Below are 56,152 nucleotides of genomic sequence, written 5' to 3' on the forward strand. Positions count from 1 at the left end.
GCGAGCAGCGCGCTCTTCGCGGCCACGCCCAGCAGCACGGGTTGCTCGGTGCTTTCGATCACCGGCAAGCGTTCGCCACGGTGCTCCAGAAAGCGTTGCAATGCCTCGCCGAGGCTGGTGTCGGCCGTGATCGGCTGGATGGCCTGCGAAAGCAGTTCGGCTGCGGTCGTCTCCGACGGCGCCGTGCCAAGCGCGGCCAGCGGCACCACGCCGAGGTAGCGGTTGCCGGCGTCGACCACGTAGAGGTACTTCACCGGATGCTGCAGAAAGATCCGGCTCATGGCTTCGCGGCCGGCGTCCGGGCCGACCACGGTTTCGGCGGGCTGCACCAGGTCGCGCATGTGCAGCCCACGCAGGCGCAGTTGCGCATCGCGCTGTGCATTGCGGTGCAAGGTGATCTCGTACATGGAACCGGCGTTGGCCGAGCGCGCCACGAAATACGCGATCACGCTGGCGGCCATGAGCGGCAACATCACCTGGTAGCTCAGCGTCATCTCGAAGATCATCAGGATTGCCATCAGCGGCGCCTGTGTCGCGCCCGCCAGAAAGGCGCCCATGCCGACGATGGCGTAGGCGAACGGGGCCGAGCTTGCCGCCGGCCACAACGCCTGCACGCCCAGCCCGAACAGCGCGCCGATCATGCAGCCGAAGAACAGCGCGGGCGTGAACACACCGCCCACCGCACCCGAGCCGGCCGTGGCCAGCGTGGCGACGGCCTTGGCCACGAGCACCATCGCGATCAGCGTCCAGGGCCAGGGCGTGTGCAGCACCGCATTGACCACGCTGTAGCCGTTGCCCCAGACCTCGGGCAGCGGCACCGAAATCACGCCCATCACCAGCCCGCCGAGGGCCAGCCGCCACGGCAGCGCGATCGGCAACTTCGCGAACAACGCGCGGCTGCCGTGCAGCGCCCGCAGGAAGCCCACCGACACAAAGCCCAGCAGCACGCCCAGCAACGCGAACAGCACGACCTCGGTGCCGTGGATCTCGGGAAACACCGGCATCAGGTAGGGCGGCTGGTAGCCCGGCAGCGCGCGCATGGCCACGTTGGCGACCACCGAGGCAATGATGATCGGCCCCACGCTTTCCATCGCGATGGAGCCGAGCACGATCTCGGCGACGAAGAAGGCGCCGGCAATCGGTGCGTTGTAGGCGGCGGTCAGGCCGGCCGCCGCACCGCAGGCCACCAGCAGGCGCAGCCGCTCGACCGGAAAGCGGAACACCCGGCCCAGCAGCGAGGCGGCCAGTGCCGCAAGCTGCACCATCGAGCCTTCGCGCCCGATGGAGCCGCCGCTGCCGATGCTCACCAGCGACGACGCGCTGCGCACCAGCGTCTGCGCGACCGGAATGCGCCCGTCGCCGAGCACGATGGCTTCCATGTAGTCGGAGGTGGCGCTTTGCACCGTCACGCGCCTGGCCAGCACCAGCAGCCCGCCGGCCACCAGCCCGCCGAGGGTGGGGCAGGCGATGCGCGCCCACCACGGCAGATGGCGCGCCATGGCCACGAGGCCTTCGCCGGGGCCCAGCACCAGATGCTCGAAGGCATACAGCGCGGCGCGAAAAAGTTCGGTGGCCAGTGCGCCGAGCAGGCCGGCCACGATGGACCACAGCAGCATCGACTGCCAGCCCGAGACGCCGAAGAGCCGTTGCAGCGCCGAACGAAGACTCAGAAAAAGCGAAGCCGGCCGCATCATGCCGATGCCCGTTTCATGGTCTTCAAAACGCAACAGTCCATGGCGTCGATGTTAGCGGGGCGCAACTTTCGACTTAAACGGGTGGTGGCAGGGCCTAAAATCCCGCCCGTTGGTGCTCGCGGCGTGGTTCACACGGCGCAGTTCAACGGGAAGCAGGAGTGGAAGCCCCCGAACACGGGACCCAAGGCCCAAGCCACCTGCGCTGCCCCCGCAACGGTCAAGCAGACGGCGCCGCAAGGCGCCAACCCCTTTCCATCCAGCCACTGGGCGCCCTGAAACAGGCGCCTGGGAAGGCGGCGAGGGGCCGTTCTGCCAGCCCGGATACCGGCCAACGAGGCGGCTGCCGCATGCATGACGATGAACCGCATCATCGATGCACCAGGCAGCCATGGCGCCCAGGCGCCGGCGGGGAGGCCGGCAAGGGGCATTGATGTTCGTCCGGCTCAATTCATGATTTCCTGCGTTTCTCTTTCTCGCGGCCGCGCCCCTGTGCGCCGCAGCCACCTCGCGTGCCTGCCGCTCGCGCTCGCCTCGGCCTTCGGTGGCCTCGCCCATGCCCAGGAAGCGCCGACGCTCGGCGAAACCGTGGTCACCGCGAACCGCACGCCGCAGGCGCTGTCGGAGATCGTGGGCGACGTGTCCATCATCGACCGCCAGACCATCGAGCGCAGCGGCGCGACCGGCGTGGCCGACCTGCTGGCGCGTCAGCCGGGCATCGAGATCACGCGCAATGGCGGCATTGGCAACGACACCAGCGTTTTTATTCGCGGCGCCGAAACACGTTTTACGGCCGTGTACATCGACGGGGTGCGCGTCGACTCGCAATCGACCGGCGGTGCCGTCTGGGCTGGTATTCCGCTTGCCCAGATCGACCGCATCGAAGTGCTGCGCGGTCCCGCCGCCGCGGTGTACGGCTCCGACGCCATCGGTGGGGTAATCCAACTGTTCACCAAGCGCGGCGAAGAAGGCGTGTCGCCCTATGTGGGCGTGGGCATCGGCAGCTACAACTTGCGCAAGCTCGAAGCGGGCCTGAGTGGCAAGTCGGGCGCCTTTGACTACTCGTTCGGCGTGGCGCATGAAGAGAGCAAGGGCTTCAACATCCAGCCAGCGTCGAAGCGGTGGGTGCCCATTGACAACTGGGCCAGTCCTGACCGCGATGGCTATCGCAGCAACTCGGGCAATGTGAAGCTGGGTTACCAGATTGCGCCCGACCAGCGCATCGAGGCAACGTTGCTCTCCAATGACATTGTGGCGGGCTACGATCCAACAATCAATTTCGCCAAAACCAAGCTGCCGTTTCTGTTCAAGGACGATCTGTCGAGCAACACCCTTCGCACTGCCAGTCTGGCATGGTCGGCCAAGTGGAACGAGATCTACAGCACCCGCGTGCAGGTGACCGATTCACGCTCGACCTACGAGACCGACCCCGCCTACTACCGCACCGAGACGCACCTGCGCGGCTACCTGTTCCAGAACGAGTTCCGCTTCGGCCCCCATCTGGTGACGGCCGCGCTCGAACGCCGCGAAGACGGGCTGGTGAATCCGCCGGACACCTTGACGGCCAAGCTCTTGGCGCGTGACCGGTCGCAGGATGCCCTGTCGCTCGGCTACGGTTTCGTGCAAGGCCCACACTCGCTACAACTGCATGTGCGTCACGACAAGGACAGCGAGTTTGGTGGAAAGAGCACGGGCAGTGCGGCCTATGGCTACGCGATCACCCCCACATTGCGCGCTACGGCGTCGGCGGGCACGGCGTTCCGTGTGCCCACCTTGTTCCAGCGCTTTAGCGCCAATGGCACGCCCAGCCTCAAGCCAGAGTTCGGCCGCAATGTCGAAGTCGGTCTGCAATACACCGAGGGCGCTACGCGCGCGGGCATCGTCGTCTACCGCAACCGCGTCGAGAATCAGATCACGTTCGACCGCAGTGCCAGCGGATGCTCGGCAGCGCCTGGGTGCTATGCCAGCACCGCACTCGCTCGTTATCAGGGCATTACGCTATCAGGTGGACATCGCATTGGCGATATCACTCTGCGCGCATCGTTCGATGTCCAGGACCCGAAAGACCTGGGAACTGGCAACCTGCTCCAGCGACGCGCGCGTCGCCACGGTGTGATCGGCGCGGACTGGCGTGTTGCCGGATGGACGCTGGGCGCCGAGATCCAGGCCTCCAGCAGGCGCTTGGACACTGACAGCTTGAAAAACATCGTCAAGCTTGGTGGCTACACCCTGCTGAACCTGTCGGCCAGCAAGCAGATCACCCGCGACCTCAACCTGATTGCGCGCGTCGACAATGTCGGCAACAAGGACTACGAGTACGCACGGCTCTACGCCACGGCGGGCCGCACCGCCTACGTCGGTCTCAAGTGGACACCGCAATAAGCCAACCCTTGCAACGAAGCGGCGCCGACGGCGCCGCGGCCCCCGCCTGCGCCGCGGTGCTGGTGGCGGCCCCTGCCTCGGGGCAGGGCAAGACCACCGTCGCAGCCGCGCTCGCGCGGCTGCATGCACGCCAGGGCCGGCGCGTGCGGGCCTTCAAGTGCGGGCCCGACTTTCTCGATCCGCACTGGCTGGCGCTGGCCACCGGCGCACCGGTGCATTCGCTCGACCTGTGGATGACCGGCGAGGCCGATTGCCGCGCGCGCCTGCGTGCCGCGGCGGCCGAATGCGACCTGCTGATCGTCGAAGGTGTGATGGGCCTGTTCGACGGCACGCCGAGCGCGGCCGATCTGGCCGAGCGCTTCGGCCTGCCCGTGCTGGCGGTGATCGATGCGGGCGCCATGGCCGGCACCTTCGGCGCGCTGGCGTTCGGCCTGCAGAACTTCCGCCCCGGTTTGCCGTGGGCCGGCGTGCTGGCCAATCGCGTGGCCAGCGAGCGCCATGCGGACATGCTGAAAGACGCGTTGCGCGAGCCTTCGCAATGGCTGGGCGCCTTGCCGCGCGACCCGGCGTTCTCGCTGCCCGAGCGGCACCTGGGCCTGGTCCTGGCGGCCGAACTCGGGGACGCGATGGCGCGGCTCGACGCGGCAGCTGATGTGCTGGCCGCAACGCCGTTGGGCCGGATGCCGGTCGCACAACTGCCGCAGGTTCGCTTCGAAGCGGAAGCTTCGGTCGCGCCTACGCAGCCTCTGCTGGCCGGCCGCACCATCGCCATTGCGCGCGATGCGGCCTTCTCGTTCATCTACCCCGCGAACCTCGACGTGCTCACCGCGCTCGGTGCGCGGCTTTCCTTTTTCTCTCCGCTCGCAGGCGATGCCTTGCCGGCCTGCGATGCCGTCTGGCTGCCCGGCGGCTACCCCGAGTTGCATGCCCAAGTCCTGGCCGGGTGCACGCAGATGCGCGATGCGCTGGCCAGGCATGTCGCGGACGGCAAGCCGGTGTGGGCCGAATGCGGCGGCATGATGGCGCTGTTCGACGAACTGGCCACGCACGCCGATGCCACGCGCCCGCCAGACGTCCATCGGCTCTGGGGCCTGCTCCCGGGCCGCGCGACGATGCAAAAGCGGCTGGCCGGCCTCGGCCCGCAGCAGCTCACGCTCGGCAGCCACACCTTGCGCGGCCACACCTTCCACTATTCGAGCTGCGACACGCCGCTCGTGCCCGCCGCCCACACCGGCCGGCCCGATGCGGCTCAGGCCGCAGGCGCGCGCAGCGGCGAAGCCTTCTATGTGCATGGCCCGGTGCGCGCGAGCTATTTCCACGCATGGTTCGCCTCCAGCCCCGAAGCCACGGCGCGGCTTTTCGGCGCCATGCCGATCGAACTCGAAAGCCACGACGCCGAGAAGGAAGACAGCGATGCCCGTTGAACGTGAATTCATCCTCGGCGGCCAGAAGAGCGGCAAGTCGCGCCGCGCCGAGCAGCGCGCCATCGACTGGCTCGCCGCCGAATCGAAGGGCCGCCGTGCCGTGCTGATCGCCACCGCGCAGGCCTGCGACGACGAGATGCAGGAGCGCATCGTGCGCCATCAGGCCGACCGCGCCGAGCGCGTGCCCGGCATGCGGACCATCGAGGAGCCCATCGAGCTCGCGCGCGCCGTCGTCACGCAGAGCACGCCCGAGACGCTGGTGGTCATCGACTGCCTCACGCTCTGGCTCACCAACCTGCTGATGCCGATGGAAGACGCGCGGCCCGCCACGCGCACGCCGGCCACGCACGTCGCCATGCTGCTGATCGCACTGCGCGAGGCGCGCGGTCCCGTCGTGCTGGTCGGCAACGAAATCGGCCTCGGCGTGATTCCCCTGGGCCGCGAGACGCGCGCCTTCGTCGATGCGCTGGGCCGCCTGAACCAGGAAGTGGCCGCCGCCTGCGACCGCGTCACACTGATGGCGGCCGGCCTGCCGCTGAGCCTGAAAGCACCCGCTGCATGAAGAAGAAACTGATCCGCTCGCTGTCGTTCGCCTTTGGCCTGGCCGCATTTGCGCTGGGCGCGCACGCCTTCGACGTGGTCGACGAACGCGGCGTGACCGTGAGCCTGCCGCAACCGCCGCAGCGCATCGTCTCGCTGCTGCCGTCGCTCACCGAATCGGTCTGCGCGCTCGGCGCCTGCGCGCGGCTGGTGGGCGTCGACCGCTATTCGAATTCGCCCGAGCAGGTGAAGGCGCTGCCGCAGGTCGGCGGCGGGCTCGATCCGAACGTCGAGGCCATCGTCGCGCTCAAGCCCGATGCGGTGCTGCTCGCCAAGTCGTCGCGCGTCACGCAGCGGCTCGAAGCGCTGGGCATGAAGGTGCTGGTGCTCGAGCCCAAGAGCCATGCCGATGTGCGGCGCGTGCTCGACAAGCTCGACCAGGTGCTCGGCACGCACGAGGCACCCAAGGTCTGGCGCGTGATCGATGCCAGCGTGTCGGCCGCCGCGCAGTCGTTGCCGCCGAGCGCCAAGGGCTTGCGCGTGTACTTCGAAGTCAACAACGCGCCCTATGCGGCGGGCGAGTCGTCGTTCATCGGCGAAACACTCACGCGGCTCGGTGTGAAGAACATCGTGCCGACCGCGCTCGGCCCGTTCCCCAAGCTCAACCCCGAATACGTGGTGCGCGCCAACCCCGACCTCATCATGGTGAGCGTGCGCAGCGCGCAGGGGCTGGAGCAACGCCCCGGCTGGGCCGGCATCCGCGCGGTGCGCGAGGGCCGCATCTGCCGCTTCAGCGCGGAGCAGTCCGACGTGCTCGTGCGCCCCGGCCCGCGCATGGACGAGGCCGCACGCCTGATGGCGCAGTGCCTTGCCGACAAGGGCAAGAGGTGAGCGGGGCGCGCATGCACACCGCCCATCTGCGCCGCGTGCTGCTGCTCGGCATCGGCCTGCTGGTGCTGGGCGCCGCGCTGCTGCTGTTCGGCCTGGGCATCGGCAGCACCGGCTTCGAGAGCCTGCTGTCGGCGCGCCACGACCCCGTCGCGCTGCAGATCGTGTGGGACATCCGCCTGCCGCGCACGCTCGGCGCGTGGCTTGCCGGCGCGCTGCTCGGACTGGCGGGCGCGGTGGCGCAGGGGCTGTTCCGCAACCCGCTGGCCGACCCTTATCTGCTGGGCAGCGCCTCGGGCGCCTCGCTCGGCGTGGCGGTGGCGCTGCTGATGTTCGGTGGCTCGGCTGCGAGCATGCAGTGGGTGATGCGGCTCGGGCTCACGGGCGCGGCCTTTGTCGGCGCGGTGCTCGCGGTGATGCTCACGCTGATGCTGGCGCGCGGCGTGCAACAGACGCTGCGCCTGCTGCTCGCGGGCGTGATCGTCGGCGTGGTGCTCGGCGCCGCGAAAGACCTGATCACTATTGCGTCGGCCGACATCCTGCAGGCCATCCAGGGCTTCGTGCTCGGCAGCACCGGGCTGGTTGGCTGGAGCGCCTGCGCGGTGATGGCCATGGTCGGTGCGGTCTGTGTGCTGCTGGGCTGGGCGCTGGCGCCGGTGCTCGACGGGCTGGCGCTCGGCGAGGCCACCGCGCGCAGCCTGGGCCTGCCCTTGGGCGCGATGCGCGCGGCCCTCGTGGTGGTGCTGGCGCTGGCCACCGGCGCGGCCGTGGCGCAGACCGGGCTGATCGCTTTCGTCGGGCTGGCGGCGCCGCATCTCGTGCGCTCGATCGTCAAGACCACGCATGCGCGGCTGATCGTGCTGTCGACGCTGATGGGCGGCCTGCTGCTGATGGCGGCCGACCTGCTGGCGCGCTGGCTGATCGCCCCGCAAGAGCTGCCCGTGGGCGTGCTCACCGCCGTGCTCGGTGGCAGCTACCTGCTGTGGCTGATGCATCGCCGCAGCGCAAGAGGTGGCCTGGCATGAGCGACAACGACCTCGTTCCGGCCCTCGAAGCACGCGGCGTGAGCGCCACGCTCGGCATGACCGAGGTGCTGCATGGCATCGATCTGAGGCTTTCTTCCGCACGATGGACCAGCATCGTCGGGCCGAACGGCGCGGGCAAGTCGACGCTGCTCAAGGCGCTGGCCGGCCTGCTCGCGCACCGTGGCGAAGTGCGCCTGTTCGGTGAGGCGCAAGGAAAGATTCCGGCCCGCGTTCGCGCCCAGCGCCTCTCGTGGCTCGGCCAGAGCGGCTCGGGCGAGGGCAGTGCCGACGACCTGATGGTCTATGACATCGCCATGCTCGGGCGCCTGCCGCACCAGCGGTGGCTGGCAGCTCCGAGTCCGGCCGACCGAGAGGCCGTCGAGCGCGCGTTGCGCAGCACCCAGGCCTGGGACTGGCGCGACCGCCCGCTGGGCCAGCTCTCGGGTGGCGAACGTCAACGCGTGCTGTTGGCGCGGGCGCTGGCGGTCGAGGCCGATCTGTTGCTGATGGACGAGCCGCTCGCCAACCTCGACCCGCCGCATCAGGCCGACTGGATGCAGACCGCGCGCGCACTCGTTGCCGAAGGCAAGACGGTGGTGAGCGTGCTGCACGAACTGCCGATGGCGCTGGCCGCCGACGAACTGGTCGTGATGAACCTTGGCCGCGTGGTGCATCACGGAGATTGCGGCGACCCCGTCACGCATGCCGCACTGGAACAGGTGTTCGACCATCGCATCCGGGTGCATCGTGTGGCCGATCAATGGATCGCGTTGCCGTTATGAAATGCGCGGGCCAGCTCGTTGGTATGCGTAAGGGTCATTCAGGGCGCGCGCACGCCGACGGCGTACTCTGCTCCGCGAATGTCCCCCGGGGCTTCGCCCCTCCTCCTTTATTTCGCTGCGCAGAGCACACCATCGACGTGCGCGTTTTCAGAGCACTGGTTGATCAGCGAACACACCAGCAGCGTGCCCTTGTGCGAATGGCATCGGGTGCTCCCCGCAGCGAAATAAAGGAGGAGCGAAGCGGGGGACATTCGCGGAGGGGAGTACCCGATGTCATTCGCACGCGCCCCGAACGTCCACGCCCCTAACAACTGCCCAAAGAACACAGGATGCGACCCGCAGCCCGTAGCGGCAGCCAGCGCAACCGAATTGGAACCCTCATGCAAATAGAAACCCCTCCCAGCGAAAAACCCTACGAAAAGCCAGAAGGCGAACGCCGCGGCATCGTCATCGTCAATACCGGCGACGGCAAGGGCAAGAGCACCGCGGCCTTCGGCCTTGCGCTGCGCGCCCACGGACGCGGCAAGGCCGTGAAGATCTACCAGTTCATGAAAGTGCCCTCGGCGCGCTTTGGCGAACACCGCATGTTCGAGCAGATCGGCATTCCGATCGAAGGGCTCGGCGACGGCTTCAGCTGGAAGAGCCAGGACCTCGAACGCTCGGGTCAGCTCGCGCGCGACGGCTGGGAAAAAGCCAAGGCGGCCATCCTCTCGGGCGAGTTCTTCCTCGTCGTGCTCGACGAGATCACCTATCCGCTCATCTACGGCTGGCTGCCGCTCGAAGGCGTGCTCGAGACGTTGCGCGCGCGGCCCAAGCATGTGCACGTGGCGCTCACCGGCCGCCGCTGCCCGCCCGAGATCATCGAACTGGCCGACACCGTGACCGAGATGACCATGGTCAAGCACGCGTTCAAGGCCGGCATTCCTGCCCAGCGCGGTATCGAGGACTGAGCCCGATGGCGCAGGCATTTGCAGCCGATGAGGTGGACGCGGTCTACCGCGCCATCCACGAGCGGCGCGACATGCGCCACTTCGCGGGCGGAGAGGTCGCGCCCGATGTGCTGCGCCGTTTGCTCGAAGCCGCACACCACGCGCCCAGCGTCGGGTTCATGCAGCCGTGGCGCTTCATCCGCGTGCGCGGCCAGGCCTTGCGGCAGAGCCTGCACGACACCGTCGAGCGCGAACGCGTGCTCACCGCCCGCGCACTCGGCCAGCGCGAAGACGAGTTCATGCGCCTGAAGGTGCAAGGCCTGCTCGATGCAGCCGAGCTGCTGGTGGTGACGCTGGCCGACGGCCGCCAGAAGCACGTCTTCGGCCGCCGCACCTTGCCGCAGATGGACCTGGCCTCGGCCTCTTGCGCCATCCAGAACCTCTGGCTCGCGGCGCGCGCCGAAGGGCTGGGCATGGGCTGGGTGTCGCTGTTCGATCCGGCCGAGGTGTCGGTGCTGCTCGGCCTGCCGGACGATGCCGAGCCCATCGCCTTGTTGTGCCTGGGCCCGGTGCACGATTTCTATGAAGAGCCGATGCTGCAGCGCGAACGCTGGGCCCGGCGTGAGCCGCTGTCGGCGCTGGTGTTCGACGAATGCTGGGGCCGGGCGGCGGACCTGTTTGCCGATGGGCCGTCCATCAATCCATCGCCTGTGGAGCCCACCTGATGCTGGCCTTCGATACCGTCCTCTTCGAGCTGGCGCGCCTGTTCCTCTGGCCCGTGACGCTCGGCGTGCTGCTGTCCTTTGTCTATGCGGTGTATTGCCTCGGCGCCTTCGGCATCGAGTACCTGCAGCGCCGCCGCGACCCGGCGCGCGTGCTGACGCTGCAGCGCCATGCCGATGCGAGCCAGGAGCAGATGGAGCTGGTGGTGCTCAAGCAGCTCGAAGGCGTGCGCCTGTGCAGCCGCGTGGCGCCGATGCTGGGGCTGATCGCCACGATGATCCCGATGGGGCCGGCGCTGGTGGCCGTGGCTTCGGGCGAATCGCAGGGCGTGGCGCAGAGCCTGGCACCCGCGTTCGCGAGCGTGATCGTGGCGCTGGCTTCGGCCTCGATCACCTTCGTGGTCTACACCGTGCGCCGGCGCTGGCTGATGCGCGAGCTGGTGACGGTGCTCGATGCGCGGGACCGGCTGTCATGAGCAGGCGCCAGTTCTCGATATTGAGCAGCCTCGACAGCGATGACGACGACCCGGTGCTGTCGACCATCAACCTGATCGATGTGTTCATGGTGGTCATCGGCATGCTGATGATCGCGGTCATCAACAACCCGATGAATCCGTTCGCGCAGGACAAGCTGACCATCATCCGCCACGAGGGCCAGCCGGACATGGAGATCATCACGCGCGAGGGCCAGAAGATCACGCGCTTCAAGGCCAGCGGCGCGACGGGGCAGGGCGATGGCGAGAAGGCCGGCACCGCTTGGCGGCTGAAGGACGGCACGATGGTCTACGTGCCCGCCGATGCGGTGCCTGCGCAGGGCGGGAAGTGACGCGGCTCTTCTTCTGGCTCCTTCTGATGGGGCTGGGCTTCCTGGCGCCGGCACAGGCCGGGCAGACGGCGGCTTCGCGCGTCGTGGTGCTCAGTACGTCGCTGGTGTCTCCGGCGCGCGTGGTGCGGCTGCAGGCGGCCGCGCGCGAGGCGGGGCTGCCGATGCAGGTGGTGTCGGCTGCGCAGGATTCTCCTGAGGCGTTATCGGCCGCACTCGAAGGCGCGCGGCTGCTCGTGATTGACGCGCCGCACATCAGCGTGGCGCAGGCCGCTGCGGCGCGTTTCGGCGATGCGATCTCGCGCAGCGCCGTGCCCTATGTGCTGGTCGGTGAATTCGCGCTCGTGGCCAAGGGACAGGCTTCCAGCGCCCCTCCGTTGATGGCCGAGCGCGGCGTCGATGCCGCATGGGCGCAGCGCTTGCGCGAGTACTGGCGCTTCTCCGGTAGCGCGAACCTCGATGCGGCGATGAAGGCGATGGCGCAGGTGGGCGACCTCGCTGGCTTGCCCGCACCCGTGCCACTGCCGCTAGCTGGTCTCTATCACCCAGGCTGGCCGCGCATCGAAACCGACATCGCCGCGCTCGACCGCCTGCCGGGCGCGAGCGGCACGGTCGCCATAGCCATCAACAGCGCCACCGTGACCAGCGACGACACCGGCTGGCTCGACCACCTGATCGCCTCGCTCGAGCAGCGCGACCTGCGCGCCTATGCCTTCTACGGTCCGCGTCAGCAGAAAGACCTGTTCTTCCGCATGACCCACGGCGCGGGCGCAGACGAGAAGCGCGTGGCCGACCTGATCGTCAACGCCTCGCTGGTCTTCAGCCCCAACGAGCGCAAGGCCGAGCTGGAACGCATCGGCGTGCCCGTCCTCCAGACGCTGCCTTCGCTGGCGATGGACGCCACGCAGTGGGCGCAGAGCAAGGACGGGTTGGCGCAGACCGACATCGCGTCGTACTACAGCCCGAGCGAGCTGGCCGGCATGACCGATCCCATGCTCGTGAGCGCCCGCGATGCCGCGAGCGGCATGCTGCAGCCGCTGCCCGCGCAGATCGATGCGGTGGCGGGCAAGGCCGCCGCCATGCTGCGCCTGCAGCGCGCGCCCGCGGCGGACCGCCGTGTCGCGATGCTGGTCTACAACTACCCGCCGGGCGAGGCGAACTTCGGCGCCTCTTTCCTCAACGTGCCGCGCAGCGTGAACAACATGCTGGCGGCGATGAAGTCCGCGGGCTACCGCACGGACATCCCCGGCGCCGACACACTCATCGCGCAGGTGCAGGCCACGATGAAGGCCTACTACCCGAGGGCGCAGGGCGATTCGTTGCAACCGCTGCTCGACAGGGGGCTGGCCGATGCGCTGCCGCTGTCGCACTATGTCGCGTGGTTTCGCGCGCTGCCAGCGGACACGCAGCGCCGCATCGAAACCTACTGGGGCCCGCCCGAGAAGTCGACCATGCTGCGCCCCGTTGCGGGCGAGCCGTCTTTCGTGATCCCGCGCGTGCAGTTCGGCAACGTGGTCGTGCTGCGCCAGCCGCCGCGTTTCGAGCCCGGCACGCAGATGGCGGGCAAGGCCGAGCAGGTGTACCACCGCTCGGCCATTCCGCTGAGCCACGGCTACCTGGCCACCTACCTGTGGCTGCGCACGCAGTTCGGTGCCAGCGCGGTCGTGCACGTGGGCACGCACGGCACGGTCGAATGGTCGGCGGGCAAGGAGCGCGGGCTTTCGGTACAAGACGATCCGCTGCTTGCGCTCGGTGACCTGCCCAACGTCTATCCGTACATCATGGACAACCTCGGCGAGGCCACCACCGCCAAGCGCCGGGGGCGCGCGACGATGGTGAGCCACTCGACGCCGATGTTCGCGCCTGCAGGCTTTCGCCCCGGCGTGCAGGCGATGCACGAGCGCATGCACGACTGGGAGACGCTGTCGCCCGGCCCGGTGAAGACGGCGATGGAACGGCAGCTCACGGGCGAGTTCGTCGAACAGCATTTCGACCGCGACCTGAAATGGACGCCGACACAGATCCGCGCCGACTTCGCAGGCTTCATTGCCGTGCTGCACCCGTACCTCGATGAACTGGCGCAGACCGCGCAGCCGCTGGGCCTTGCGACCTTCGGGCAGGCCCCGGATGCGGAGCGCCGTCGCATGACGATCCTGCAGATCCTCGGCAAGCCGCTGGTGGAAGCCTTGGGCGAAGACATCGACGAAGCCTTCCTGATCGACGCGAAGAACGTGGCCGCCTCGCGGCCGGCACGCTGGGTCGAACTCGCCCTGACGGATGCGCAAGCAGCCGGTGCCATGGGCAAGACGCCCGCCGACGTGCAACGCCTTCTCGCACTCGCCCAGCGCACGCAGAAGCTCGATGGCGTGCTCGCGCACAACGAGGAAATCAATGGCCTGCTGACCGCGCTCGACGGCCGCTACCTCAAGGCCAGCTACGGCGGCGACCCGGTACGCAACCCCGACAGCCTGCCGACCGGCCGCAACCTCTACGGTTTCGATCCGAGCCGCGTGCCCACGCGAGCGGCCTGGGAGACCGGCGTGGCCGCGATGGATGTCTGGATCGCCGAACACGCGAAGACCCACGCTGGCAAGGCACCCGAAAAGATCGCCTTCACGCTCTGGGCCGGCGAGGCATCGCGCCATCAGGGCGTGCTGGAAAGCCAGGCCTTCTATGCCATGGGCGTGAAGCCGCGTTGGGACGACGCCGGCCGCATGACCGGCATCGACGTGATCCCCGCGCAGGTGCTGGGCCGTCCGCGCATGGACGTGCTGGTCAGCGTCACCGGCTCCTACCGCGACCAGTTCCCGAACGTGATGCGCTGGCTCGACGAGGCGGTGCAACAGGTGGCCGCATTGCCCGAGGCCGGCAACGCCGTCGCACGGCACAGCGAGACGCTGGCGCGCAAGCTGCGCGCGGAAGGCGCGACGCCGGCCGAGGCCGCGCGCTGGTCGACCGCGCGCGTGTTCTCGAACGAGCAGGGCAGCTACGGCGCCGGGCTCGAAGAGGCTGCGCTGGCGAGCGACGTGTGGGCCAATCAGCGGCGGGGCGGTGGCGACGCGCAGATGGCGCAGCTCTACATCGACCGCATGGGACACGCCTACGGCAAGGGCCTCGATGGCGTGGCGCGCCCCGGCGCCTATGCGAGCAACCTCGTGCAGGTCGATGCGGCGCTGATGGCGCGCAGCTCCAACCTCTACGGCGTGCTGACCAACGACGACCCGTTCCAGTACCTGGGCGGCATCGCGCAGGCCGTGCGGCAACTCACGGGCAAGGACCCCGCGCTCTACGTGCAGAACCTGCGCGATGGCAGCGCGGTGCGCACCGATACGGCCGCCGGCGCCATCGCGCGCGAGATGCAGACGCGCTACCTGCACCCGCAGTGGATCGCGGCGCAGAAGGCCGAGGGCTACAGCGGCACGCTGCAGGTCTTGAAGACGGCGCAGTTCCTGTGGGGCTGGCAGGTCACGGCCCCGGGCACCGTGCGGCAGGACCAGTGGCAATCGCTGCACGAGGTCTATGTGCGCGACAAGTACAAGCTGGGCACGCGCGAATGGCTGGAAGGCGACAACCGCGCCGCCTTCGCGCAGACGCTGGAACGCATGCTCGATGCGGTGCGGCTGGACTACTGGAAGCCGGACGCGAAGACCCGGCGCGAGCTGGCACAGGCTTATTCGGAGGCGGTGCGTGCCACCGGGATGCGTGAACGAAACACGGCGGTGCAGCGGTTTGCGCAGGCGGAGTTGTCATCGGCTGCGACACCCGTGGCGCCGAAGTTGAATGCGCCGGTGGTGCCCGTGGTCGTCGCTTCGCCATCTGCTGCACCCGCTCCTGCGCCTGAGCCCACAACGCCGACAGCCGAGCCGGCTCCGGACAGCACGCAGCCCGTCACCGGCCTCAAGCTCGAACCCGCAGCCGACGCGGCACCTGCGCCCACGGCCGACACGCTCGTCTTCCGCTTCTGGATCGCATTTGGTGCAGCGCTGCTGGTGGCGCTCGGTGCGTGGATGCAGTGGCGACGCGGCAAAGCCCCCGCCTGATTCGCGAGAATGGCGGCTCTCATGCCCCACACCACCCTTGAATATGCCCTTGCCGTCGTCGCCGCCCTGTGGCTCGCGCTGGCCATCGACCGCTGGTTCGGGGAACCGCCCGCGCGCTGCCATCCGGTCGTGTGGATGGGGCAGTACCTCGGGTGGATCGGCTCGCGTGTCGCGCCATGGCCGAAAGATGCGAAGCGCATCGATCTGCCGGCTTTCTTCATCGGTGCGCTGACCTGGTGTGTGGGCGCAGCCGCCGTCGGTGGCGTGGCCATGATGTTGCAGGGGCTGCTCATGACGTGGCTGCCCTTGTGGGCCATGGCCGTGCTGCTGGGCCTGTTGCTGAAGCCGCTCTTTGCATGGCGCATGCTGCGCGATGAGGTGCTGGCGGTCGATGCCGCGCTGGCCGTGTCGCTCGACGCCGGTCGCAAGCAGCTGGCGAGGCTGGTGAGCCGCGATGTCTCGCAGCTCAGCGAACGTGAGGTGCGCGAGAGCGCCATCGAATCGCTCGCCGAAAACCTCAACGATTCGCTGGTGGCCCCGCTGTTCTGGTTCGTGCTGCTGGGCCTGCCGGGTGCGGCGGTCTACCGTTTCGCCAACACGGCCGATGCCATGTGGGGCTACCTCGGCGAGCGCAATGGGCGTGACTGGACATGGTTCGGCAAATGGGCCGCACGCGTCGACGATCTGCTCTCGTGGTTGCCGGCGCGGCTCACTTCGCAGTTGCTCATGCTCGCGGCATGGCGCTGGCCGATGGGCCTGACCGACGAAGCGCGCCGCACGCCGTCGCCCAACAGCGGTTGGCCGATGGCGACGATGGCGCTGCTGCTGGGCGTGCGGCTCGCCAAGCCCGGTGTCTATGCATTGAATGCCGAAGGCCGCGCGCCGACCGCCGCCGACATGCAGCGCACTGCGCAGCTCGGCGGGCGGGCCGTTTTCGCTGTGGCTGTCCTGGCATCGCTGGTTATCGTGGCGGCTGCAGGCTGGAGGTGGTGGGCATGACATCAGATCGCTCCGCCGACGCCGTGCACGGCGGCCCCGACGAATCCGGTGCCGCGCCGCACGACTTCTCGACCAACGGCAACGCGGTGGGCTCGTGCCCTGCCGCCGTGGCCGCGATCCGCGCCGCCGATGCCGCTCACTACCCGGACCCGCGCTACACGGCGCTGCGCGCGAGGCTCGCGCGCTTTCATGGCGTGGCGACCGAACGTATCGTGATCGCGGCGAGTGCGAGCGAGCTCATCCACCGCATCAGTGCCGCTGTTGCACAAGGCGGTGGCTCGCAGGTCTGGTTGCCGGCGCACAGCTACGGCGACTACGAGCGCGCGGCGCAGGCCTGGGGCTTGCAGTCGGTGCGTGCGCCGGCATCGCACGCGTCCGCAGCGCTTCGCTGGTGCTGCGAACCGTCGAGCCCGCTGGGACAGGCGCAGGCCGATCTGGTGCAGCACGCCGAAAGCACCAACGGCATCTGCGTGCTCGACATGGCCTATGAGCCGTTGCGCCTCGAAGGCCGCGCATCGCTCGATGCGGCGCAGCGCGACCGCGTCTGGCAGTTGTGGACGCCGAACAAGGCCATGGGCCTCACCGGCATCCGCGCCGCCTATGCCATCGCACCCGATGGCGAAGACGCCGTACCGCTGCTGCAGCGTCTGGACCGGCTCGCGCCGTCGTGGCCGTTGGGCATGCACGGCGTCGCGCTGCTCGAAACCTGGACCGGCGACGAAGCGCAGGCCTGGCTCGCGCAGAGCCTGCAGACCCTGCGCGTGTGGAAGGCCGAACAGCGTGCCGTCTGTGAATTGCTGGGGTGGCACTGCCTGCCCAGCGACGGCAATTTCTTCTGTGCGCGAACCGACCGGTCGTATCCCCCGCTGGCCGCTGCGCTGCGCGCCGAGGGCATCAAGCTGCGCGACTGCGCCTCCTTCGGCTTGCCAAGCCATGTGCGCCTGGGCGTCCTGCCACCGCAGAGCCAGCAGGCCCTGAAAGAGGGCTGGACACGTGCCACCGCTTCCAACGAACATTGATCGAACGGATAACCAGAAAAACACGATGCTCTACGCCATCACCACGCTCTTTCTTTGCCAACTGGCCGGCGAATTGCTCGTGCAGTGGCTCAGCCTGCCGATCCCCGGACCGTTGATCGGCATGGTGCTGCTGTTCGTCGGGTTGCTCGTGCGCGGCGGCGTGCCGCAGGTGCTGACCGACACCTCGGGCCATCTGCTGCGCAACCTGATGCTGCTGTTCATTCCCGCGGTGACGGGCGTCATGCTGCATTTCGAGCGGGTAGGGCGCGAGTGGCTGCCCTTTCTTGCCGCCGGCATCGTGGGCGCGGCCTTCACCATGACCGTGACCGCGCTCACGTTCCGCTGGATGATCCGCGTCACCGGCAAGGACGCTGAATGAGCGCCGCGCCGGGCCGCCCCGAGCAAGCTCGCACCGCAGCGCGAAGCGCGGAGGTTTTTCAATGATGACCGCGCCTGCCAAGCTCTCCGAAATCTGGGTCTTCCTCGCCCAGTCGCCGCTGCTGTGGCTGTCGCTCACGCTGCTGGCCTACCTCGGCGCACTGTGGCTGCACACGCGCAGCGGGCGCAACCCGATGGTGAATCCGGTACTGGTGTCGGTCATCGTCATCGTGGGTGTGCTGCTCGCCACGCGCACGCCCTACGACACGTATTTCGAGGGCGCGAAGTTCGTGCACTTCCTGATCGGTCCGGCCACCGTAGCGCTGGCGGTGCCGCTCTACAGCCAAGTGGGCCGGCTGCGGCGGCTGTGGCTGCCGATCGGCGTGGCGCTGCTGGTGGGTTCGGTGGCGGCCATCGTGTCGGCCATCGGCATCGCGTGGGTGCTGGGTGGTTCGCACGAGCTGATCATGTCGCTCGCGCCCAAGTCGGCCACCATGCCCATCGCCATGGGCGTGGCCGAAAAGATCGGCGGGCTGCCGTCGCTCGCGGCCGTGGCGGCGGCCATTGCCGGCATCTCGGGCGCGATCATGGCGACCGGCCTGTTGAACCTGCTGCGCATCAAGGAGCCGGCGGTGCGCGGCTTCGCGGTTGGCTTGGCCGCGCACGGCATCGGCACGGCGCGCGCCATCCAGGTCAACGAAACGGCGGGCGCGTTCTCCGCGCTGGCCATGGGGCTGAACGGCATCGCGACGGCCTTGCTGGTGCCGCTGCTCGTGAAGCTGCTGGGCGCATGAGGGCTGCACGCGAACGTCGCAGGCAGGCGCGCACCGCGGTGCGAAGCACGGAGGCGACCCCATGAGCAAGATGCCGCGCGCGGATGTCACGCCTCGCCCGATGGAACTGGTCTGGCCGTCGAAGGCCGGCCTGGGCAGCTATGTCTCGGCCCTGAACCGGGGTTGGGCGCGGGACGAATCGCGCCCCGAGTCGGGCTCCGAAGAGCGGGCCCTGATCGAGGCCGATGCCGCGCTGTTCCTGGCGAGCCTGGTGGACCGCGACGCCAAGGGCCCGCCCGTCACGATGCCCGACGGCTCGCAGGTGCCGCGCCTGCCGGGCTACAAGTGCTGGATGTGGGACGGCGAGTTCTGCGGCAGCATCGACCTGCGCTGGCAGCCGGGCACCGAGGCCTTGCCCGCCTACTGCCTGGGGCACATCGGCTACAGCGTCGTGCCATGGAAGCAGCGCAGGGGCTATGCGACACAGGCGCTCGGCGCCATGCTGAAGCGGGCGGCGGGCGAAGGGCTGCGCTGGGTCGAGGTCACGACCAGCCCCGACAACTTCGCGTCGCAGAAGGTGATCGAGGCCAACGGCGGGTTGCTGGTCGAGAGCTTCATCACCTCGCCGAGCCAGGGCAGCCTGACGAAGTTTCGCTACCGCATCGATCTCTGAACCCGGGCCGCCCCGGCATCGCCATGGCGCGGCCGTGGCGCAAAATTGCGCTCCCCCAACGCGTCGGAGCGCAACCCATGGCCCAGTACACCGCAGAAATCCTCTGGCAGCGAGGCGAGCAGGATTTTCTCGGCAACACCTACAGCAGGCGGCATTCGCTGCGTTTCGACGGCGGTGCGGAAGTGCCGGGTTCTTCGTCGCCGCACGTGGTGCCGCTGCCGATGTCCGATGCGTCGGCCGTCGATCCGGAAGAGATGTTCGTCGCCTCGCTGTCGAACTGCCACATGCTGTGGTTTCTCACCATGGCGGTGAAGCGCAAGTTCGTCGTCGACCGCTACTTCGATGCGGCCATCGGCGTGATGGAGAAGAACGCCGAAGGCAAGACCGCGATGACGGTGGTCACGCTCCGGCCGCAGGTGACGTTCTCGGGCGCGAACATGCCGACGCGCGAGCAGATCGACCAGATGCACCACCGGGCGCATGAAGAGTGCTTCATCGCCAATTCGGTGAAGACCGAGGTGCGCTGCGAGCCGGTCTACCGAGACTCTTGACCGGCCGCGGCCCTTGCAGGCCGCGTGCAGGCGGATTCAGCGGCGCTGCAGGCGCGGGTTCTTGGCGAACAGCTCGGCCGCCCAGTCGACGAAGGCCCGCACCTTGGCGCTCAGGTGGCGATTGGGCGGGTAGACCACGTGGATCGGCAACGGCTCGCGGGTCCAGTCGGACAGCACCTCGACCAGCGCGCCGCTTTCCAGCAGCGGATCGGCCATGAAGGTGATGCACTGCGAAATGCCGAAGCCGCCGAGCACCGCCGCCATGTGGGCATTGCTTTCGTTGACCGACACGCGGTAGGGGCCGTTCAGCTCGATGCGCTCGTCGCCCTTCTGGAACTCGTGCGGGTACACGCGCCGCGTGGTGCCCGAGAAGTAGCTCACCACGTGGTGGCGCTTCTCGATGTCGTTCGGGTGCTGCGGCGTGCCGTAGCGCTTGATGTAGGCCGGCGACGCCACGGTGACGAAGTGCAGCGTGCCGATGCGGCGCGCCACCAGCGACTGGTCGCTGAGTTCGCCGGCGCGCAGCACGCAGTCGACGTTGTCGCTGATCAGGTCCACCGTGCGGTCGCTCACGCCCAGGTCGACCTGGATGTCGGGGTAGCGGTCGCAGAAAGTGGCCAGGGCGGGCAGGATGATCTGCTGCGCCACCGAGGTGCCCACGTCGATGCGCAACCGGCCCGTGGGGCTGGCCTGCGCATTCGTCATGCTGGCTTCCATGTCGTCGAAGTCGTTCAGCAGGCGCGCCGCCCGCTCGAAGTAGGCCGCGCCGTCGGGCGTGACCGTGACGCGGCGCGTCGTGCGATTGAGCAGCTTCACCCGCAGGCGCGATTCCAGCGCCTGGATCTGCTTGGTGACGGTGCCCTTGGGCAGGGCGAGCGAGTCGGCGGCCCGGGTGAATGTGCCGGCTTCCACGACGCGGACAAAGATCCGCATGGCCTGGATTTGATCCATTGAATGCCTGTTCTGGGATACCCGGCCCACACCGGGGGGAGCGGATTCTCACATAAGCGGGTAATCCCCTAAGACCCGTTCGAAGGGAGACCTTGCCGCACGGACGCCGGGCGCCAAACCGACCCGATGTGCATCCGATTGTTAGCTGTTTGGAAACAGAGTAGGGGCATGTTCCCTGTTTAACGGCACAGTGGGCGACTTATATTTCAACCATCGCCCATTCCCCCGAGGTCGCCCATGTCACCCGCTCCATCGTCCCGCTCTGCCGAAGCTGCTGCTCTCGCCGCGGCACAAGGCGTGGAAGCCGATCTGTCGATCGAGTTGCCCGGCCGCGCGCCGGTCGGTGCGCGTGTCTATGGCCAGCGTGCCCGGGGTGAAACGGTGCCGCTGGTGCTGCACTTCCATGGTGGCACCTTCATTTGCGGCAACCTGGACAACGGTCGCAACGTGGCGCGGCTGTTGGCGGGTTCGGGTGCAGTGGTGGTCTCGCTGGCATACCCGCTGGCGCCCGAGTCGCCGTTCCCGGAACCGATCGAAGTCGGCTATGCCGCCCTCGAATGGCTCTACAAGCAACGCGTCAAGCTCGGTGGCAAGGGTGCGCAGGTGTACCTGGCTGGCGAAGAAGCCGGCGGCAACCTCGCTGCCGCAGTGGCGCTCATCGCCCGCGACCGCGCGCATCCGCCGTTGGCAGGCCAGATCCTGCTGTCGCCCATGCTCGATCCGTGCGCCGGTACGGCCTCGCTGCGCAAGGCCACCAACGATGCGCCCGAATGCCGCTGGGCCACGGGCTGGGAGAAGTACCTCAGCTGCCCCTCGAACGCCACGCACCCCTACGCGGTGCCGAGCGGATCGCTGCGGCTGTCGGCCCTGGCGCCCGCGCTGGTGCTGGTCGGCACGGACGACGCCATGCGCGACGAGGCGCTGACCTTTGCGGGCCGCCTGCGTGCCGCCGGCATCGAGGTTACGAGCAGCGTGCTGCCCAGTGCCAGGGATTGGCCGAAGGCGCTGTACGACACCGAGAGCAACGCCTGTGTGGCCTGTGAAGCCACCGTGCAGCAGCACTTCCGCGAATTCTTCAGTGCGACCACGCCGCCTCCTGCGGCGCCCAACCACCCCAGCTAGTTCCAGCCCGCCCAGGCTGCCTGATTGACACGCTGCCAGCGCGGCAGCGTGCAAGGGCCCCTTTTTCCCCGAAATCCGCCTCCCGGTGCCGAAAAGCGCCGGGGTGGCCTGTTGCATCCCAAAAGTCATCGAGAAGGACGAACCATCATGTCGAACAACAAGCAAAAGCTCTCTTCCGTGGCCCGCAAGGGCCTCTGGCCCGCCGTCACGGGCGTGACCGCGCTGCTGGCCGTGGCGGCCGCCGTGCTGGGCATGCACAGCTTCAAGGCCGAGGCCACGGCGCCGGTGGCTGCACAGCAGGGCACGCCGGTGTCGGTGGCCATCGTGGCGTCGAGCGAGATCAATGCCTGGGACGAGTTCTCGGGCCGGCTCGAAGCCGTCGAGCGCGTCGACGTGCGGTCCCGCGTGGCAGGGGCGGTGCAGTCGGTGCATTTCCGCGAAGGCGCGCTGGTCAGGCAGGGCGACCTGCTGGTCACCATCGACCCCGCGCCGTACGCGGCCGAGGTCGAACGTGCCGAAGCGCAAGTGGCATCGGCGCAGGCCCGCCAGTCGTTCAGCCGCAGCGAGCAGGAGCGTGCCAAGCGCCTGTGGGACGACAAGGCCATTGCCCAGCGTGAATACGACGAGCGTGTGAACGCCGGCCGCGAAGCCGAAGCCAATCTGCGTGCGGCACAGGCCTCGCTGCAGACCGCGCGCCTGAGCCTGGGCTACACGCAGGTGCGCGCCCCGGTGTCGGGCCGCATCGGCAAGATCGAGGTGACGGTGGGCAACCTGGTGGCGGCCGGTCCTGGCGCCCCGGTGCTGACCACGCTGGTGTCGGTGAGCCCGATCTACGCGAGCTTCGACGCCGACGAACAAGTCATCACGCGGGCCCTGAAAGACCTGCCGAGCGGATCCAGCGCGCGCGGCCAGATCGACACCATTCCCGTGCAGATGGGCACCGCCGGCCTCGACGGCACACCCTACACCGGCAAGCTGCAGCTGATCGACAACCAGGTCGACGCCAAGAGCGGCACGGTGCGCGTGCGCGCCTCGTTCGACAACAAGGACGGCTCGCTCATCCCCGGCCAGTTCGCCCGCATCCGCATGGGCCAGGCACGCAACGACACGGCGCTGCTCGTGAGCGAACGCGCCATCGGCACCGACCAGAACAAGAAGTTCGTGATGGTCGTGGGTGACGACAACAAGGCCGCCTACCGCGAAGTGGCGCTGGGCGCTTCCATCAACGGCCTGCGCGTCGTGAGCAAGGGCCTGAAGGCGGGCGACCGCATCGTGGTCAACGGCCTGCAGCACATCCGCCCGGGTGCGCTGGTGGTGCCGCAGCAAGTGACCATGGACGCCAAGGCCGACACGAAGCAACAACAACCGGAACGCGTGGCCGAGGCCGCGAAGTCCTGAAACCGGAGGGGAGCGCACCCGCGCTCACCGGAGAACCAACATGAATCTCTCTAAATTCTTCATCGACCGGCCGATCTTTGCCGGCGTGCTGTCGCTATTGATGCTGATAGCCGGCCTGATCGCGCTGCGTGGGCTGCCGATCTCGGAGTACCCGGAAGTCGCGCCGCCTTCGGTGGTGGTGCGCGCCCAGTACCCCGGCGCCAATCCGAAGGTGATCGCCGAAACCGTGGCCACGCCGCTCGAAGAGCAGATCAACGGCGTCGAAGGCATGCTCTACATGGGCAGCCAGGCAACGACCGACGGCGTGCTCACGCTCACCGTCACGTTCCGCCTGGGCACCGATCCCGACAAGGCACAGCAACTGGTGCAGAACCGCGTCTCGCAAGCCGAGCCGCGCCTGCCTGAAGAAGTGCGGCGCCTGGGCATCACGACCGTCAAGAGCGCGCCCGACCTGACGATGGTGGTCCACCTCGTCTCGCCGAACAACCGCTACGACATCAACTACCTGCGCAACTACGCGGTGCTGAACGTGAAGGACCCGCTCGCGCGCATCGAAGGCGTGGGCCAGGTTCAGATCTTCGGCGGCGGCGACTACTCCATGCGCGTCTGGCTCGACCCGCAGAAGGTCGCGCAGCGCGGCCTCTCGGCGAGCGACGTGGTGGCTGCCATCCGCGGCCAGAACGTGCAGGCCGCGGCCGGCGTGGTCGGCGCTTCGCCGGGCCTGTCGGGCGTGGACATGCAACTGTCGATCAATGCGCAAGGGCGCCTGCAGAGCGAAGAAGAGTTCGGTGACATCATCGTCAAGAGCGGCACCGACGGCGCCGTCACGCGTCTTCGCGACATCGGTCGCCTCGAAATGGGCGCCGCCGACTACTCGCTGCGTTCGCTGCTGAACAACGACCCAGCCGTCGGCATGGGCGTGTTCCAGGCACCGGGCTCCAACGCGCTCGACATCTCGGCCAACGTCCGCAAGACGATGGAAGAGCTGAACAAGAACATGCCCGAGGGCCTGGAATACCGCATCGCCTACGACCCGACGCAGTTCGTGCGTGCGTCGATCGAATCGGTGATCCACACGCTGCTCGAAGCCATCATGCTGGTGGTGCTCGTGGTCATCCTGTTCCTGCAGACGTGGCGCGCGTCGATCATTCCGCTGCTGGCCGTGCCGGTGTCGGTGATCGGTACCTTCGCGGTGCTGCATGTGCTCGGCTTCTCGATCAACGCGCTGAGTTTGTTCGGGCTGGTGCTGGCCATCGGCATCGTGGTGGACGACGCCATCGTGGTGGTGGAAAACGTCGAGCGCAACATCGAGGCGGGGCTCACGCCACGTGAAGCAACGTACCGTGCGATGCGCGAAGTGTCGGGCCCCATCATCGCGATCGCGCTGGTGCTGGTGGCCGTGTTCGTGCCGCTGGCTTTCATCAGCGGCCTCACGGGCCAGTTCTATCGCCAGTTCGCGGTGACCATCGCGATCTCGACGGTGATCTCGGCGATCAACTCGCTCACGCTGTCGCCCGCGCTCGCCGCCTTGCTGCTGCGCGGCCATGACCAGCCCAAGGACGCACTGACGCGCGGCATGGACAAGGCCTTCGGCTGGCTGTTCCGCGGCTTCAACAAGCTGTTCCATCGCGGTTCGGAGGCCTACAGCGGCGGCGTGAAGAACGTCATCTCGCGCAAGGCGCTGATGCTCGGCATCTACGTCGCGCTCATCGCAGTGACCTTCGGTCTCTTCAAGGCGGTGCCCGGCGGCTTCGTGCCGGCGCAGGACAAGCAATACCTGATCGGTTTTGCCCAGCTGCCCGATGGCGCCACGCTCGACCGCACCGACGAAGTGATCCAGCGCATGGGCGAGATCATGAAGAAGAACCCGAACGTGGAAGACGCCATCGCCTTCCCGGGCCTGTCGATCAACGGCTTCACCAACAGCTCGAACTCGGGCATCGTGTTCGCCACGCTCAAGCCCTTCGACCAGCGCAAGCGCCCCGACCAGAGCGGCGGTGCCGTGGCGGGCCAGCTCAATGGCGCCTTCGCCGGCATCCAGGACGCGTTCATCGTGATGTTTCCGCCGCCCCCAGTGGCGGGCCTGGGCACCACGGGTGGCTTCAAGCTGCAGCTGGAAGACCGTGCCTCGGTCGGCTACGACCAGATGGACGCTGCAGTGAAGGCCTTCATGGCCAAGGCACAGCAGGCGCCCGAGCTGGCCGGCATGTTCACGAGCTGGCAGGTCAACGTGCCGCAGCTGTATGCCGACATCGACCGCACCAAGGCCCGCCAGCTCGGCGTGCCGGTGACGGACATCTTCGACACCATGCAGATCTACCTGGGCAGCCTGTACGCCAACGACTTCAACAAGTTCGGCCGCACGTACAGCGTGCGCGTCCAGGCCGATGCGCCTTACCGCGCCCGTGCCGAAGACGTGGGCCTGCTGAAGGTGCGTTCGACCTCGGGCGAGATGGTGCCGCTGGCCGCGCTGATGAAGGTCAATTCGACCTTCGGCCCGGAACGCGCCATGCGCTACAACGGCTATCTGGCCGCCGACATCAACGGTGGCCCGGCCCCCGGCTATTCGTCGGGCCAGGCACAGGACGCGATCACCAAGATCGCGGCCGAGACGCTGCCCAAGGGCGTGAGCTTCGAGTGGACCGAGCTGACCTACCAGGAGATCCTGGCCGGCAACTCCGCCTTCCTGGTGTTCCCGCTGGCCATCCTGCTGGTGTTCCTGGTGCTTGCCGCGCAGTACGAGAGCCTGACGCTGCCGATCGCGATCATCCTGATCGTGCCGATGGGCATCATGGCCGCGATGGCGGGCGTGTGGATCTCGGGGGGCGACAACAACGTCTTCACGCAGATCGGGCTGATCGTGCTGGTGGGGCTGAGTGCGAAGAACGCGATTCTGATCGTGGAGTTCGCACGGGAGCTCGAGTTCGCCGGCAGAACGCCCATCCAAGCGGCCACCGAAGCCAGCCGCCTGCGCCTGCGCCCGATTCTCATGACCTCGCTGGCCTTCGTGATGGGCGTGCTGCCCCTCGTGCTGTCGACCGGCGCGGGTTCCGAGATGCGCAAGGCCATGGGCGTGGCGGTGTTCGCCGGAATGATCGGCGTGACGGCCTTCGGCCTGTTCCTGACGCCGGTGTTCTACGTGCTGCTGCGCCGCCTGGCGGGCAACCGGCCGCTCAAGCTGCATGGCGAAGTGCCGCATGGCGACGACTTCGTGTCGGCCGACCATCCGGTGGCTCCGGCCCACGGCGGCTCGGGCGGTGGCGGCCTGCACCCGGTGCCTGCGTCGCCGCGCCCCTCGCACGGCTCGCATGACTGATCGAGAACGAGAAGAAAGCGAATCATGAAATTCTCAGTACAACCTTTGGTGAAGCCTCTTCGGACCGCATTGCTGCCGCTGATGGCCGCCCTGGTGCTGGCCGGCTGTGCCACCGTGCCTTCGGGCCTGCCCGAGATTACGACCACCGCGCAGTTCAAGGAGCAGGGCCCCACGCCGCCCGCGGGCTTCACGCGCGCCGTGCCTTCCGAGGCGCAGGCCCGCGGTGCCTGGTGGCTGGCGTTCAACGACCCGGTGCTCAATGGCCTGGTCGAGAAGGCCGACGTCAACAACAACAACATCCAGGCCGCAGCCGCGCGGCTGGCCGAGGCCCGCGCGCTGGCGCGCAGCGCCAACGCCGACCGCCTGCCACAGATCGGCCTGAATGCCGGTGCCAACCGTGGCGCGGGCCTGGACAAGGCCACGGCCAGCACCCGGCCGGCCACCATGACCAATGCGGGCGCGACCTTCTCGTACGAGCTGGACCTGTTCGGCCGCCTCTCGGGCGCCAGCAACGCGGCCCAGCTCGACGCGGCCGGCCGCGAGGCGCTGCTGCAAAGCACCCGGCTCGCGGTGCAGGCCGAGGTGGCGCAGACCTACCTGCAACTGCGCGCGCTCGACGCCGAGCGCGCCCTAGTGCGCGAGCAGGTCGAGGCCTACCGCGACACGCTGCGCCTGTCGCAGCGCCGCGAGCAGGCCGGCGACATCGCCGAGCTGGACGTGGCGCGGGTGCAGACCGAGGTGTCGTCCACCGAGTCCGACGCATTGGCGCTCGACCGCCAGCGCGCCCAGGTGGAGCACGCGCTCGCGGTGCTGGTGGGCGATTCGGCCTCCAGCTTCGGCCTGCGCACCGACGAATGGGCCACGGCGCTGCCGTCCATTCCGCCGGGCGTGCCCGCCACGGTGCTCACGCGCCGGCCCGACGTGTCGGCCGCGCAAAGTGCGGTGCTGGCGGCGCAGGCCCGTGTCGGCGTGGCGCAGGCCGCGTGGTTCCCGGACATCTCGCTCACCGGCGCCGCCGGCTATGCCTCGCCCGAGATCGGCGACCTGTTCAAGTGGTCGGCCCGCTCGTGGGGCGTGGGCGCGCTGCTGTCGCTGCCGATCTTCGACGGCGGCCGCCGCGAGGCAGGCGTGCAGGGCGCCAACGCGCAGCTCGACGGCGCGCTGGCCAGCTACCGCTCGCAGGTGCTGGTGGCCTTCCAGGAGGTCGAAGACCAGCTGGCCGCCATCCGCACGCTGCAGGAGCAATCGGTGGTGCAGGCGCAGGCCGTCACGTCGGCCCAGCGTGCCACGAGCCTCTCGGACACGCGCTATCGCAACGGCTACATCAGCCAGCTCGACCTGCTCGACGCCCGCCGCAGCGAACTGCGCAACCGGCGCCAGGCGCTGCAGGTGAAGTCGGCGCAATACCAGGCGGCGGTCGGGTTGATCCGTGCCATCGGCGGCGGCTGGGAGGTTCCTGCGGCCGCAGCTACGGCTTCGGCGCCCGCCGCGGCCGCGGCGACGCAGGCGGTTGCCACGCGCTGAAAAGGAAGAAAAGCCAGAGTTTCAGTTTGAAAGCCTGAAAGCCGCAGCCATGCGGCCTTGCGCCGCCGCAGATTCAGCCGTGACTGGCCGGGTCTGCGGCGGCGCTTATTTTTTGCAGCTCCAGCACGCCCAGGGCCAGGGCACTCGAATGGCTGGCTTGCGGCCTGGTCGCCGAGCGGTAGACCCGGTAATCCAGGGTTTCGGAGGCTTCGTCGCCATGGAGGGCTTCGAGCACGGTCCAGAAGAACTGGCCCGGTTCGCGTTCCTCGACAGCAATCGCCAGATCGTTCAGGGCAGGCATGGCTCAGGTTGCAAAGTTGGATGTTGGCGCATGTACGCACCAACGATGGCTTTGGATTCACCGGTGGCGCTCAACGACAATTCGCCGATGAGTTCAAAGGCAAAGAGCGGGCCGGCGCGTTGCGTCATGGTCCTGGGCACCACCAGCGGGGCCGGCAAGAGCTGGCTGGCCACGGCGCTGAGCCGCTGGTATGCGCGGCAGGGCCTCAAGGTGGCGCCCTTCAAGGCGCAGAACATGAGCAACAACGCGCGTGTGGTCGACGGCGGCGAGATCGGCAGCGCCCAATACTTCCAGGCCCTGGCCGCGAATGCCGTGCCCGAGGTGCGCATGAACCCGCTGCTGCTCAAGCCCGAGCGCGACACCCACAGCCAGGTGGTGCTGATGGGGCAGGTGAGCGAAGAACTCTCGACCTTGCCCTGGCGCGGCCGTAGCGAGCGCGTCTGGCCGCAGATCGCGCAGGCGCTCGACGAACTTCGCGCCGAGAACGACGTGGTCGTGATCGAAGGCGCGGGCTCGCCGGCCGAAATCAACCTGATGGCCAGCGACATCGTCAACATGCGCATCGCCCGCCATGCCCAGGCCCGCTGCCTGCTGGCGACCGACATCGACCGCGGCGGCGCCTTTGCCCACCTGTACGGCACCTGGGCGCTGCTGCCCGAGGCCGACCGTGCGCTGCTGCGCGGCTTCGTGCTCAACAAGTTTCGCGGCGACGCCTCGCTGCTGGCCCCCGCGCCGCAGCAACTGCAAGAGCTGACCGGCGTGCCCACCGTCGCCACGCTGCCGATGTGGTGGCAGCACGGCCTGCCCGAAGAAGACGGCGTGTTCGACGACCGCAGCCGTAGCAGCGGCACCGTCACCCGCACCGTGGCGGTCGTGGCCTATCCGCGCATCAGCAACCTCGACGAATTCCAGGCCCTGAAGAACGTGCCGGGCGTGCGCCTCGTCTGGGCCCGCACGCCGGCCGACGTGGCCGGCGCCGACTGGATCGTGCTGCCCGGCTCCAAGCACACCAGCGGCGACCTGGCCTGGCTGCGCGCGCAGGGGCTCGACCGCGCCGTGGCCGCGCATGCCGAGCGTGGCGGTGCGGTGCTCGGCATCTGCGGTGGCCTGCAGATGCTGGGCGAAGCGCTGGTCGACCCCCACGGCATCGACGGCAACGCCCCGGGGCTCGGCCTGCTGCCGCTGGTGACGGTGTTCGAGCGCGAGAAAACCGTGCGCCACCGCGCCGCCACCTTTGGCGAACTCACCGGCGACTGGGCCGCGTTGTCCGGCGTGCCGGTGGCGGGCTACGAGATCCACCACGGCCAGACCGCCGCGCACCCCCAGATGGCGAACGATGGCCGCCCCGTCATGCCCGAGGGGCTGGCGTGGCAGAACACGCGCGGCAACGTGCTGGGCCTTTACCTGCACGGCCTGTTCGAGGATGCTGGCGCATTGCATGCGTTGTTCGGCGCCACGGCGCCCACGCTCGACGCCACCTTCGACGGCCTGGCCGACTTCATCGACACCCACTTCGACGCCGGCGTGCTGGCCGGACTGATTGCATGACCGACAACAACGACCTGATCCCCACCATTCCCGACATCGTCGACGCTGCGCTCGCGGCCCGGCTGCAAAGCGCGATCGACAACAAGACCAAGCCGCTGGGCGCACTCGGCCGGATCGAAGCCCTGGCGCTGCGCATCGGCCTGATCCTGGGCAGCGAAACGCCCGTGCTCGATGCCCCGCAGATGCTGGTGTGCGCCGGCGACCACGGGCTGGCGGCGCGCGGCGTCTCGGCGTACCCGAGCGACGTCACCTGGCAGATGGTCGAGAACTTCCTGGCTGGCGGCGCGGCCGTCAGCGTGCTGGCGCGCCAGCACGGGCTGGCGCTGACCGTGGTCGATTGCGGCGTGGCGCGCGACTTCCAGCCCCGGCCGGGGCTGGTGCAGCGGCGCATTGCCGCAGGCACCGCCGACGCATCCACCGGCCCCGCGATGACGCCCGCGCAATGCGCCCAGGCCATTGCCAACGGCCGAGAGGTGGTGCGCGCGCTGCCGGGCAATGCCTTGCTGCTGGGCGAAATGGGCATCGGCAACAGCTCGTCGGCGGCGCTGCTGCTGTCGCGGCTGGGCGGCTTGAACATCAACGACTGCATCGGCATCGGTACCGGCCTCGACGCGGCGGGCCTGGCGCGCAAGCGCGAGGTGCTGCGCCAGGTGCTTGCATTGCATGCATCCGCAACCGCGCCGCTCGATGCGCTGGCGGCTTTCGGCGGCTTCGAGATCGCCACGCTGGTCGGTGCGGTGCTGCAGGCGGCGCAGGAGCGCCGCGTGATCGTGGTCGATGGCTTCATCGCCAGCGCGGCCGTGCTGGTGGCACAGGCGCTGCAGCCCTCCGTGGCGCAGCGCTGCGTCGCGGCCCATTGCTCGGCGGAGCCGGGGCATCTGCTGCTGCTGGAGTGGCTGGGGCTGGAGCCGCTGCTCAACCTCGATCTGCGCCTGGGCGAAGGCTCGGGCGGCGCGCTGGCGTGGCCACTGCTTGAATCGGCCTGCCGCATCCTGCGCGAGATGGCGAGCTTCGAGGCGGCGGGTGTGTCGCGCAAGGCATGACGGCTGGGTTTCTTGTCTGTCGCGTTGGGGGAGAAGGGCGTTCGGGGCGCACTTGCGCCGACGGTGTGCTCTGCTCCGCGAATGTCCCCCGCTTCGCTCCTCCTTTATTTCGCTGCGCAGAGCACACCGCCGGCGCAAGCGTTTTCAGAGCACTGATTGATCGGCGCGAACCGGCAGCGTGCCCTGTGCGCATGGCACCGGGTGGTCCCCGCAGCGAAATAAAGGAGGAGGGGCGCAGCCCCGGGGGACATTCGCGGAGGGGACCACCCGGTGTCATTCGCACGCGCCCTGAATGCCCCCGAACCCAGGCAACCGCCACGCGCCTGAAGAGACAGAAACGATGAACGGCGTTCGCCATTTCCTGCTCGCGTTGCAGTTCTTCACGCGCGTACCGGTGACAGGGCCGCTTGCCGCCTGGGTCGGTTTCAGCCCGCAGATGCTGCGCGCGAGCGCGGCGCATCTGCCGGGCATCGGGTGGCTGGTGGGTGGAGTGGCTGCAGCGGTTTTCGTTGGCGTGGGCATGGGGCTGTCGGGTACAGCGGGAGCGCTCGTCGCCGCCGTGCTGAGCACCGTCGCCACCGTGATGCTGACCGGTGCCTTCCATGAAGACGGCCTCGCCGACGTGGCCGATGGCCTCGGCGGCTCCGCCAACCGCGATCGGGCGCTCGAAATCATGAAGGACTCGCGCATCGGCGCCTTCGGCACGGTGGCGCTGGTGTTGGCACTGGGCCTGAAGTTCGCGCTGCTCGCCACGCTGGCAGGGCATGGATTGGCGGCTGTGGCGGTTGCCATCGTCGGTGCGCATGTGCTGTCGCGGCTGGCACCGCTGTTCCTGATCCGATGGCTGCCCTACGTTGGGGACAGCGGGGCGAGCAAGGCCAAGCCGCTGGCCGACGCCATCAGCCGTGGCGCGCTCGCGATGGCCGTGGTGTGGTCGATTCCCGCCGTGGCACTTCTGCTGTACGCGCACGACCCCGTTCACGTGGCGGCGGCGCTGGTGGTGGCGGCACTGGCTGCAGGCTGGATGGCGCGGCTCTTCATGCGTCGTCTTCAGGGCTTCACTGGCGATGGCCTGGGCGCAACACAACAGGTGTGCGAGCTGGCGATCTACCTCGTTCTGGCGTGGCGGGCATGAGCACGCTCTGGCTCCAGCGCCATGCGCCCGTGGTGGCCGAAGCCGGGCTTTGCTACGGCGCCACGGACCTCGAAGCCCATGCGGACGCCACGCAGGCCGCGGCGCAGCGCATTGCGCCCTTGCTGCCGGCCGGCATCGTGCTGCTGAGTTCGCCGCTGCGGCGTTGTGTCGCGCTGGCCAGTGCCATCGTGGCCCTGCGTCCGGACCTGCAATTGCGCCACGACGCGCGCCTGGCCGAGATGAATTTCGGCGCCTGGGAAGGGCGCCCGTGGTCCGCGATCCCGCGTGAAGACTTCGAGACCTGGACCGCCGATTTCGCCGATGCGCCCGCTGGCTTTCATGGCGAAAGCGTGCGCGTCTTCATGCGGCGCGTGGCCGATGCGCACGACGAATGGCGGGCGGCAAAGGGCGATGCGCTGTGGGTCACGCATGCTGGCGTGTTGCGCGCGGTGTCGCTGCTGCAGCGCGGTGTTCGTTGCGTTGAAACCGCCGCCGATTGGCCTGCGGACGAAATGCCGTTCGGCGGCTGGCTGACTTTCGGCAACACACCAGTCGCCTGATGCTGGCCGCGGCTACTTGCCGCTGCCGCCCTCGTCGTGCTCCAGTTCGAGTTCGTGCCGCATGCGCGCGGCGACTGCTCTGCGCCCGTGCGCATCCAGCTTCATGTAGATGTTCTTCAGGTGCCACTTGACGGTGTCGAGCGACAGCCCGAGCGTCAGCGCGATCTTCTTGTTCGGCAGCGATTGCTGCAGCAGCTCGGCAATCTCGGCTTCGCGCAGCGTGAGCAGGCGGGTCAGCCGGCGGTCGTCGCGAAAGCGCTGGGTGGGCGGCGGCTCGGCCTGTTCGTCGCGCTGCGATTGCGCCAGCGCTTCGATGCGCTCGATGAAGAACGCCAGCACCGGGTCGAGCTTGGGAATCGCGGCCGCCGTGCGGATCAGCGGCAGCGCGTTGTCGTGCGCGTTCAGCAGGGTCTGCATCAGGCCCAGCCGGTGGCCCAGGCGCAGGGCGGCGCACACGCGTGTCTTCGAGGCTTCGGTGTGGCCGAGCCTGCGCTCGACTTCGGCCGCCTGCAGCAGCAGGGCCGCCACGATGCCGACCTGGCCGCGCTGTTCGTAGCGCGTCAGCAGGGTTTCGATCTTCGCCAGCGCGAGCGGCAGTTCGCCGTCGTGCATCGCCAGGTGAATGCGCGCGCGCTCCCCGACGTCGGCCACCCGCCGCAGGATGCTGCTGGCTTCGGCGTCGGGGCGGCGGGCCTGCAGCGCCTCCATCTTTCGCAGCGTTGCACGCGCCGCGTCGGCGTCGCCACTTTTCAGCTGGATGCGCAACTGTTCCAGCAGCACGCAGGCCAGTGCGCGGTCCATGTGAAAGCGTTGCAGGAGGCCGTCGGCCTGTGTCAGGTCGGCAAGATGGGCCAGGGCTTCGGGCCACCTGCCGGCGGCTTGCTGCGCCCGGTTCGACACCAGGATCATCCGCAGCGTGGTGTCGGGGATCAGGCCATCGGGCGTGCCCAACTGCTCCTGGATGAAGCGCGTGGCGACCAGCGGGCCATGCTGTTCGTACAGCACCTCGACGAGCAGTTGCGCCGTCAGCCGTGCCGCTTCGGCGCAGTGCGCACCGCGCTCCTGCGCCTCGCGCAGCACCTGGCGGTAGACGCGTTCCGCGCGATGGATCTGGCCCTCGATGGCGAACGAGAGCCCGACCAGGCACTGGCCCACCAGCGAACCGAAAAGCGTGCCGATGACCGGTTCGCCGTCGACCAGGGGCAGCGGCTCGTCGCGCTGGATGCGCCGCGCCTGCTCGAAATCGCCGGTGTGCAGGTACAGCCAGGTCAGCACGTTGCGCCGCCCGGCCAGGGCGAAGTCGTCGGCAGCGGCCGGCGGTGCCAGCAGTTCGGGCAGCAGTCGCGAGACCACGTCGTTGTCGTCGCTGCGGATGGCCAGCAGGCAGCCGAGCAGCGTCAGCCGGTAGCGCATGGCCGGATCGAGGCGGCCGGGCGTCGCGCGCAGCCGTTCGATGCTGCGGGCGCAGTCGTCGAGCCGGTAGTCGGCCAGTTCGACCCAGGCCATCCAGAGACCGAGATGAACGTTGTCGCCGATCGTGCAGGCGTCGAGCTGGCGCACCAGCGCGATCATCTCGGCGAGCCGGCCCTTGACGAACAGCGCCACTGCGCCGTGCTCGGCCAGCCGCGCGGCCGTTTCGCGGTTGCCGGCGGCCAGCGCGTGCCGCACGGCCTGGTGGTGCATGCCGCGAACCGCGAACGACTGGCAGGCCGTGGCATGCAGCGTCAGGCGCTCGGCCTCGGGCCATGCCGCGAAGTGCGACAGCAGCACGCTGCGCAGCAGCGGGTGCAGGTGCCACCAGCGCTCGCCGCCCGTGGCCGGCGCCTGCGGTGCTTCGGACAAGAGGCCTTCGCGCGTCAGCGGTTCGAGCAGCGCCGCGCACATCGCGGGGGTGAAGCTCTCGCCCGCAAGGTCGGTGCACAGCGCCGCGCTGAAGCGGGTGGGCGCGGCGCAGCAGGTGAGCAGGCGCAGTTGCGTTGCCGACAGGCGCGGGAACACGTGCGCATGAAAGTACGCGGCGAACGGCTCGGGGTCGGGCACGCCAAGGACCAGCGGCGAACGCACGCCGCGCCGGCGGCGCACATCGACGCTCGCCAGCCGCAGCAGCGCCGGCCAGCCTTCGGTCAGCCGGTGGATCGCGGCGGCGGCGCGCGCGTCGAGGTCGGGCAGGCGCATGCCGAGGTAGGCGATCGACTCCGGCAGGCTGAAGCGCAGGTCGTCGTCGCGCAGCTCCAGCACCGCCTTCGAGGCGGGGGCGTGCGCCAGCGTCATGGGCAGCTCGTCCTGGCTGGCGAACACGCACAGCAGGTTGGGCGGAGCGTATTCCACGAGCAGTTGCAGCGCGTGCAGCACGTTGCCGCTTTGCGCGCAGTGCACGTCGTCCACGATCAGCACCAGCTTGCGGCCGCGCGCGGCAATGCCACGCACCAGCGCGATGACCAGCCGCTCGATCGCGTCGGCGTCCGGCCGGGCGTGCGCCACGGCGTGACGGGTGATGGCCGCGTCGATGTCGCCCAGCGCGGCCATGAGCGCCGCCATGAAGTGCAGGTCGCCCTCGGCCAGGTTCGCGAGCCGCACCCAGGCGATGTCGGTGTCTGCCGAGACCAGTTCGCGCTGCCAGCTGAGCAGGAGGGCGCTCTTGCCGAAACCGGCGGGCGCCTGCAGCACCACGCAACGGCGATCGCCCGGGCCGGCGAGCTTGTCGAGCAAACCCTGGCGCGCCAGCAGGCGGCGGCTTCGGGTGCGCAGCGCCGGTGTTCCGTGGGAGGAGGCAGGTTGCATCTGCCCGAATTCTCATTCATCGCGCGCGCCGCGGGCATCCCATGTTCGAGGGTTTGCCCATCCCACCCTTCTCGGGTGGGGTGGCGCGCAGCAACGCTGCCGATGACCGAAAAAGATCCCGCCACACTTTGGAGTTCACCGCATGTTCGATCTCTCGAATCTCAAAATCGGCGCCCGTCTGGGACTGGGGTTTGCGCTGTTGCTGTTGCTTCAGCTCGTCATTACCGGCATCGGCCTGCACGAGATGGCGAACCTCTCGGACCGCATCGCCTTTGCGACCGAGGTGGGCGCGCGCAAGCTGGACCAGCTGAACAACGTGCAGTCGGCCATCGGCAAGCGCGCCATTGCCGCACGCAACCTGGCGCTGGTGGAAGGCGCGGCCGCGCAGAAGGGCGACATCGAACTCGTCGGGACCTCGCAGCGCGAGATCGACAGCGGGCTGCAGAGCCTGGCGACGGTCATGGCCGATCCGGCCTCCGCGAGCGCCGAGGAGCGCAAGATGCTGGAGAAACTGCGCACGCTCGAGGCGCAATACCTGCCCATCGCCAAGAACGTCGTGGCGCTCGCCACGTCGCACCAGACCGAAGCAGCCGTGAAGGTGCTGACGCAGGAATGCATGCCGCTGCTGAACCAGGTGCTGGCGCACGTGTCGGCCTTCCAGGAGCTGCTGAGGAAAAGCGCCGACGAAAGCTCGGCGTCGGCCCAGGCTGCTTATCAGCGTGCCAAGTGGATCATCCTGTCGATCAGTTGTGCGTCGTTGCTCGGCGGACTGCTGCTGGCGTTTCGCATGACGCGCTCCATCACGCGCCCGCTGGGTCAGGCTGTGACGGTGGCGCAGCAGGTGGCATCGGGCGACCTGACGGCGCGCATCGAAGTGGCCGACACCTCGGAGTCGGGCATGCTGATGCGGGCGCTGCGTGCCATGAACGACGAGCTGGCCAAGGTGGTGGGCCAGGTGCGCGAGGGCACGGATTCGATTGCCAGCGCGTCGAGCCAGATCGCCTCGGGCAACCGCGACCTGTCGTCGCGCACCGAGGCACAGGCCAGCTCGCTGGAGGAGACGGCGGCGTCGATGCAGGAGCTGACCTCCACCGTCAAGCAGAACGCCGACAACGCGCGGCTGGCCAACCAACTGGCCGACTCGGCCTCGCAGGTGGCCTCGCGCGGCGGCGCGGTGGTCGACCAGGTGGTGGAGAAGATGGCGTCCATCAACGCGTCGTCGCGCAAGGTGGTGGAGATCATCGGCGTGATCGACGGCATTTCGTTCCAGACCAACATCCTCGCGCTGAACGCGGCGGTGGAGGCGGCCCGCGCGGGCGAGCAGGGAAGGGGCTTCGCTGTGGTCGCGTCGGAGGTGCGCAACCTGGCGCAGCGCTCGGCGGCGGCCGCCAAGGAAATCAAGACGCTGATCGGCGACTCGGTGGTCGAGGTCGATGCGGGCAGCACGCTGGTCAACGAGGCCGGCAAGACCATGGAAGAGATCATGGGCAGCGTGCGCCGGGTGACGGACATCATGGCCGAGATCACCGCGGCCAGCCAGGAGCAGTCGGCCGGCATCGAGCAGGTCAACGATGCCATCAAGCAGATGGACCGCACCACGCAGCAGAACGCGGCGCTGGTGGAGCAGGCCTCAGCCGCCGCGCAGTCGATGAACGATCAGGCGGCGGGGCTGGTGCATGCGGTGCGCATGTTCAAGCTGGCCTGAACGGCACCGGGCCTGAAGAGGCGGCTGCTCAGTTCTTCGAGCGCCACTGCTCGCGCCAGAGCTTGTCGAGCTGGGGGGCGAGCGCGGCGGGCGGCGTGCCCACCAGCTGGTTCCTGCCGTTGCGCTGCACCAGGCCGTAGATGCGGCCCGAGCCCTGGTCGTACAGCGCGATTGCGTTGTTGTCGAAGCAGTCGTGCGGCTTGCAGAAGGCATGCAGCAGGTAGCGCGTGCCATCGACCGTGACCCATTGCGACTCGGGCGCCGGGCCTTCGCGACGCACCAGCCAGCGGTCGTTTTCGCGCGTGCCCAGCGCGGCGCGCCAGGCTTTCTGCATGGCCGGGCCCTGCGCCAGCGCGGCGGGGCTGCCCGTGGGCGGTGGCGGCAGCTTGGCGGCCGGCGGCTCGACGGGGGGCGTTGCGGCGCGGGCGGCGCCATCGCAATGCCAGTAGCGCTGCTTCATCAGCTCGGGGCCCAACTGGCCGGCAACCGGCTTGTCGGCGTCGAGCGTGATGGACTGCCCGCGTGCCTCGCGGAAGACCAGGAAGTTCATCGCGCCGGCCTTGCCGACCTTGCCCATCAGCGCCAGGTCGAAGTTTTCCGGCGGCTTGCTGTTGCCGAAGAAACTATGCGCCGTCAGCGGCGCGTTGCCGACCACGCGGCGCTTGCCGCTTTCGGCAATCAGCATGTCCTGGCGCACCTGCAGCGTGGGCGCGCCCGCATCGGCGCAGGCGGTCGACCAGCGGCCGCCGTAGAGCGCCATGGCATCGGGCGGCAGGCCGGCACCTTGCGACCAGGCGGCGGTGGGAAGGCCGGCCACGGTGGCAAGCAGGGCCGAGGCAAGAAGGGCGCGGTGAGTCTTCGGGATCGTCATTCGTTCGTTGTCGTGTCAGGCCGTTTTCGGCGCGGGAGTCTTGGGTTTGTAGTCGCAGAAGGCGGCGACCGCGCATTCCCAGCAGCGCGGCTTGCGTGCCACGCAGATGTAGCGCCCATGCAGGATCAGCCAGTGGTGCGCGTGCAGCCGGTACTCGGGTGGGACGCGCTTCTCGAGCTTGAGTTCCACCTCCAGCGGCGTCTTGCCCGGCGCCAGCCCGGTGCGGTTGCCCATGCGAAAGATGTGCGTGTCGACCGCGATGGTCGCCTCGCCGAAGGCCACGTTGAGCACCACGTTGGCGGTCTTTCGGCCGACGCCGGGCAGCGCCTCGAGTTCGGCGCGCGTCCTCGGTACTTCGCCGCCGTGCCGCTCGACCAGGATGCGGGAGGTCTCGATCAGGTGCTTGGCCTTGCTGCGGTACAGCCCGATGGTCTTGATGTATTCCTCGAGCCCTTCCACGCCCAGGTCGTAGATTGCCTGCGGCGTGTTGGCCACCGGAAACAGCTTGCGGGTGGCCTTGTTGACGCCCACGTCGGTGGCCTGGGCCGAAAGCAGCACGGCGGCCAGCAGCTCGAAGGGCGTGCTGTATTCGAGTTCGGTCTCGGGCGTGGGGTTGGCCGCCTGCAGGACGGCGAAGAATGGGGCGATGTTGTCTTTTTTCATGGGGCTCGGTAGGGCGCGGCACTGGCCTGCCGCGCGCAGGAAGGCTGTCGTAGCGCAATATATCGTTGAAAGCCGATAGCCTTACGCAGCTTTATTGCCCGCGGCTTTCGCGACAATGACGCCCAGAAAGTGAGACTGACCATGCAATTCGCCTCCCGCCTCGACAACGTCGAAACCTCCGCCATCCGCGAACTCTTCAAGCTGCTGGGCAAGCCCGGCATCATCAGTTTCGCGGGCGGTTTCCCGGACAGCGCCATGTTCGACGTCGAGGGTCTCAAGGAGGCGAGCCAGAAGGCGCTGGCCGAAGAGCCCGGCGCGGCCCTGCAATATGGCGCCACCGAAGGCTACGAGCCGCTGCGCACGCAGCTCAGTTCCTTCATGAAGACCAAGGGCGTCGACGTGGACCCGAGCGGCCTGATCGTCACCACCGGCAGCCAGCAGGCGCTCGACCTGCTGGGCAAGACCATGATCTCGCCCGGCGACAAGGTGATCGTCGAAGGCCCGACCTTTCTGGCCACCATCCAGTGCTTCCGCCTGTATGGCGCGCAGCTCATCAGCGCGCCCATCGACGCCAACGGCGTGAAGACCGACGAGCTCGAAAAGCTCATCGCCGAGCACAAGCCCAAGTTCGTCTACCTGATCCCGACCTTCGGCAACCCCAGCGGCGCCATGCTGAGCCTGGAGCGCCGCAAGAAGGTGCTGGAACTGGCCGTGAAGTACCAGACGCTGATCGTGGAAGACGACCCGTACGGCGATCTCTACTTCGGCGAAGCCCCGCCGCCGTCGATCATGTCCCTCAGCAAGGACGTGCCCGGCAGCCGCGAACTGCTGGCGCACTGCGGCAGCCTGAGCAAGGTGCTCAGCCCCGGCCTGCGCATCGGCTGGATGATCGCGCCGCCCGAACTGCTCGCCAAGGCCACCATGTGCAAGCAGTTCAGCGATGCCCACACGAGCACCTTCTCGCAGGCCACGGCCGCGCAATACCTCAAGAGCGGCCGCATGCCCGCCACGCTGGCGCATGTGCGCGAGGTGTACGGCCAGCGCGCACAGGCCATGGGCGCGGCGCTCAAGCGCGAGCTGGGCGATGCCGTGAGCTTCACGCAGCCCAATGGCGGCTTGTTCTTCTGGGCGCGCCTGACGGGCGCCAACGGCAAGCTGGCCGATGCCAATGAACTGGCCAAGCGCGCCATCGAAAAGCTGGTGGCCTTCGTGCCCGGCGCACCGTTCTTTGCCGAGAATCCCGATGTGGCGACGCTGCGCCTGAGCTTTGCAACGGCCGACGTCGCGAAGATCGAAGAAGGCGTGAAGCGCCTCGGTCAGGCGCTGTAAAGCCTCATCAGGGCAAGTTCAGGGCGAGCGGTGCAGGCGGGGCGCCGCCAGCAGGTCGAGGTTGTCCGCAATGGCCGCATCCACGTTCGGATAGCGGCCTTTCATTTTCGAGAGCGTCATGATCGTCTGCAGCGCCTTCAGGTCCTTGACCGAGGGTGCCACCTTGATCTGCGCGATGGCCGCGGGCGCGTTGCCGCCGTTCACCAATGCCATCACCTTGCTTGCCCAGTCGTTTGCGCGCGCCATGTCTTCACCTGCTTTCAATTGAACCGCCGACTGTACACAGCGCGGCGCGTTACGATCACCCATGAGAAAAACCTTTCAGCTCCAGGTCGAGGGCAAGCACCCCGACCGGCTTCTCGAAGCCATCAAACACGAGATCCGCAAGTACATCAAGCGCGAACGCCGGCGCGTTCTGCCCGAAGGCGCCGACTTCTGGGACTTCGATTGCAAGTTCGGCGCAGCCGAAGAATCCGCCCAGGTCGTGCACCTTTCCGCCATCACCGGCCTGATCGACGGTGTGGTCAAGGAAACCGGCAAGCAGTTCTACGTCGAGGTCGTGGCCAAGCCCGGCAAGCGCACGCCCCGCCCGGCCGGGCAAGGGGCGCAAGAAGAATCGTCCGAAGAAGACTGACCCGTCAGACCCACAGCGCGCGGGCCAGCGCCAGCCCGTGGCGCTGTTCGGCCTCCTGCAGCGAACGCGCAATCGACGGATGCAGCCGCACCCCGTTCTTCGATTGCCCCTCCCGACGCTTCAAACCGCCTTCACCCGGCAGCCGCACCGGCTTCGCCGGGTCGATGGGCGTGTTGCTCCGGCACTGGGCCGCCACATGGTCCATCTGGCGCAGGAAGGCTTCTTTTCCGCCGAATGCATGCAGGTCGTGCAGCGTGATGTGCACGGTGGCACCCCAGCCTTCGGGCGGGTCCGCGCGGCCAAAGCCGGCCAGGCCGCCGGTCAGTGTTTCGACCAGCAGCGCCATCCCGTAGCCCTTGTGCCCGTGGCTCAGGCCACCGACCGGCAGCAGCGTGCCGGGCGGCTGGTCGAACAGCACCTGCGGGTTGTTCGACGGCTTGCCGGCAGCGTCGATCAGCCATTCTTCGGCAAAGGTCTCGCCGGCCGCGCGCTTGCGGTTGCTCATGCCGTTGGTGGTGATCGAGGCCGAGATGTCGACCATCACGCCGCCCTGCGACAGCGGAAAACCCATCGCCAGCGGATTCGGCGTGAACACCGCCTGCGTGCCGCCGAAGGGCGCGACGCTGGCCGTGTTCGGGTCGGAGCAGGCCAGCAGCATCAGCATGTCTTCCTGCAGCGCGCGCAGCATGTAGACCGCGAGGCAGGCGATATGGTGGCTGCGGCGAATGACCAGCGAGGCGGTGCCGAGTTCGCGCGCTCGCGGAATCAGCAAGTCCATGCCCTGGTCCATGAGCCAGGGGCCGGGCAGGCGCTTGCCGTCCCACAGCACGGCGGCGGGGCGGTCCGACAGCACTTCGGGTGCGCCGTCGCGGGTCATGCCGCCCGATTCGATTTCCTTCACATAGCCAGCCAGCAGCGCCAGGCCGTGCGTGTCGTGGCCCAGCAGGTCGCCTTCGACCAGCGTGCGCGCGACGCTGTCGGCCATCGCTGCGGCGAGCCCGGCTTTCTGCAGCAGGGCGCTAGCGTAGTCCTGGAGCGCGTCGGCGCGGTAGAGCGGGGCGGCAGTGTCTGCGGGCGTGGTCATTTGACGATGTCCAGCAGGCGGTCGAGCCCGCCTTCGTTGATGGCCACCATGGCCTGTTCGCGCACCTTCGGCTTGGCGTGGTAGGCCACCGAAAGGCCCGCTTCGCCCATCATCGGAAGGTCGTTGGCGCCATCGCCCACGGCGATGGTCTCCTGCGGCGAAATGCCCATCAGCGAGGCGATCTCGAGCAGCGTGCGGCGCTTTTCTGCGCCGTCGCAGATGTCGCCCCAGCTTTGCGTGACGACCTGTCCGGTGAGGTGCCCGTCGGCTTCGTCGAGCAGGTTGGAGCGCGCAAAGTCGATGCCCAGCCGCTCCTTCACGCGGTTCGCGAAGAAGGTGAAGCCACCCGACACCAGCAGCACCTTGAGACCGGCCTTCTTGCAGGCAGCGACCAGCTCGGCAGCGCCCGGGTTGAGCTGCAGGCGCTCGTCGTACACCTGCTGCAGCGCCGCGACGGGCACGCCCTTGAGCAGCGCCACGCGCCGGCGCAGGCTTTCCTTGAAGTCCTTGATCTCGCCGCGCATCGTGGCTTCGGTGATCGCGGCCACCTCGGCCTTCTTGCCGACGGCATCGGCGATCTCGTCGATGCATTCGATGTTGATCAGCGTCGAATCCATGTCGAACGCGATCAGCTTGAAGTCGGCCAGCACCAGCGGCGGCTTCACGCGCTGGATGACGAGGCCGGGGGAGATTTCTTGAGTTGCGCTCAGGGGGCTCATGCGGGGGCAGGTTCCTTGACGAGGGGTTGACCGAGGCTGCGCAGCACATCGCGCACCATCTGCGCACGCTCCTTCGGCTCTTTCAGTTCGCGCTCGATGCGCAGCTTTTCGTTGCCGGCGAGCTTGATGTGCTTGTTCTTCTGGATCAGCTGGATGATGGCCATCGAATCGACCGGCGGATCTTTCTTGAAGGTGATGTTGATGATGCCCGGCGCCGCATCGACCTTGACCACGCCATACGGCCGCGCCAGCACGCGCAGCCGGTGCGTGTCGATCAGCGTCTGCGCCTGCGGCGGCAGCTTGCCGAACCGGTCGACGATCTCTTCGAGCAGCGTATCGATCTGGTCGGGCGTCTTGGCGGTGGCCAGCTTCTTGTAGAACGACAGTCGCAGGTGCACGTCGCCGCAGTAGTCGTCGGGCAGGAGGGCGGGGGCATGCAGGTTGATCTCGGTCGTGACCGACAGCGGCGACAGCAGATCGGGCTCCTGCCCGGCCTTGAGCGCGCGCACGGCCTCGCTCAGCATCTCGTTGTAGAGCTGGAAGCCGATCTCCATCATGTTGCCGCTCTGGTTCTCGCCGAGCACTTCGCCCGTGCCGCGGATTTCCAGGTCGTGCATCGCCAGGTAGAAGCCCGAGCCCAGTTCTTCCATCTGCTGGATGGCATCGAGCCGCTGGGCCGCCTGCTTGGTCAGGCCTTCGGTGTCCGGCACCATCAGGTACGCGTAGGCTTGGTGGTGCGAGCGACCGACGCGGCCCCGCAGCTGGTGCAGCTGCGCCAGGCCGAACTTGTCGGCGCGGCTCATCACGATGGTGTTGGCGGTCGGCACGTCGATGCCGGTCTCGATGATGGTCGAGCACAGCAGCAGGTTGTAGCGCTGGGCCACGAAGTCGCGCATCACGCGCTCCAGCTCGCGCTCGGGCATCTGGCCGTGGGCCACGGCGATGCGGGCCTCGGGAAGGATCTCTTCGAGCTTCTGGCGCCGGTTCTCGATGGTCTCGACCTCGTTGTGCAGAAAGTAGACTTGCCCGCCGCGCTTCAACTCGCGCAGCACGGCTTCGCGGATCACGCCGGTGCCCTCGTTGCGCACGAAGGTCTTGATGGCCAGCCGCCGCTGCGGCGCGGTGGCGATCACGCTCAGGTCGCGCAGGCCTTCGAGGGCCATGCCCAGCGTGCGCGGAATCGGCGTGGCGGTGAGCGTGAGCACGTCGACCTCGGCGCGCATTGCCTTCATCGCCTCTTTGTGGCGCACGCCGAAGCGGTGCTCCTCGTCGATGATGAGCAGGCCCAGGTTCTTGAACTTGACCGACTGCGAAAGCAGCTTGTGCGTGCCCACCACGATGTCGACCTGGCCTTCGGCCAGCCCCTTGGCGGCGGCCGTGATCTCCTTGGCCGAGCGGAAGCGGCTCATTTCGGCCACCTTCACCGGCCACTTGGCGAAGCGGTCGACCAGCGTCTGGTAATGCTGTTCGGCCAGCAGCGTGGTCGGCGCAAGAAACGCCACCTGCTTGCCGCCGGTGACGGCGATGAAGGCCGCGCGCAGGGCCACTTCGGTCTTGCCGAAACCGACGTCGCCACACACAAGGCGGTCCATCGGCTGCGGCGAGATCATGTCCTGCACCACCGCGTGGATCGCGGCCTTCTGGTCGGCCGTTTCCTGGAAGCCGAAGTCGTTGGCGAACACCTCGTAGTCGGCCGGCGAATAGCGGAAGGCATGGCCTTCGCGCGCGGCGCGGCGGGCGTAGATGTTGAGCAGTTCGGCGGCCGAGTCGCGCACCTGTTCGGCCGCCTTGCGCTTGGCCTTTTCCCACTGGCCGGAGCCCAGCTTGTGCAACGGGGCCTCGTCGGCGCTGACGCCGGTGTAGCGGCTGATCTGGTGCAGTTGCGACACGGGCACGTACAGGGTGGCCTTGTCGGCGTACTCCAGGTGCAGCATCTCCTGCAGCAGCGGCTTGCCGTCGGGGCCGTTGCCCTGGCCCAGGTCCATGTGGATCAGGCCCCGGTAGCGGCCGATGCCGTGCGCGGTGTGGACCACCGGGTCGCCGACGTTCAGCTCCGACAGGTCCTTGATGAGCGCCTCGACGTCGCTGACCTGCTCTTGCTTCTTGTTGCGGCGGCGGGTGGTCGGCGCGGTGGCGAACAGTTCGGTCTCGGTGACGAGGTCGATGCCTTGCTCGCGCCACGCAAAGCCCGAGGCCAGCGCGGCGGTGGCGATGCCGATCTTTTCGTCGGGCGAGGCCTCGAACTCGGCCAGCGAATCGAAGGCCGGCGGGCTCACGCCGCTGGCGCGCAGGAAGTCGAGCAGGCTCTCGCGCCGCCCGTCGCTCTCGGCAATCATCAGCACACGATGCGGCGTGCTGGCAATGTGCGCCTTCAGACCGACCAGCGGATCTTCGGCGCCGCGCACCACGGCGAATGGCGGGAGCTTGTCGAACTCGGCGTAGGGCGTTTCGATGGCGTCGCCGCCGCCCGCATGGCCGCGAATCGCGAGCTGGGCGTGCGGCTTGGCGCGCTGGTAGAACTGCTCGGCGTTCAGGAACAAGGCTTCGGGTGGCAGCGCCGGGCGTTCGGGGTCGCCCTGCACCAACCGGTAGCGCTCGTTCGTGTCCTGCCAGAAATGCTGGAACGCGGGCTCCAGGTCGCCGTGCAGCACGATGGTGGCGTCGGGGCCGAGGTAGTCGAACACCGTGGCCGTCTCGTCGAAGAACAGTGGCAGGTAGTACTCGATGCCGGCGGTGGCCACGCCGTTGCCCATGTCCTTGTAGATGCGGCTCTTGGTCGGATCGCCTTCGAGCAGTTCGCGCCAGCGGCTTCGAAAGCGGCCGCGGGCGTCGTCGTCCATCGGGAATTCGCGGCCGGGCAGCAGGCGTACTTCGGGCACCGGGTACAGGCTGCGCTGGGTGTCGGGATCGAAGGTGCGGATGGTGTCGATCTCGTCGTCGAACAGGTCGACGCGGAAGGGCACCGGCGAGCCCATGGGGAACAGGTCGATCAGCCCGCCGCGCACCGCGTATTCGCCGGGGCTCACCACCTGCGTCACGTGGCTGTAGCCGGCCAGCGTGAGCTGGGCCTTGAGCTTGGACTCTTCCAGCTTCTGCTTGGCCTTGAAGTGGAAGGTGTAGCCCGCCAGGAACGCTGGCGGCGCCAGCCGGTAGAGCGCGGTGGTGGCAGGCACCAGCACCACGTCGGCTTCTTTCTGGCTGATGCGCCAGAGCGTGGCGAGCCGTTCGCTGATCAGGTCCTGGTGCGGCGAGAAGCTGTCGTAGGGCAGTGTTTCCCAGTCAGGGAACAGGGCGCAGCGCAGCTCGGGCGCAAAGAAGGCGATCTCGTCGATGAGCCGCTGCGCGTCGTTGGCGTCGGCCGTGAACATCGCGGTGGCGCGGCCCGCGTTTTTCTCGCGCATGCCCAGCTGCGCGAGCAACAGGGCATCGGCCGACAACGGGGGACGCGGCAGCGTGAAACGCTTGCCTGCCGTGAGATGGGGGAGGTCCATGGAGCGGTTCGAAAAATGCACAACACCCCGCGCCGGCTGGCGAGGGGTGTGCGAAGGGCAATTCTAGAATGGCGGCCCTTTATCCGCTTGTCGGCCATCGGCCCGTACAGGAGCTCATGTCTTCTTCCCGACTTTTCGTGCTGATTCCCTGCGCCGGCTCCGGCCACCGTGCGGGACACGCCCAGTCCACGCAGCCCAAGCAGTACCGGCGCCTGGCCGGCCAGCCGATGGTGGCCCACACACTGGAGGCCTTTCGTGCGCTGGTGGGCCGGTTTGCCGGGCTGGCGCTGGTGGTGTCGCCGGACGACCGCGACGTGGACGCGGTGCTGCCGCGCTTTCCGACCCAGGGCGAGCACCTGCTGCGCGTGGGCGGCCTGACACGCGCCGCCACGGTGCGCAACGGCCTGCTGGCGCTGCGGCAGAAGGGCGCCGGCGCGCACGACTGGGTGCTGGTGCACGACGCGGCCCGCTGCCTCGTCACCTCGAGCCAGATCGAGGCGCTGATCGCCGCCTGCGAACACGACGCCGTGGGTGGGCTGCTGGCCCACCGTCTGGCCGACACGCTGAAGGCATCGACGACCGAAAGCCGCGTGGCGCAGACCCTGCCGCGCGCCGACAAGTGGCTGGCGCAGACGCCGCAGATGTTCCGCCTGGGCATGCTGCTCGATGCGCTGGAGCGCGTGGGCGACACCGTGACCGACGAAGCCAGCGCGATCGAGGCCATCGGGCTGTCGCCGCTGCTGGTGCCGGGCAGCGCGCAGAACTTCAAGGTCACCTTTCCCGAAGACTTCGCACTGGCCGAGGCGGTTCTGCTCGGTCGCAAGAAAGCCATGGCATGACGACGCCGTTCAACATCCGCGTCGGCGAAGGCTGGGACGTTCACCAGCTCGTCGAAGGGCGCAAGCTGATCCTGGGCGGCGTCGAAGTGCCGCACGTCACGGGCCTGCTCGGCCATTCGGACGCCGACGTGTTGCTGCACGCGATCACCGATGCGTTGCTCGGCGGTGCCGGGCTGGGCGACATCGGCCGGCACTTTCCCGACACCGATCCGCAGTTTCGCGGTGCCGATTCGGCGGTGCTGCTGGCCGAGGCGGCGCGCCGCGTGCGGGCGGCGGGCTGGGAGATCGGCAATGTCGACAGCACCGTGATCGCGCAGGCGCCCAAGCTTGCGCCGCACATTCCGGCCATGTGCCAGCGCATCGCCGGCACGCTGGGCCTTGCGGTCGATCAGGTGAACGTGAAGGCCAAGACGGCCGAGAAGCTCGGCCCGGTGGGCGAGGGCCGCGCCATGGAAGCACGTGCGGCCGTCCTGCTGCACCGCTGAAGTCAGCCCCTGAGGCCCTGGTGGCGGGGCGGCAGCAGGGGGCTCTTCAGATCTTCTTGCCCGGTGGCAGCTCGCCCGGCTTCGGCGCCGGTTTGCCTTCGGGCATGGCGCGCGGCATCCGGATGTGCGCCGCCAGGCCGCGCCCCGGTGTGCTGGTCAGCGCGAAGGTGCCGCCCATGCGCTCGATGTTCTTCGCCACGATCGACAGGCCCAGGCCAGCGCCAGCGGCCGAAGTGCGCGCCGCGTCGCCACGGAAGAAAGGCTTGGTCAGCTGCGAGAGCAGGGCGGGCTCGACGCCTGCGCCGTGGTCGCGCACCTTGATCAGCACCGCATCGTTGTTGGCCTGCGCCTGGATCGTGACGTCGGCCACGCCGGTGGACGGCGTCTTGCCATAGCGCCGCGCGTTCTCGACCAGGTTGGAGATCACGCGCGTGAGCTCGACCTCGTCGCCCAGCACCCGCAGGTCGGCGGGCACGTCGACGGTGATGTTCATCTCTTCGTAGTCCTGCACCGCGTAGGTACAGGCATCGACCACGTCGCGCAGCAGCACCGGGCGCGGATCGACATGGTCGGGGCGGGCGTAGTCGAGGAACTTGTCGATGATCGCGTCGAGCTGCGCGATGTCGGCGGCCATGTGGTCGCGCGCGTCTTCGTCGGCCACGCTCATCTCGGTTTCGAGCCGAAGGCGCGCCAGTGGCGTGCGCAGGTCGTGCGAGATGCCGGCCAGCATGATGGCGCGGTCTTGCTCGATCTTGGCGAGCTGGTCCGCCATGCGGTTGAAGCCGATGTTGACCGCGCGGATCTCGTTGGTGCGGGCGCGCTCGTCGAGCCGGTGTGCCTCGTACTCGCCTTCACGCACCTGCATCGTCGCGCGCGACAACTGCTTGAGCGGCAGGTTGATGAGCCGCGTGATGAGTGCCGCGCCGGCCAGCGACAGCGCCATCGCCGTGCTGAGCCACACCAACCACGTGCGTCCACCCACGCGGCTGAAGCGCGTGGGGTCGAGCAGCAGCCAGTAGGTGTCGCTCTCGATGGTGAAGCCGATCCACAGGCCCGCTTCGTCGTTCACGCGGCTGGCGACCGTGGTGCCTTCGCCGAGCTGGTCGATCAGCTCTTCGGTCACGCGCAGGTCGAGCGCGCCGCTGGTGTAGGGCTGGAAACGGTCGTTGGGCTCGCGCGGCAGGATGCGCACGCCTTCCTGGTCGGCCAGCGTCTTGATGAGCGACACCCGGGTGATGGCGTCCGAATACACCAGCGCCGCGCGGGTGAGGTTCACGAGCGAGGCGATCTGGTGCGCGGTCTGGATGGCGCGTGGCTCGTATTCGAGCGAGCGGAAGGTCTGCAGCCACGCGACCGTGCAACCGATCAGCAGCAGCGCGAGCAGAAAGAAAGTGCGCCAGAAAAGGCTGAAGCCCAGCTTGAGGCCGGGGCGGCGGTCACGCGTGCCACTGCCCTCGAGAGGGCTGGGCATCGTGACCTGCGCACCGTCTTCCTGCGCATGGCCGGGTCTGGCGGATTGGCCGATGGCCACCTTTCAGCGGGGCGTCAGGCCGTGCCGTCCGGCACGAACACGTAGCCCACGCCCCAGACGGTCTGGATGTAGCGCGGCGCCGCGGCGTCGGACTCGACCAGCTTGCGCAGGCGCGAGATCTGCACGTCCAGGCTGCGGTCGAAGGGCTCGAACTCGCGGCCGCGTGCCAGCTGGGCGAGCTTTTCACGCGACAGCGGTTGACGCGGATGGCGCACCAGCGCCTTCAGCATCGCGAACTCGCCGGTGGTCAGCGAGAGCTCTTCGCCATCCTTCTTCAGGGTGCGCGAGCCGAGGTCGAAGGCGAACGGGCCGAAGGTGACGGTCTCGTTCTCGGTGGAAGGGGCGCCCGGCGCTTCGAGCGGCGGACGGCGGCGCAGCACGGCGTGCACACGGGCCAGCAGTTCGCGCGGGTTGAACGGTTTGCCCAGGTAGTCGTCGGCGCCGACTTCGAGACCGACGATGCGGTCCACGTCTTCGCCCTTGGCCGTGAGCATGATGATCGGCGTGCGGTCGTTGGCGGCACGCAGGCGGCGGCAGACCGAGAGGCCGTCTTCGCCGGGCATCATCAGGTCGAGCACGATCAGGTCGACCGTGTCGCGCAACAGGATGCGGTTGAGCGCCTTGCCGTCTTCGGCCACGATCACTTCAAAACCTTCCTGCGTCAGGTAGCGGCGCAGGAGGTCGCGGATACGGGCGTCGTCGTCGACGATCACGATCTTGTCGGTGCGAGCGGGAACTTGAGTCATTTCTACAACGTTGAATTTGTAACAGGACCGATTCTGAAGGCGTTAAGGCTTCGTTGAGCCAGATTTACTTATGGTTTGACACTAAGTTACAAAACTTGCGGACGCTCGCGGTCTGGTCATCCGATGTTCTTCCAGCAGTGGCAAAGTCGTCGCTCCCCAGTGACTTTGCTCAATGAGACTACCTTTCTCCGCCTTGCCGTTCATCCTCGTTTTCGCCTGCGGTCCGACGCTGGCGGCTTCCGGTGATTTCTTAAGGATCGGCGAGGTGCGCCGCAGCGAAGTGCGCGATGCGGTGGCCGCCCACCGTGCGGCGCAACGCGAGGAGATTCGCCGCGAAGAGGCCATTGCGGGCCGCCGGCTCACGGCCGCCGAGCTGTTCGAGCTGCGCCAGCAGGTGCGGGGGCAGTGGACGCCGCCCGCAACGGGAACCTTGTTGAACTCGGCAGAATCACAGCCTGCCGAGCGGATCGCGCCGACACCACCGACCGCGGCCCGCCCGCTGATCGCACCGCGCGGCCAACGCCCCTGAGGGCGCTGGCGCGGGGTTTGTCTTTCATTCCAACAAAGGGAGTACATCGTCTTGAAGAACACCATCAAATTGCTCGCCGCCTGTGCCGCCCTGGCCGTGGCCGGTACCGCCCTGGCCCAGAACGTGACCACGCCCGCGCCGCAGAACGTGCTGCAGCTCACGGCTTCCGGCACGGTCGAGGTGCAGCAGGACATGCTGAGCATGACGCTCGTGACCACGCGCGATGCGGCCGATGCGGCCACCGTGCAGACGCAGCTGAAGGCCGCGCTCGACGCCGCGCTCACCGAAGCCAAGAAGAACGCGCAGCCGGGCCAGCTCGACGTGCGCACCGGCAACTTCAGCCTGTCGCCGCGCTACTCGAAGGACGGAAAGATCAATGGCTGGCAGGGTTCGACCGAACTGGTGCTGGAAGGCCGCGACTTCCCGCGCATCACGCAGACCGCTGGCCGCATCACCACGCTCGGCGTGGGCAATGTGGGCTTTGGCCTGAGCCGCGAGCAGCGTGCCAAGACCGAGACCGAGGCGCAGAACATCGCCATCGAGAACTTCAAGCAGAAGGCGGCCGAGCTGGCCAAGGGCTTCGGCTTCGGCGGCTACACGCTGCGCGAAGTGTCGGTGAATGCCAACGACAGCGGCCCGATCCATCCGCGCATGATGGCCATGCAGGCCAAGTCGTTCTCGGCCGATTCGGCTGTGCCGGTCGAAGCCGGCAAGACCAATGTGGTTGTGAGCGTGTCGGGCTCGGTGCAGCTCAAGTAAGTGGTGAACTGGCGGCGCCGGCGGATGCGGGCGCTGCCGGGCTGCTCTCACGGTGGCTTGTGCCACCTCGCCACCTCACTGGATGGAAGGTGGTGGATTTCACGCCGCGCCTTGGCGAGAAATCCAGGCAGTCTCTTTTCTTCTTTTCTTATTGGGCGGTCCACCCGCCGTCCATGGCCCAGGCGACGCCCCGCACCTGATCGGCCGCCGGCGAGCACAGGAAGACGGCAAGGCCGCCCAACTGCTCGACGGTCGTGAACTGCAGCGAAGGCTGCTTTTCTCCCAGCAATTCGTTCTGGGCCTGCGCCGCCGTGATGCCTTCGCGTGCCGCGCGGTCATCGATCTGCTTTTGCACCAGCTGCGTCAACACCCAGCCAGGGCAGATGGCGTTGACGGTGACGCCGGTGGTCGCGGTTTCGAGCGCCACCGACTTGGTCAGGCCGACGATGCCGTGCTTGGCTGCCACGTAGGCCGACTTCTGTGCCGATGCCACGAGACCGTGCGCCGACGCGATGTTGATGACGCGGCCCCAGTTGGCTTCGCGCATCGCGGGAATCGCCAGCCGCGTCGTATGGAATGCGCTCGTGAGGTTGATGGCGATGATGGCGTCCCAACGTTCGGTGGGAAAGTCCTCGACCTTGGCGACATGCTGGATGCCGGCGTTGTTCACGAGGATGTCCACGCGGCCGAACTTCGACGCGGCGAACTTCATCATGTCTTCGATCTGGTCGGGCTTGCTCATGTCGGCGCCGTGGTATTCGGCGCGAACACCGAGCGCTTTGATCTGGGCCTTGGGTGTTTCGGCATCGCCGAAACCGTTGAGCACGATGTGCGCGCCTTGCTGGGCGAGCGACTTGGCGATGGCCAGGCCAATGCCACTGGTGGACCCCGTGACAAGCGCGGTTTTGCCTTTGAGCATGAAGATCAATCTCCGGATGAATTAGGATGCGACGAACCCATTATCCGCACCAGGACCCCACTGTTTTCATGACTGAACCGACGCTTCATTACGTGGCGTGCGACGACGCCCAGGGCGGCCATCGCATGGCCTATTGGCAATGGGGCGATGCACGCAGCGCGCACGTCGTGATCTGCGTGCACGGGTTGACCCGCCAGGGGCGCGACTTCGACATGCTGGCCCAGGCCATCGTGGCGCGCGCGGGGGGCAACGTGCGCGTGATCTGCCCCGATGTGGTGGGGCGTGGCCGCAGCGATTGGCTGCGCGACCCGGCCTTCTATCAAGTCCCGGTGTATGCGGCCGACATGGTGGCGTTGATTGCACAGCTGCAGCGCGAACAGGCGATCGATACCCTCGACTACCTCGGCACCAGCATGGGCGGCCTGATCGGCTTCGTGCTGGCGGGCCACAAGGAATTGCCATTGGCGCGGCCGATCCGGCGCTTCATCGCGAACGACGTGGGCCCCACGATCGAACCCGCGGCCGTGCAGCGCATCGGTGCCTACGTGGGGCAAAGCGGTCGCTTTGCCAGCGTGCAGGCGGCTGCGGATGCGATGTGGGCGCTGTCGACCACGTTCGGCCCGCACACGCCCGCTCAATGGCTGGCGCTGTCGCAGCACATGGTGGTGCCTGCATCGCAGCGCACGGCGGATGGCGCGGCCAAGGTCGATGCGGGCGAAGACAAGGCTTCCGAATCGTGGGTGCTTCATTACGACCCTGCCATTGGCGTTGCATTGCGCGCCATCACGCCTGAAGCCGCGGCGCAAGGCGGCGCGATCATGTGGGGTCTGTATGACGCCATCGACGCGCGCACGCTGCTGCTGCGCGGCGCCGTATCGGATCTGCTGTCGCGCGAGACGGCATTGGCCATGACCCAACGCGGCCCGCATGCAAAGCTGGTCGAGTTCGACGGCGTGGGCCATGCGCCGACCCTTGTCGATCCTGCGCAGATCGCTGTCGTCACCGACTTTCTCTTCGATTGAGCGGAAGCGTGAAGCGCGAGTCTTCGAATCTTCAGACGGCACCCATGTCCGAGGGGATCATGGTCGACTATCCGTTGTCCGCCGCAACGGCCGACCGCACGCCCGTGATCGAGAACATGCTCGCGCGCGCCCGTGCGTTCGCCGAGCCACTGATTGCCGATGAGAAGCTCGATACGGGCGAGAACACGCTCGCGCATGCGGATGCGGTGGCTGCCATCGTCGCGAAGATGGGAGGCTCGGAAGCCATGCAGGCGGCGAGCTATCTGGTCTATGCCTGCCAGCACCTGAACCGTCCGCAGGAGGTGATCGCCAAGGTCTTCGGCGACAACTTCGCGGCACTCGCAGTCGAAACCACCAAGCTGGTTCGCGTACAGGAGCAGGCGCGTGCGGCGTCGCAGGGCAATCACCTGGAAGGTGCGGGCGCGCAGACCGAGAACGTGCGCAAGATGCTGCTCGCGTTCTCGCGCGACCTGCGGGTGGTGATGCTCCGGCTGGCCTCGCGCCTGCAGACCCTGCGCCATGCCGCCGCGAGCAAGCAGCCCGCGCCCGAGAGCGTGGCGCGCGAGTCGCTGCAGGTGTTCGCGCCGCTCGCGAACCGGCTGGGCATCTGGCAGGTGAAGTGGGAGATCGAGGATCTTTCCTTCCGCTTTCTCGAACCCGAAACCTACAAGCTGATCGCGCGGCTGCTCGACGAGAAGCGCATCGAGCGCGAAGGCCACGTCGAGCAACTGCGTTCGCAACTGGAACGCGAGCTGCAGGCCGAGGGTGTGCATGCCGTCGTGCAGGGGCGCCCCAAGAATATCTACAGCATCGTCAAGAAGATGCGCGGCAAGTCGCTCGACTTCGCGCAGGTGTTCGACATCCTCGCGCTGCGCGTGGTGGTGTCCGATGTCAAGGATTGCTATGCGGCGCTGGCCTGGGTGCATTCGCACTTTCAGCCGATCGACGAGGAGTTCGACGACTACATCGCCCGGCCCAAGCCGAACGGCTACCAGTCGCTCCACACCGTGGTGCGGGAGCTGGTTGATGGCAAGCCGGGCAAGCCCATCGAGATTCAGATCCGCACTGAAGAGATGCACGATCACGCAGAGCACGGCGTGGCCGCGCACTGGGCTTACAAGGAAGCTGGCCACAAGGGCTATGCGGGCGTCTGGGCGAGCGGCGAGTACGACGCGAAGATCGCGGTGCTGCGCCAACTGCTGGCATGGGAGCGCGATCTGTCGGGCGGCCTGCAGGGGCAGGGCCTGTTCGACGACCGCATCTATGTGCTGACGCCCGATGCTGCGATCGTCGAGTTGCCGCAGGGCGCGACGCCGGTCGACTTCGCCTACACGGTGCACACCACGCTGGGCCATCGCTGTCGTGGCGCGCGTGTCGACGGTGCGATGGTGCCGCTCAATACGCCGCTGTCGAATGGGCAGACGGTCGAGATCATCGCCGCCAAGGAAGGCGGGCCTTCGCGCGATTGGCTCAATGCGGAACTGGGTTATCTGGCCAGCCACCGTGCACGTGCGAAGGTGCGTGCGTGGTTCAACGCGCAGATCACGCACGAGACCGTGGCGCGCGGACGCGAGGCGGTCGAGAAGCTGCTGCAGCGCGAAGGCAAGACGGCGATGCGGCTTGAAGACCTGGCGTCGCAGCTTGGGTTCAAGTCGGCGGACCATCTGTTCGAAGTCGTCGGCAAGGATGAGTTTTCGCTGCGCAACATCGAGACGCTGCTGCGTCCGCCGGAGCCGACGCCCGGCCCCGACGATGGCGTGCTGATCAAGAAGGCGCGCGGCAGCGAGAAGTCGGGCAAGGGCGGCGTGCTGGTGGTGGGCGTGTCTTCATTGATGACGCAACTTGCCAAGTGCTGCAAGCCCGCGCCGCCCGATGCGATTCGTGGCTTCGTCACCCGTGGGCATGGCGTCAGCGTTCATCGCGCGGACTGCAGCAACTTCCGCACGATGGCTGGCCGCGATGGCGAGCGCGTGATCGATGTCGAATGGGGCGCTGCGAAGAAGGGCGCCGAGGCGCCGGTCTACGCGGTGGATGTGGCTGTAGAGGCTGCGGATCGCCAAGGCCTGCTGCGCGACATCTCCGATGTGTTTGCGCGCGAGAAGATGAATGTGATCGGCGTGCAAACGCAATCGATCAAGGGCACGGCATGGATGACGTTCACTGTGGAAATCGCCGATGCAGCGCGGCTCACGCAGGTGCTTGGCGTGGTCACTGCAGTGATTGGTGTGCGATCTGCACGTCGTCGCTGAAAAGTGCGTTTTCTCCTGCTACAATAGCTGCTTCTCGGACACATCCTTAGGCGCGTAGCTCAGCTGGTTAGAGCACCACCTTGACATGGTGGGGGTCGTTGGTTCGAGTCCAATCGCGCCTACCAATTTCTGTTTCAACCCCGGCCAACCACCGGACCCGTCGAACAGAGCATGCACCGGGTTCCCCGGTGCTCAAATCGTCCCTTGTGGTGATGCAGAAAAAGACCTTGGCCATGTTGTTGTGCTACCTTGGTCGTTCTGCAAATCCTCTCCAATTTTCTTGATAAGCGATCCGATGAATACGCGATCGACGCTGGTTGATCGGGCTCATGCCGACAAGCGCCTGGCGGCACTGCTGAAGCAGGCCCCTATCGAGTTTGCGCGTGCGGTCTACGGTATCAACGACCATGCAAGTGGCCGTACCGACACCATGGCTGCACGCGAAGTGGCACGCGCCCAGCGGCAGGGTATGCCGTTGACCGAAGAGCGCGCCGAGCAGCGCGCTCGGGCCTATCTTCCGACGCTGGGGCAGGAGCACTGCCCACGCTGCTGGGTGGTCTACGGGCAGAAAAATCCCTTGCGCTTTCGAGAAGCGGTCGAGGAGCGCCCCGAGTCGGCTGCTTGCCACGCCTGTGGCGCCGAGTACGTGACCTCGCCGGACTGAGCGAAAGTGCAGGCCGCGGTCAGGGTAAACCTTGTCGCGATGCAGCAAAAGCGCTCCCTAGAATCATCCGATGACATGGGCGTCCATGTGAAGGAGTCCGCAGTGCAGAGCAAGAAGTCCGGGGTCAAGCCGGTACAGCGTGTGATCAAGAAGTACCCCAACCGAAGGCTCTACGACACCGAGACATCCACGTACATCACGCTGACCGAGGTCAAGCAACTGGTGATTCAAAGCGCCCAGTTCGTGGTGCGCGACGCCAAGACGGGCGACGACCTTACGCGCAGCATCCTGCTGCAGATCATTCTTGAAGAAGAGGCGGGCGGCGCGCCGATGTTCACCGAACAGGTGCTGGCGCACATCATCCGTTTCTATGGGCAGGCCATGCAGGGCTACATGGGGCCTTACCTCGAGAAGAACATCCAGGCGATGACCGAGGTGCAGGCCCAGCTCGCCGACAAGGCCGAGGGCCTGACGCCCGAGATGTGGTCGAAATTCATGACCATGCAGTCGCCGATGCTCCAGGGCCTGATGGGCAACTATGTCGAGCAATCGAAGAATGTCTTTTTGCAGATGCAGGAGCAGATGCAGAAAAATA

At 67.8% G+C, this 56,152-nt stretch carries 49 protein-coding genes, 1 tRNA gene and 1 riboswitch (2 of these 51 only partly in view); of the genes, 37 read left to right on the forward strand and 13 right to left on the reverse strand.

All coding sequences use genetic code 11. The features are described 5' to 3' along the window. Positions 1–1,694, reverse strand: partial view of a ClcB-like voltage-gated chloride channel protein gene (locus tag ACGLHS_RS13700; RefSeq protein ID WP_394481446.1) — the 5' portion only. 25 nt of this gene lie to the left of the window's left edge; 1,694 of the gene's 1,719 nt are visible here — the first part of the coding sequence; the start codon lies at positions 1,692–1,694; its stop codon lies off the left edge, out of view. 93 nt (positions 1,695–1,787) lie between these two features. Beyond that, positions 1,788–2,042: riboswitch (cobalamin riboswitch) on the forward strand. A 102-nt stretch (positions 2,043–2,144) separates the two neighbouring features. On the opposite strand from ACGLHS_RS13700, the gene ACGLHS_RS13705 reads away from it, so the two are divergent. The 17 genes from ACGLHS_RS13705 to ACGLHS_RS13785 all read left to right on the forward strand — a co-directional run bounded on the left by ACGLHS_RS13705 (position 2,145) and on the right by ACGLHS_RS13785 (position 19,639). Next, a complete protein-coding gene (locus tag ACGLHS_RS13705) occupies positions 2,145–4,073 on the forward strand; it encodes a TonB-dependent receptor domain-containing protein (RefSeq protein ID WP_394481448.1) in 1,929 nt (642 codons plus the stop codon). An 8-nt stretch (positions 4,074–4,081) separates the two neighbouring features. After that, complete coding sequence (locus ACGLHS_RS13710; protein WP_394480423.1) at positions 4,082–5,497, forward strand: cobyrinate a,c-diamide synthase; 1,416 nt, start codon at positions 4,082–4,084, stop codon at positions 5,495–5,497. Further along, the gene (locus tag ACGLHS_RS13715) at positions 5,487–6,059 is read left to right on the forward strand and encodes a bifunctional adenosylcobinamide kinase/adenosylcobinamide-phosphate guanylyltransferase (protein ID WP_394480425.1); all 573 of its coding nucleotides are present in this window, start codon (positions 5,487–5,489) and stop codon (positions 6,057–6,059) included. The genes ACGLHS_RS13710 and ACGLHS_RS13715 overlap by 11 nt, the downstream gene beginning before the upstream one ends. Next, positions 6,056–6,928: an ABC transporter substrate-binding protein gene (locus ACGLHS_RS13720; RefSeq protein WP_394480427.1), complete on the forward strand. Its 873-nt coding sequence runs from the start codon at positions 6,056–6,058 to the stop codon at positions 6,926–6,928. Before ACGLHS_RS13715 ends, ACGLHS_RS13720 begins: the two co-directional genes overlap by 4 nt. A gap of 11 nt (positions 6,929–6,939) precedes the next feature. Beyond that, positions 6,940–7,950, forward strand: coding sequence for a FecCD family ABC transporter permease (locus tag ACGLHS_RS13725; RefSeq protein ID WP_394480429.1), 1,011 nt, complete (start codon positions 6,940–6,942; stop codon positions 7,948–7,950). Beyond that, on the forward strand, positions 7,947–8,732 hold the full coding sequence (locus tag ACGLHS_RS13730; protein WP_394480431.1) for an ABC transporter ATP-binding protein: 786 nt from the start codon (positions 7,947–7,949) through the stop codon (positions 8,730–8,732). The genes ACGLHS_RS13725 and ACGLHS_RS13730 overlap by 4 nt, the downstream gene beginning before the upstream one ends. A 380-nt stretch (positions 8,733–9,112) precedes the next feature. After that, complete coding sequence (cobO, locus tag ACGLHS_RS13735) at positions 9,113–9,682, forward strand: cob(I)yrinic acid a,c-diamide adenosyltransferase (RefSeq protein WP_013541785.1); 570 nt, start codon at positions 9,113–9,115, stop codon at positions 9,680–9,682. A gap of 5 nt (positions 9,683–9,687) precedes the next feature. After that, positions 9,688–10,386, forward strand: coding sequence for a 5,6-dimethylbenzimidazole synthase (gene bluB / locus ACGLHS_RS13740; protein WP_394480434.1), 699 nt, complete (start codon positions 9,688–9,690; stop codon positions 10,384–10,386). Next, positions 10,386–10,859, forward strand: a complete 474-nt coding sequence (locus ACGLHS_RS13745) for a MotA/TolQ/ExbB proton channel family protein (RefSeq protein WP_093241296.1) — start codon at positions 10,386–10,388, stop codon at positions 10,857–10,859. The genes bluB and ACGLHS_RS13745 overlap by 1 nt, the downstream gene beginning before the upstream one ends. Beyond that, on the forward strand, positions 10,856–11,209 hold the full coding sequence (locus ACGLHS_RS13750; protein WP_093241293.1) for a DUF2149 domain-containing protein: 354 nt from the start codon (positions 10,856–10,858) through the stop codon (positions 11,207–11,209). Before ACGLHS_RS13745 ends, ACGLHS_RS13750 begins: the two co-directional genes overlap by 4 nt. Further along, the gene (gene cobN / locus ACGLHS_RS13755) at positions 11,206–15,246 is read left to right on the forward strand and encodes a cobaltochelatase subunit CobN (RefSeq protein WP_394480437.1); all 4,041 of its coding nucleotides are present in this window, start codon (positions 11,206–11,208) and stop codon (positions 15,244–15,246) included. Before ACGLHS_RS13750 ends, cobN begins: the two co-directional genes overlap by 4 nt. A 21-nt stretch (positions 15,247–15,267) precedes the next feature. After that, positions 15,268–16,245, forward strand: a complete 978-nt coding sequence (gene cbiB, locus ACGLHS_RS13760) for an adenosylcobinamide-phosphate synthase CbiB (RefSeq protein ID WP_394480439.1) — start codon at positions 15,268–15,270, stop codon at positions 16,243–16,245. Next, on the forward strand, positions 16,242–17,264 hold the full coding sequence (locus tag ACGLHS_RS13765; RefSeq protein WP_394480441.1) for an aminotransferase class I/II-fold pyridoxal phosphate-dependent enzyme: 1,023 nt from the start codon (positions 16,242–16,244) through the stop codon (positions 17,262–17,264). The genes cbiB and ACGLHS_RS13765 overlap by 4 nt, the downstream gene beginning before the upstream one ends. Positions 17,265–17,289: 25 nt before the next feature. Continuing rightward, positions 17,290–17,643: a CidA/LrgA family protein gene (locus tag ACGLHS_RS13770; protein WP_394480443.1), complete on the forward strand. Its 354-nt coding sequence runs from the start codon at positions 17,290–17,292 to the stop codon at positions 17,641–17,643. Positions 17,644–17,707: 64 nt separating this feature from the next. Next, the gene (locus tag ACGLHS_RS13775) at positions 17,708–18,436 is read left to right on the forward strand and encodes an LrgB family protein (RefSeq protein WP_394481450.1); all 729 of its coding nucleotides are present in this window, start codon (positions 17,708–17,710) and stop codon (positions 18,434–18,436) included. Positions 18,437–18,497: 61 nt separating this feature from the next. Further along, complete coding sequence (locus tag ACGLHS_RS13780; protein WP_394480445.1) at positions 18,498–19,088, forward strand: GNAT family N-acetyltransferase; 591 nt, start codon at positions 18,498–18,500, stop codon at positions 19,086–19,088. 77 nt (positions 19,089–19,165) lie between these two features. Next, positions 19,166–19,639, forward strand: a complete 474-nt coding sequence (locus tag ACGLHS_RS13785) for an OsmC family protein (protein WP_394480447.1) — start codon at positions 19,166–19,168, stop codon at positions 19,637–19,639. 36 nt (positions 19,640–19,675) lie between these two features. Here ACGLHS_RS13785 and ACGLHS_RS13790 read toward each other — a convergent pair whose 3' ends face one another. Then, positions 19,676–20,590: a LysR family transcriptional regulator gene (locus ACGLHS_RS13790; protein WP_093241272.1), complete on the reverse strand. Its 915-nt coding sequence runs from the start codon at positions 20,588–20,590 to the stop codon at positions 19,676–19,678. Positions 20,591–20,827: 237 nt separating this feature from the next. On the opposite strand from ACGLHS_RS13790, the gene ACGLHS_RS13795 reads away from it, so the two are divergent. From ACGLHS_RS13795 to ACGLHS_RS13810, 4 genes are all read left to right on the forward strand, one after another. After that, a complete protein-coding gene (locus ACGLHS_RS13795) occupies positions 20,828–21,712 on the forward strand; it encodes an alpha/beta hydrolase (protein WP_394480449.1) in 885 nt (294 codons plus the stop codon). A gap of 147 nt (positions 21,713–21,859) precedes the next feature. Beyond that, positions 21,860–23,110 (forward strand): efflux RND transporter periplasmic adaptor subunit, encoded by a 1,251-nt coding sequence (locus tag ACGLHS_RS13800; RefSeq protein WP_394480451.1) that lies wholly within the window; start codon positions 21,860–21,862, stop codon positions 23,108–23,110. 40 nt (positions 23,111–23,150) lie between these two features. Continuing rightward, entirely contained in the window at positions 23,151–26,426 is a 3,276-nt protein-coding gene (locus tag ACGLHS_RS13805; protein WP_394480453.1) for an efflux RND transporter permease subunit, read from the forward strand. A gap of 24 nt (positions 26,427–26,450) precedes the next feature. After that, complete coding sequence (locus ACGLHS_RS13810; RefSeq protein ID WP_394480455.1) at positions 26,451–27,950, forward strand: efflux transporter outer membrane subunit; 1,500 nt, start codon at positions 26,451–26,453, stop codon at positions 27,948–27,950. 73 nt (positions 27,951–28,023) lie between these two features. Here the strand turns inward: ACGLHS_RS13810 and ACGLHS_RS13815 are convergent, their stop codons facing one another. Continuing rightward, positions 28,024–28,251, reverse strand: a complete 228-nt coding sequence (locus tag ACGLHS_RS13815; RefSeq protein ID WP_093241258.1) for a hypothetical protein — start codon at positions 28,249–28,251, stop codon at positions 28,024–28,026. A gap of 87 nt (positions 28,252–28,338) precedes the next feature. Here ACGLHS_RS13815 and ACGLHS_RS13820 point away from each other — a divergent pair, with 87 nt between their 5' ends. The 4 genes from ACGLHS_RS13820 (at position 28,339) to ACGLHS_RS13835 (ending at position 32,537) form a co-directional block, all read left to right on the forward strand. Continuing rightward, the gene (locus tag ACGLHS_RS13820; RefSeq protein ID WP_394480457.1) at positions 28,339–29,799 is read left to right on the forward strand and encodes a cobyric acid synthase; all 1,461 of its coding nucleotides are present in this window, start codon (positions 28,339–28,341) and stop codon (positions 29,797–29,799) included. Continuing rightward, on the forward strand, positions 29,796–30,842 hold the full coding sequence (gene cobT, locus ACGLHS_RS13825) for a nicotinate-nucleotide--dimethylbenzimidazole phosphoribosyltransferase (protein ID WP_394480459.1): 1,047 nt from the start codon (positions 29,796–29,798) through the stop codon (positions 30,840–30,842). The genes ACGLHS_RS13820 and cobT overlap by 4 nt, the downstream gene beginning before the upstream one ends. Positions 30,843–31,182: 340 nt before the next feature. Further along, positions 31,183–31,977 carry an adenosylcobinamide-GDP ribazoletransferase gene (locus tag ACGLHS_RS13830; protein WP_394480461.1) on the forward strand — a complete coding sequence of 265 codons (795 nt, stop codon included), beginning with the start codon at positions 31,183–31,185 and terminating at the stop codon, positions 31,975–31,977. Then, on the forward strand, positions 31,974–32,537 hold the full coding sequence (locus ACGLHS_RS13835; protein ID WP_394480463.1) for a histidine phosphatase family protein: 564 nt from the start codon (positions 31,974–31,976) through the stop codon (positions 32,535–32,537). Before ACGLHS_RS13830 ends, ACGLHS_RS13835 begins: the two co-directional genes overlap by 4 nt. A 12-nt stretch (positions 32,538–32,549) precedes the next feature. Here the strand turns inward: ACGLHS_RS13835 and ACGLHS_RS13840 are convergent, their stop codons facing one another. Then, positions 32,550–35,318, reverse strand: coding sequence for a LuxR C-terminal-related transcriptional regulator (locus tag ACGLHS_RS13840; RefSeq protein ID WP_394480465.1), 2,769 nt, complete (start codon positions 35,316–35,318; stop codon positions 32,550–32,552). A 142-nt stretch (positions 35,319–35,460) separates the two neighbouring features. Here ACGLHS_RS13840 and ACGLHS_RS13845 point away from each other — a divergent pair, with 142 nt between their 5' ends. After that, positions 35,461–37,023 carry a methyl-accepting chemotaxis protein gene (locus ACGLHS_RS13845; RefSeq protein WP_394480467.1) on the forward strand — a complete coding sequence of 521 codons (1,563 nt, stop codon included), beginning with the start codon at positions 35,461–35,463 and terminating at the stop codon, positions 37,021–37,023. Positions 37,024–37,051: 28 nt separating this feature from the next. Here ACGLHS_RS13845 and ACGLHS_RS13850 read toward each other — a convergent pair whose 3' ends face one another. Both ACGLHS_RS13850 and nth read right to left on the reverse strand, forming a co-directional pair. Continuing rightward, on the reverse strand, positions 37,052–37,894 hold the full coding sequence (locus ACGLHS_RS13850) for an Ivy family c-type lysozyme inhibitor (RefSeq protein WP_394480469.1): 843 nt from the start codon (positions 37,892–37,894) through the stop codon (positions 37,052–37,054). A gap of 15 nt (positions 37,895–37,909) precedes the next feature. Next, the gene (gene nth / locus ACGLHS_RS13855) at positions 37,910–38,557 is read right to left on the reverse strand and encodes an endonuclease III (protein WP_394480471.1); all 648 of its coding nucleotides are present in this window, start codon (positions 38,555–38,557) and stop codon (positions 37,910–37,912) included. A 141-nt stretch (positions 38,558–38,698) separates the two neighbouring features. On the opposite strand from nth, the gene ACGLHS_RS13860 reads away from it, so the two are divergent. Continuing rightward, on the forward strand, positions 38,699–39,886 hold the full coding sequence (locus ACGLHS_RS13860; protein ID WP_394480473.1) for a PLP-dependent aminotransferase family protein: 1,188 nt from the start codon (positions 38,699–38,701) through the stop codon (positions 39,884–39,886). An 18-nt stretch (positions 39,887–39,904) separates the two neighbouring features. Here ACGLHS_RS13860 and ACGLHS_RS13865 read toward each other — a convergent pair whose 3' ends face one another. Then, a complete protein-coding gene (locus ACGLHS_RS13865) occupies positions 39,905–40,132 on the reverse strand; it encodes a hypothetical protein (RefSeq protein WP_093241232.1) in 228 nt (75 codons plus the stop codon). Between the two features lie 61 nt (positions 40,133–40,193). Between ACGLHS_RS13865 and ACGLHS_RS13870 the strand changes: the two genes are divergently transcribed. Then, on the forward strand, positions 40,194–40,520 hold the full coding sequence (locus ACGLHS_RS13870) for a DUF6172 family protein (protein ID WP_394480475.1): 327 nt from the start codon (positions 40,194–40,196) through the stop codon (positions 40,518–40,520). Between the two features lie 4 nt (positions 40,521–40,524). Here ACGLHS_RS13870 and ACGLHS_RS13875 read toward each other — a convergent pair whose 3' ends face one another. From ACGLHS_RS13875 to mfd, 3 genes are read right to left on the reverse strand one after another with little or no spacing between them, the layout of a single operon-like run. After that, on the reverse strand, positions 40,525–41,604 hold the full coding sequence (locus ACGLHS_RS13875) for an Ldh family oxidoreductase (RefSeq protein ID WP_394480477.1): 1,080 nt from the start codon (positions 41,602–41,604) through the stop codon (positions 40,525–40,527). Then, the gene (serB, locus tag ACGLHS_RS13880) at positions 41,601–42,314 is read right to left on the reverse strand and encodes a phosphoserine phosphatase SerB (RefSeq protein WP_394481452.1); all 714 of its coding nucleotides are present in this window, start codon (positions 42,312–42,314) and stop codon (positions 41,601–41,603) included. The genes ACGLHS_RS13875 and serB overlap by 4 nt, the downstream gene beginning before the upstream one ends. Before the next feature lie 5 nt (positions 42,315–42,319). Then, entirely contained in the window at positions 42,320–45,814 is a 3,495-nt protein-coding gene (gene mfd / locus ACGLHS_RS13885; RefSeq protein ID WP_394480479.1) for a transcription-repair coupling factor, read from the reverse strand. A 116-nt stretch (positions 45,815–45,930) separates the two neighbouring features. Between mfd and ispD the strand changes: the two genes are divergently transcribed. Together ispD and ispF are read left to right on the forward strand one after the other, a co-directional pair. Beyond that, positions 45,931–46,653: a 2-C-methyl-D-erythritol 4-phosphate cytidylyltransferase gene (gene ispD, locus ACGLHS_RS13890; protein WP_394480481.1), complete on the forward strand. Its 723-nt coding sequence runs from the start codon at positions 45,931–45,933 to the stop codon at positions 46,651–46,653. After that, positions 46,650–47,138, forward strand: a complete 489-nt coding sequence (gene ispF, locus ACGLHS_RS13895) for a 2-C-methyl-D-erythritol 2,4-cyclodiphosphate synthase (protein WP_093241218.1) — start codon at positions 46,650–46,652, stop codon at positions 47,136–47,138. Before ispD ends, ispF begins: the two co-directional genes overlap by 4 nt. Positions 47,139–47,184: 46 nt before the next feature. On the opposite strand, the gene ACGLHS_RS13900 is transcribed toward ispF, so the two are convergent. After that, positions 47,185–48,609 (reverse strand): sensor histidine kinase, encoded by a 1,425-nt coding sequence (locus ACGLHS_RS13900; protein ID WP_093241760.1) that lies wholly within the window; start codon positions 48,607–48,609, stop codon positions 47,185–47,187. 74 nt (positions 48,610–48,683) lie between these two features. Continuing rightward, a complete protein-coding gene (gene ompR / locus ACGLHS_RS13905) occupies positions 48,684–49,415 on the reverse strand; it encodes a two-component system response regulator OmpR (RefSeq protein WP_007837017.1) in 732 nt (243 codons plus the stop codon). Between the two features lie 193 nt (positions 49,416–49,608). On the opposite strand from ompR, the gene ACGLHS_RS13910 reads away from it, so the two are divergent. Both ACGLHS_RS13910 and ACGLHS_RS13915 read left to right on the forward strand, forming a co-directional pair. After that, on the forward strand, positions 49,609–49,944 hold the full coding sequence (locus ACGLHS_RS13910) for a hypothetical protein (RefSeq protein WP_256327323.1): 336 nt from the start codon (positions 49,609–49,611) through the stop codon (positions 49,942–49,944). Positions 49,945–49,995: 51 nt separating this feature from the next. After that, positions 49,996–50,703 carry an SIMPL domain-containing protein gene (locus tag ACGLHS_RS13915; protein ID WP_093241212.1) on the forward strand — a complete coding sequence of 236 codons (708 nt, stop codon included), beginning with the start codon at positions 49,996–49,998 and terminating at the stop codon, positions 50,701–50,703. Positions 50,704–50,851: 148 nt separating this feature from the next. On the opposite strand, the gene ACGLHS_RS13920 is transcribed toward ACGLHS_RS13915, so the two are convergent. Beyond that, entirely contained in the window at positions 50,852–51,622 is a 771-nt protein-coding gene (locus tag ACGLHS_RS13920; RefSeq protein WP_394480486.1) for a 3-hydroxybutyrate dehydrogenase, read from the reverse strand. A 26-nt stretch (positions 51,623–51,648) separates the two neighbouring features. On the opposite strand from ACGLHS_RS13920, the gene ACGLHS_RS13925 reads away from it, so the two are divergent. The 5 genes from ACGLHS_RS13925 to phaR form a co-directional block, all read left to right on the forward strand. Next, entirely contained in the window at positions 51,649–52,644 is a 996-nt protein-coding gene (locus ACGLHS_RS13925) for an alpha/beta fold hydrolase (protein ID WP_394480488.1), read from the forward strand. Positions 52,645–52,688: 44 nt separating this feature from the next. Next, positions 52,689–54,893 (forward strand): RelA/SpoT family protein, encoded by a 2,205-nt coding sequence (locus ACGLHS_RS13930; protein WP_394480490.1) that lies wholly within the window; start codon positions 52,689–52,691, stop codon positions 54,891–54,893. 48 nt (positions 54,894–54,941) lie between these two features. Next, positions 54,942–55,018, forward strand: a tRNA-Val gene (locus tag ACGLHS_RS13935). A gap of 170 nt (positions 55,019–55,188) precedes the next feature. Beyond that, positions 55,189–55,557: a hypothetical protein gene (locus ACGLHS_RS13940; RefSeq protein ID WP_394480492.1), complete on the forward strand. Its 369-nt coding sequence runs from the start codon at positions 55,189–55,191 to the stop codon at positions 55,555–55,557. Positions 55,558–55,632: 75 nt separating this feature from the next. Then, positions 55,633–56,152 carry the 5' portion of a polyhydroxyalkanoate synthesis repressor PhaR gene (gene phaR / locus ACGLHS_RS13945; RefSeq protein ID WP_093241199.1) on the forward strand. The gene runs 41 nt beyond the window's last position, so the window shows 520 of its 561 coding nt (coding positions 1–520); the start codon lies at positions 55,633–55,635; its stop codon lies off the right edge, out of view.

Source organism: Variovorax sp. VaC1 (assembly GCF_043658315.1).
GTDB lineage: Bacteria > Pseudomonadota > Gammaproteobacteria > Burkholderiales > Burkholderiaceae_C > Variovorax.

Bases quoted from the DNA above. Each gene is read 5' to 3' on its own strand.
- ACGLHS_RS13705 (WP_394481448.1), top strand. From the start codon at position 2,145: ATGATTTCCTGCGTTTCTCTTTCTCGCGGCCGCGCCCCTGTGCGCCGC.
- ACGLHS_RS13715 (WP_394480425.1), top strand. From the start codon at position 5,487: ATGCCCGTTGAACGTGAATTCATCCTCGGCGGCCAGAAGAGCGGCAAG.
- ACGLHS_RS13720 (WP_394480427.1), top strand. From the start codon at position 6,056: ATGAAGAAGAAACTGATCCGCTCGCTGTCGTTCGCCTTTGGCCTGGCC.
- ACGLHS_RS13725 (WP_394480429.1), top strand. From the start codon at position 6,940: ATGCACACCGCCCATCTGCGCCGCGTGCTGCTGCTCGGCATCGGCCTG.
- ACGLHS_RS13730 (WP_394480431.1), top strand. From the start codon at position 7,947: ATGAGCGACAACGACCTCGTTCCGGCCCTCGAAGCACGCGGCGTGAGC.
- cobO (WP_013541785.1), top strand. From the start codon at position 9,113: ATGCAAATAGAAACCCCTCCCAGCGAAAAACCCTACGAAAAGCCAGAA.
- bluB (WP_394480434.1), top strand. From the start codon at position 9,688: ATGGCGCAGGCATTTGCAGCCGATGAGGTGGACGCGGTCTACCGCGCC.
- ACGLHS_RS13745 (WP_093241296.1), top strand. From the start codon at position 10,386: ATGCTGGCCTTCGATACCGTCCTCTTCGAGCTGGCGCGCCTGTTCCTC.
- ACGLHS_RS13750 (WP_093241293.1), top strand. From the start codon at position 10,856: ATGAGCAGGCGCCAGTTCTCGATATTGAGCAGCCTCGACAGCGATGAC.
- cbiB (WP_394480439.1), top strand. From the start codon at position 15,268: ATGCCCCACACCACCCTTGAATATGCCCTTGCCGTCGTCGCCGCCCTG.
- ACGLHS_RS13765 (WP_394480441.1), top strand. From the start codon at position 16,242: ATGACATCAGATCGCTCCGCCGACGCCGTGCACGGCGGCCCCGACGAA.
- ACGLHS_RS13770 (WP_394480443.1), top strand. From the start codon at position 17,290: ATGCTCTACGCCATCACCACGCTCTTTCTTTGCCAACTGGCCGGCGAA.
- ACGLHS_RS13775 (WP_394481450.1), top strand. From the start codon at position 17,708: ATGACCGCGCCTGCCAAGCTCTCCGAAATCTGGGTCTTCCTCGCCCAG.
- ACGLHS_RS13780 (WP_394480445.1), top strand. From the start codon at position 18,498: ATGAGCAAGATGCCGCGCGCGGATGTCACGCCTCGCCCGATGGAACTG.
- ACGLHS_RS13785 (WP_394480447.1), top strand. From the start codon at position 19,166: ATGGCCCAGTACACCGCAGAAATCCTCTGGCAGCGAGGCGAGCAGGAT.
- ACGLHS_RS13790 (WP_093241272.1), bottom strand. From the start codon at position 20,590: ATGGATCAAATCCAGGCCATGCGGATCTTTGTCCGCGTCGTGGAAGCC.
- ACGLHS_RS13795 (WP_394480449.1), top strand. From the start codon at position 20,828: ATGTCACCCGCTCCATCGTCCCGCTCTGCCGAAGCTGCTGCTCTCGCC.
- ACGLHS_RS13800 (WP_394480451.1), top strand. From the start codon at position 21,860: ATGTCGAACAACAAGCAAAAGCTCTCTTCCGTGGCCCGCAAGGGCCTC.
- ACGLHS_RS13805 (WP_394480453.1), top strand. From the start codon at position 23,151: ATGAATCTCTCTAAATTCTTCATCGACCGGCCGATCTTTGCCGGCGTG.
- ACGLHS_RS13810 (WP_394480455.1), top strand. From the start codon at position 26,451: ATGAAATTCTCAGTACAACCTTTGGTGAAGCCTCTTCGGACCGCATTG.
- ACGLHS_RS13815 (WP_093241258.1), bottom strand. From the start codon at position 28,251: ATGCCTGCCCTGAACGATCTGGCGATTGCTGTCGAGGAACGCGAACCG.
- ACGLHS_RS13820 (WP_394480457.1), top strand. From the start codon at position 28,339: ATGAGTTCAAAGGCAAAGAGCGGGCCGGCGCGTTGCGTCATGGTCCTG.
- cobT (WP_394480459.1), top strand. From the start codon at position 29,796: ATGACCGACAACAACGACCTGATCCCCACCATTCCCGACATCGTCGAC.
- ACGLHS_RS13830 (WP_394480461.1), top strand. From the start codon at position 31,183: ATGAACGGCGTTCGCCATTTCCTGCTCGCGTTGCAGTTCTTCACGCGC.
- ACGLHS_RS13835 (WP_394480463.1), top strand. From the start codon at position 31,974: ATGAGCACGCTCTGGCTCCAGCGCCATGCGCCCGTGGTGGCCGAAGCC.
- ACGLHS_RS13840 (WP_394480465.1), bottom strand. From the start codon at position 35,318: ATGCAACCTGCCTCCTCCCACGGAACACCGGCGCTGCGCACCCGAAGC.
- ACGLHS_RS13845 (WP_394480467.1), top strand. From the start codon at position 35,461: ATGTTCGATCTCTCGAATCTCAAAATCGGCGCCCGTCTGGGACTGGGG.
- ACGLHS_RS13850 (WP_394480469.1), bottom strand. From the start codon at position 37,894: ATGACGATCCCGAAGACTCACCGCGCCCTTCTTGCCTCGGCCCTGCTT.
- nth (WP_394480471.1), bottom strand. From the start codon at position 38,557: ATGAAAAAAGACAACATCGCCCCATTCTTCGCCGTCCTGCAGGCGGCC.
- ACGLHS_RS13860 (WP_394480473.1), top strand. From the start codon at position 38,699: ATGCAATTCGCCTCCCGCCTCGACAACGTCGAAACCTCCGCCATCCGC.
- ACGLHS_RS13865 (WP_093241232.1), bottom strand. From the start codon at position 40,132: ATGGCGCGCGCAAACGACTGGGCAAGCAAGGTGATGGCATTGGTGAAC.
- ACGLHS_RS13870 (WP_394480475.1), top strand. From the start codon at position 40,194: ATGAGAAAAACCTTTCAGCTCCAGGTCGAGGGCAAGCACCCCGACCGG.
- ACGLHS_RS13875 (WP_394480477.1), bottom strand. From the start codon at position 41,604: ATGACCACGCCCGCAGACACTGCCGCCCCGCTCTACCGCGCCGACGCG.
- mfd (WP_394480479.1), bottom strand. From the start codon at position 45,814: ATGGACCTCCCCCATCTCACGGCAGGCAAGCGTTTCACGCTGCCGCGT.
- ispD (WP_394480481.1), top strand. From the start codon at position 45,931: ATGTCTTCTTCCCGACTTTTCGTGCTGATTCCCTGCGCCGGCTCCGGC.
- ispF (WP_093241218.1), top strand. From the start codon at position 46,650: ATGACGACGCCGTTCAACATCCGCGTCGGCGAAGGCTGGGACGTTCAC.
- ACGLHS_RS13900 (WP_093241760.1), bottom strand. From the start codon at position 48,609: ATGCCCAGCCCTCTCGAGGGCAGTGGCACGCGTGACCGCCGCCCCGGC.
- ompR (WP_007837017.1), bottom strand. From the start codon at position 49,415: ATGACTCAAGTTCCCGCTCGCACCGACAAGATCGTGATCGTCGACGAC.
- ACGLHS_RS13920 (WP_394480486.1), bottom strand. From the start codon at position 51,622: ATGCTCAAAGGCAAAACCGCGCTTGTCACGGGGTCCACCAGTGGCATT.
- ACGLHS_RS13925 (WP_394480488.1), top strand. From the start codon at position 51,649: ATGCGACGAACCCATTATCCGCACCAGGACCCCACTGTTTTCATGACT.
- ACGLHS_RS13930 (WP_394480490.1), top strand. From the start codon at position 52,689: ATGTCCGAGGGGATCATGGTCGACTATCCGTTGTCCGCCGCAACGGCC.
- ACGLHS_RS13940 (WP_394480492.1), top strand. From the start codon at position 55,189: ATGAATACGCGATCGACGCTGGTTGATCGGGCTCATGCCGACAAGCGC.